Source organism: Bacillus sp. AP8, assembly GCF_000321185.1.
GTDB lineage: Bacteria > Bacillota > Bacilli > Bacillales > DSM-1321 > Bacillus_AD > Bacillus_AD massilioanorexius.
In genome coordinates, this window is sequence record NZ_CAPG01000027.1 from 115,344 (window position 1) to 173,014 (window position 57,671).

Here is a 57,671-nt window from a genome sequence, read left to right on the forward strand (position 1 = left end):
AATACTAGACCAGAAGAAGTATATAGAGCCATGCTTGAGGCCACTGCATTTGGGACAAGAAAAATTATTGAAAGTCTCGAAAAGAAACAACTAAAGGTAAATGAAATATTTGCTTGTGGTGGAATTCCTCAGAAAAATAGGCTCTTATTGCAAGTGTATGCAGATGTAACAAATCGTACAATTAAAGTAGCCTCTTCAAAAGAAACGATTGCTCTTGGGGCTTCTATGTATGCTGCAGTTGCTGCTGGAGAAAAAAAGGGAGGATTTAACTCCATTGAAAATGCTGCTAAGTTAATGGCGAAAGTACATGAGGACATCATTAAACCAATTCCTGAAAACGTGGAAAAATATAATCAACTTTATCAATATTATTTACAGCTTCATGATTATTTTGGAAAAAATCATTCTACACTGATGCATGGGCTTAAAAATTTAAAGAGTAAATCGTATGAACAACTATGAATCTTTCGCTAGGCTTCTTAACCAATTCAGTTATGGACAAATATCCAAATGTTTAAGTCATCAATAAAATAACCTATAAAGTATGCAATATTGTAAGGAGGTTATTTTATTGTTTGATTACAGAATGATTTATTCACAACTACATCCTTATTATTTAGGTAACTACTATCAGGAGGCAAATTCATATCATTATATACCTCAGGTTGATTGGAACTCTTACTACAATGATTATAGTCGTTATGATTCCTCTTTATATTTGAGCCCATTTCAAAGTATAAACGAACGTCATAGCCATTATTTAACGGATATACCTGATGGTCAAATCGCGTATGATGATAGCAATTTGGAGCACTTTTATGATTATGAGGATGAGCGCTTAAATAGCGAATCATATGAAAATGAGTGGAGAGCAAGATGGAGTCAGTGGGAAAATTTAGGATCTCCAAGGGATCGTCCACTAAAGGATGCACCAACCGTTACATCTAGAGGTCCCAATAGATTAGATACATTTGTACAAGGTTTTAATGATAGACTCTGGCATAAATGGTGGGATGGTAGAAGTTGGAGTGATTGGCAAGCTCTTGAGGGTCAAATTACATCAGCACCTGCTGCAGTCTCATGGAGTAGAAATCGTGTGGATGTCTTTGCAAGAGGAATAAACGATAGTCTTTGGCATAAATGGACGAATGGAAATAGATGGAGTCAGTGGGAAGATCTTGGAGGACAAATCACGTCTGCACCAGCAGCTTCGTCTAGAGGACCAAATCAATTAGATGTTTTTGCTAGAGGTACAAATAATAGTATGTGGCACATATCATGGAATGGACGCAGGTGGAGTCAGTGGGAAGATCTTGGAGGGCAAATTACATCAGCTCCAGCAGCTGTATCATGGGGACCTAACCGTATTGACACGTTCGCTCGAGGTACTAACCGATCATTATGGCATAAGTACTGGAGAAATGGTAGATGGAGTGATTGGGAAGATCTTGGAGGAGATCTCGCATCTGGACCAGGTGTGTCTTCAAGAAGGCCAAATCAAGTAGATGTATTTGTTCGAGGTACAAATGGAAGTTTGTGGACTAAATCATGGAACGGAAGAAGATGGAGTGATTGGGAAGATCTCGGTGGACAAATTACCTCTTCTCCAGCAGCTGCATCATGGGGCCCCAATCGGATAGACGTATTTGCTCGTGGAACGGACGGAAATATGTGGCATAAATGGTGGAATTAGTAGAGTGAAGATGTTCATTATACCAAAAAAACAGCTGAGTCGAAAGTGATGAAGTTTTGCTTTTGGCTCAGCTTTTTTTCGATGTTTCCGCCTAGAGAATTTTAGTAATTGAAATCATATAACGAGGAAATGAATATCGTATGAAATAGTCTGATTTTTTAGATATAATATTATTTACATATATATTAAGTAAGGAGGTTTGTAATGATTACAGTTGATAATATTTCACTTATTCGAAATAAGAAAACCATTTTGCATAATGTTTCTTGGACTGTGAAAAAAGGTGAGCATTGGTGTTTACTTGGTTTAAATGGATCAGGTAAAACGACGTTATTAAATATTATTAACGGATACATATGGCCAACCGTTGGTACGGTAAATGTCTTGGGAAATATATTCGGCCAAACGAACTTACCTGAGTTACGAAAGGAAATTGGCTGGGTTAGTTCGTCACTACAGCAAAGATTTAATGATGAGGACAATGTATTAGAGATTGTCTTAAGTGGTAAGTTTGCTTCTATTGGATTATATGATCATGTAATGGAAGAGGACTTACAAAAAGCAAGAGAATTATTAAAACTATTAAATTGTGAAGAGTTACAGTATCAAAAATATGGAATTGTTTCTCAAGGAGAACGGCGAAGAGTTTTAATAGCTCGCTCGTTGATGTCTTCTCCGAAATTATTAATATTGGATGAACCATGCACTGGGCTAGATTTATTATCAAGGGAGCATTTATTACAGTATATTGAAAAAATCGCAAAAGATCCTGACGGACCAACACTTATTTATGTAACTCACCATGTAGAAGAAATACTTCCTTGCTTTACTAAAACGTTATTTTTAAGAAATGGAGAAGTTTTTGCAAATGGAGAATCCAAAAAGCTTCTTAATGAAGAAAATCTATCCTCTTTCTTTCAACGTCCGATATCAGTTCAACTTCAACAGGGAAGAACGTGGCTTGCATTGAAGGAATATATCATAAATAGAGACTAAGACAATAATTCTAGAAGTCCGTTTTCTAACAGATTGTTGTTGTTAAATAAGTTCAGTAAATACATTTAGTATATAAAAGTCGATTGGAGCTTAAAGTGTGAGAGTTCTGCGGGAGCAATAAGACAGGTGAGACCCCACAAGCATATTGTTCTGTGGAGGCTCACCAGCAGCTCCCCTATAGCTAGCGTCCTAGTGGGAATTTAACTCAGCCTTTATTCATTTCTTCTTCATAGACAACAAGCTATGTGAAAACAGCTTTTTTGAATTATTTTCTTAAAACGATATATCCTTTCATTACGCTTCTTTCTTGAATAGCTGCTTCTATATTCATTCGGTCATGTGATTTTTCGGTAGTTACTTGCACCTCATCACCTACGATTACGGGAGATGTAAAGGTCATATTTATTTGTTTAGGCATAGATGTAACATCGAGTCGATTACTAATAATCGTCCATATTTTCCCTATAGATAACATTCCATGAACTACTCTCCCTGAAAAACCTTGTTCTAAAGCTGCCTCGGTATTGATATGAATGGGGTTATTATCACCAGATATTTGAGCATATACATCTATATGCTCTTCTAAGATAATAAATGAAAAATTGTTCATTCTATACCTCCTACAACTAAGTGTGATACGGAACTATAGCATAGCTTCTGATTCTTATCAATTATGGACAACGTTTGTTTTACGAACGTATAAGGCTTTCTGTTGGTTGTTTTATCTAGAGATAGAAGTACTTTATAAGGTCGATTTACATACATTGTTTGATGATAATCACATTGCTGCTTTCTTAGAATAATAGGCTCTATAAATTTCCAAGGTGCATGCAATTCTCTATAGGCAATGAAAGGCATAGTAGGGGGCAAAGGAATCTCCTCATATCCAAACTCTCTTGCATTTTCTTTATTTTTATAGATTGTATGATTGTCACCAAGATTATTTAGAAAGGTGTGAACATCTTGTTCAGTAAACATAACTTCTCTTTCAATAGTCTGTATCATACAACCACCTCAAATAGAGCGGCTACACCAATTCCTCCACCACTTCCGATAGAGGCCATAACATAGCGGACATCTTTTCTTTTTTGGACCTCGTAAAATAATCGTGTGACTTGAATCGCACCAGATGCGGCATAGGGGTGTCCGATTGTTAAACCACCACCGTGAACATTAAGCTTCTCATATGGAATCATAAGTTCCTGGGCACAAGCGACAATTTTACAAGCAAATGCCTCGTTGATTTCAAATAGTCCTATGTCATTACTAGTAAGCGAATTTCTTTTTAATAGCTCTTTTATTGCTGGTACAGGTGAGATAGCAGGATAATATGGATGGACTCCAGAAACGTAGCTATCTAGAAAACGAAGGACAGGTTTGTAACCTGCCTTTAATGCAAACTCTTCCTCTAAAACTAAAACGGCAGCAGCACCATCATTAATTGCACAACTATTTGCCGCTGTTACAGTTCCATTTTCCTTTGTGAAAATCGGTTTTGCTCTTTTAAGGAGACGTTTTATGTCTCTTTTTTGATAGAAAGCTTCATCTTGATTAAACTCATCAACTGATATGATTTCTTCATGAAAGCGACCTGACTGAAAAGCATTCCAACTTCGATGGTAGCTTAATAGGGCATAATCATCTTGGGCTTCTCTTGTAATATGATATTCTTTTGCCACATATTCAGCAGCCACTCCCATATCAGGATCACCAATATGTTCTGGTGAAAAGCGTGCTCTTTTTTCGAAAGGGGAGGTACTTACACTTTCTACTCCACCAGCAATATAAGCTTGACCAGCATTACCTTGAATATAATAACATGCTGTGCGAATAGCTTCTAAACCAGCACTACATTGACGATCAATTGTCATTCCTGGAATATGGAGCGAAAGACCCGCTTCTAATGCAGATAAACGAGCGATATTGCCACCTGGACCGACTACATTTCCTAGAATAACATCATCTAAGTGCTGCGATTTACTTCCGGCCAAATATGATAGAAGAGGGGAAGCTAGTTTATGAGGTTGATAAGTTTGTAACATTTTATTGGCTTTACCAACGGGTGTTCTTTTTGCTTCAACAATGACTGCCCTCTTCATTATTATTCATCACCTTTCTTTTAACTTCAGGGAGATCAATTTTGCCTCCAGCTGTTAAAGGCATTTCATCAAGAAAAAACCATTTTCTTGGGATTTTATAGGATGCAAGTCTTTTATGACAATAAGATCGAAGTTCATGTTTATCTACAATTTCGCCAACGATTGCAGTGGCAACTATTTGACCCCAATAATGATTATCTAAAGCGAATACAACGGCTTTTTCAATAAGTGGATGTTCAAGCAGAATATTTTCAATTTCTTCTGGGAAAATATTGATTCCTCCGTATAAAATCATATTTTTCTCACGTCCAATGATATATAAATGCCCCTCATCGTCCAAATAACCGATATCATGAACTGTGCTCCATCCATTTTCGTCTTTAATAGATTGAATCGTTTTTGTTTCATTATCTATGTAACCAATAAAAGTCATATCGCTCTTAATGAAGATTTTTCCTATTTCAAATGGTTGAATATTTTCGTTTTTTTCATTCCTAATTTCAATTGTTACATTATGAAACGGTTTACCTACAGAGTTTGGCTTTGTATCTTGTGTTGAAAGTGAAACGAAACTTAATTCACTAGCGCCGTAAAACTCGTACAAACGCCAAGTTGGAAAATGATGAATCAAGTTTTCCTTTGAAGCTTCTCTCCACTTTGCACCTGATGATAGGACTGTAATCGGTTTATCAATTATAAAGTTATTTTTTAATAAATGTTCAATCATGGTAGGTACAAAATAGACATATGTAATGGGTTCTTTATTCATAATGAACTCTACTTTAGATGGCGAGAATTTTTCAAGGAGATAAACGGTACCACCTAAATATAATGTACTAATAGCACCGTATAAAAAATGAGAGTGAATGAGAGAACCAGGAATTAATATTTGCTCATGGTCATTCATTTGGATATCTACGATATTGCATTGAAAGCTAGAAAGCCAAGATTGATGCGAACGGATAAATGCTTTTGGATCACCCGTTGATCCCGAAGTGAAGCCCATATAGAATGGTTGATTTTCACACAGTGATTCAACAAAATGTTCTGAATACGATTGTATGGATTGTTCATACTCATTCAAAGTTATAACATTATCATGCAATGATTGTAATTTGTTATCGTTACTAATCACGATTGATGGAGAACATAAACGTAATCGCTTTTCTAACTCATCTGCTGTCCATCTTTGATCAAGAGGAGTAATAATCCAACCAGCTTTTGCTGCACCTGCAAAAAGTTGTAGAAAGGGAATCCCATTTGGTAATGAGATGGCTATATTGTTTTGTTCTGTTTGAAGAGATAATAGCCAATTTGCTGTTTTGCAGACTAATTTGTAGAAATCTTGGTATGTAATTTCCTCAAAAAGAGTTTTAATGGCAACTCGATCAGGATAATGACATTGATGGTTGAAATAAGTATGCGTAATGGAAGTCATGAAAAATCCTCTTTTCTACTATGTGTTTTATACGTATAACAAAATGATAGACTTTTTGTGATTAAATTGCCATGGGTTTTTGAAATGGAACAATAAGATTTTGATCTACACTTAATCAAATAGAACAACAATTTGGGCGCCTTTACTAGCGTAACTAGAAAGACACCCAATAAGGTGGAGTTTTATTCTATGAAGGTATCCTCCCTTCATCTGTACATATTTAAAAAACGCTGTTTTCTCAAAGACTATTGTTTTTCAACACGTTTGCTGAATTAAATCAGTCGATAAACAAATCGATTGATTAAAGCGCAAGGCTTAAAGACTCTACAATAACTGAGTCCCGAGGACGCTCATCTTGCAGTCTGCGGAAAGAGACCATCCTCGAGCAAATTTCTACCTAAACTCACACTAAATGTGCGCTAAACCAGATTTGAAAAAAGACTTTTTAGCTTGCTTTTGATAATTGTCTTTTTATAACTGAAGAGTTTCGTAGTTTATAAACTAGTAAAGATGCAATAGTTAATTTTACAAGATCACCAGGTAAATAGACTAAACTTACTTTTGCTATATCAATAATGGAAATATTTGTTACAACTGCTTGTACAGGAATACCAATGCAGTATAGTAATCCAATTCCGTATAAAAGATTAATGATGAAAATCTTTTTAAAAGTTAATACTTTTATTCGAGAGAATGTAAAAGAAATGCAAAAAGCAACAATAGCAAAACCGAAAATATAACCAGCACTAGGTCCTACAAATACGCTTAATCCTCCACGTCCCCCTGATAATAGTGGCAATCCAACTGCTACTAATAAAAGAAATAATACCTGACTCCATACTGCTAATCTAGTTCGTAGAAGACCGCCTGTCAGAAACATTCCAACAGTTTGTAGGGTTATGGGCACTGGGGTAAAAGGTAATGGTACTGCTGGTATCATACCAAGTACGCCCATTAGAGCAGCAAATAGAGCGATGTTTGTTAAATCTCTTACTTTCATAATATCCTCCTAATGTTTGTATGTACATTTTGTAATGATTTCTAGCTTATTGTAAAAGCATTAATTATTTATGTCAACTTAATTTTTTTTGGTTAACATATTGAATTTTTACATTACAATCACTTTTCCTTAAATCATTATTCTGTGTAGTTATGTAAATAGGTATATAACTAGAGGAAAATTAAATACGATTTGAATATGATAAAGGAGAGCTTTAACTCGGAGATTTATTGTTTATGATTTACCTATTGTTCATTAAGTAAACCAATTTTCCATAAGTTATTTTACTGTTGAAATAATTAGATACTCTGTGATGGATAATAGGTAAGGTGAAATATCAATGATTTGTTGGAATGGTGGTTGAATAAATGCCAGAAGAAATCACACAAAAAGAAATGTTAGAAAAAATCGTGAAAGAACAAGGTGAACAATTAGATATTGGAGGATCATGGTTTATCGTAGCAGGGACTCTCATTACAGCCTTTGGTCAATCACGTAATTTTTTACTTAGTGGAGAAATCGGACTGCAATCTGTGGCTACGGGAAATGCTGTAGAAGCATTTGGAAATTCATTGCAAGCCATAGGTTTATCTAAAGAGTATTCTGTATCTAGAGAAGAATACCCCTTACAACAAGCTATTATGGGCTGCTGGCTTCAAGCTGGTGGAAATATTACAAATACAGTTGCTACAGAAATTGAAATTAAAAGTGATCGAGAAGATGATGAAGAACTTAAAAGAGATTCATTGAAATTGAATGCACTAGGAAGCGGAGTACAATCTTTGGGTGCAAGTATGGAAGCCATCGCTTTCTCAGAATTAAAACCTACACCGGGTCAGGAACTAATAGTAACTGGAAATGGTTTAATTGCATTAGGCTCATCAATTGATGCTATAGGTAATACATTTTTATTACAAGAAAAGGAAGAAGAAGGTGACATTTTACTTTTAGCGGGAGCTTGGATACAGGCAATTGGTGCAATGTATGAATTATATGGTTTGACAATAAATACAAGTATATCCGAAGAAGATAAAAATGGTGAAGGTGTAGATAATCTAGAGGAAAGAGCTTACTCATACGGAATGTATAAAGGAGGCACTGCAAATAGGTATATGTAGTGCCTTATTCATTTCTTGGTAGGATTAGATAAATTTATATTATATTTATATAACAATATACACGTAATAAGATAACCGTATTTGTATAAATTTTATTTTGTTTCTGATGAGAACCATGCTTCATTTAAACGAAGTATCCCACTTTCTATTTCTTTACAAGTTAAACCTGCAAATCCAAGTAAGATTGCAGGATTTTTGTTTATGTGATTATGATAATAAATCGAACTAGGATAAACTTTCACTCTTGCGTTTGCTGCTTTTTTAATTAGTGCAGTTTCCGAATAGCTGTTGGAAAATTGTAAGAGAATGTGTAAGCCAGAATAATTTCCTAATACTGTAATATCTGGCATATGGTTTTGCAAAGAAGTCATTAATACTTGATGCTTCTTACGATAGAGTGTTCGTACACGATTTAAATGGGTATTCCAATGGCCTTTTTGCATAAATAGATATAAGGTATGCTGGTGAAGACGTGATACCGTTTGTTTATAGATGGAACATTTTCTTTTATAGGTTGCCATTAACTGTTTGGGTAATACCATATAGCTGATTCGTAATGAAGGCAATAGCGATTTGGAAAACGTGCCACAATATATTACTCGATCGTTCTTATCAAGACCTTGTAAGGATGGAATCGGTTTTCCTTTATAGCGAAACTCTCCATCATAATCATCCTCTATAATAAAGCTTTGCTGCTCTTCCGCCCATTGAAGAAGTTCCAGCCTTCTTGTAATAGGCATTATCATTCCTATAGGGAATTGATGAGAAGGTGTTACATAGGCTGCTTTTACAAAATGTGAACGTAATTGATGAATATTAATACCATATTCATCAAGGGAAATAGGTATCATTTCCATTCTATTATTTTGAAAAACAGCTCTAGTACGATGAAAGCCAGGATTTTCAAATGCAATTTTTTGATTGTCTCCCAAAACTAAACAAAGCAATTGTATGATATATTGTGTCCCAGAGCCAATAATAATTTGATCGGCTGTACAGTTTACGCCTCTACTTTGATATAAGTATAAACGAATTTGTTCTCGTAAAAGGAGCTCCCCCTGTTCATCTCCATTTAAAAAGAGTTCTCCATTATCTTTGTGAATCGTTTCCATCGTAAGTCTCTTCCATATAGCATAAGGGAAAACGGATAAATCGATTTTCCCATGACTAAAATCATATTCGATGTTTTCTATTTCGGCATGTGTTGGTAAGTGGACGGATGGATGACAAGTATCTTTACATACATCATAGTCAAGTTCATTAACAAAATAGCCTTTACGAAACTGACTGTTTATATATCCTTCTGCCGATAATTGCTCGTATGCTGTTTGTATGGTGTTAATGCTAGCACCTAAATGAGTAGACAGTTTACGTTTAGAAGGTAATTTCTCGCCTGCAGAAATCCTCCCGCTTTTTATTTCTTCTTTTAAAAATGTATATAATTGTATATACATAGGTTCTTTACTATTAGAATCATACATAAAACTGATTTCAAGCATAGATCATGTTCACATCCTTCTGGTACCTTGAATTATATCAAATCTGGCACTTTTTATATAACCAGAATTCATCTTATAATATTCTCATCTTAAAGAAGGGGGAAAGAAAATGATTAATATTACTTTTTTAGAAACTGAGGAAGAGATACGCTCAGCGTTTCCTATTATGAATCAATTACGTGAACATTTACAAGAGGAGGAATACTTGAAGCTCACGTTAGAAATAAAAAATAAACATGATTACCAGCTTGTTGCTCTCTATGATGATGGAGATATGAAAGCGGTTATAGGCTTTATGCCTCGATTAACATTGTTTAATGGTCCATTTATTTATGTGAGTGATTTAGTAACAGATAATGATAATCGATCTAACGGATATGGCAGACAACTATTAGCGTATATTGAGAAGCTTTCAAAAGAGAAAGGGTATCATCTTATTTCTTTATCAAGTGGGCTACAACGTAGGGATGCTCATCGTTTCTATAAAGATAAAATGAACTATCAACAGGTCAGTTACAAATTTCGTAAATCGTTATAATGGTTCGTAATAGACTCATTGATTTATCTGACTATATCAGTGATAATCTATTTAATGACAGAATATTCTATTACTTCTAAGACGTTAATCTATAGTTCTGGAGGGATCGTGTTTGAGAATTAATGCCGAGCGTTTAAAAAGTCATTTTGAACAGATAAGTCAATTTGGAAAAATTGGAGAAACAGGTGTATGTCGACCTGCTCATTCTCCAGAGGAAAAACAAGCCTTTGAACTAGCGATGAAATGGATGAAGGAAGCTGGAATGGAAACTAGAATTGATCATTTTGGAAACTTGATTGGTCGTTTAGAAGGGAAGAAAAAAGATGCTCCGATATTAATGCTTGGTTCCCATTTAGACTCGCAACCTTATGGAGGAAGATTCGATGGAGTTGCTGGTGTTTTGGCTGCTATTGAAACAGTTAAAACGATGAGTGAGTTAAGTATTGAACCAGAATGTCCAATTGAGGTTGTATCCTTCGCTGATGAGGAGGGCTGGCGCTTTAACAAAGGTTTATTTGGTGTAAGAGGCATCTTAGGAAAGTTGGAGGAAGGAGAGCTGTCTCGTAGTGACCATAATGGCATTACAAGGGAACAAGCTTTAAAGGACTTTGGCTGCAATCCTGAACTGTTTGAACAGTCTATTTATCCACCAAAAAGCATCTCAGCTTTTTTAGAACTTCATATCGAACAAGGTCCTGTTCTTGATAAAATGAATGTACCAATTGGTATCGTAACAGCTATATCAGGTCCACTCTGGTTAACTGTCAAATTAAAAGGATTTGCTGGACATGCAGGGTCTGTTCCGATGAACATGAGACAAGATGCTTTAGTAGGAGCTGCTGAAATCATTCTCGCTTTAAATGAAATTGCGAAGCAGGAAGATGGCGCACCTACTGTTAGTACAGTTGGTTCATTAAACGTTTTTCCAAATTCTCGCAACATTATCCCAGAAGAAGTAGTGTTGACGCTTGATTTACGAGATATGAATCAAGAACGTCGTGATAGATATGAACAGCAATTAATTGAAAAAATTAAACAAGTCGCAGCTAAACATCAGTTGACATATGAAATTACTGTTGATACGAATAGTGAACCTAGGTTTTGTGCCAAATGGATTCAGGAAACTATAGAAAATGCCTGTAAGGAATTAGGGGTAAATGCCCCTAAATTGATGAGTGGTCCTTTTCACGACTCTTTACAAATGTCATATGAATGTGATTATGGAATGATATTTGTTCGTTGTAAGGATGGAATAAGCCACAATCCTGCTGAATACTCGTCCTATGATGATTTAGCCTTAGGTACAGAGGTAATGCTAACTACAGTATTAGAAATGATAAACAGATCTTGAGTTAAAAAATGTCTCAAAAGTATAGCTAGACATACTTTTGAGACATTTTCATTAGTTTTTGGTTGTTTGAAACGACCATGTTTTTTGTAGATTGCTTATTTTTCCATTTTTAAATTGAGGTGTTGCTTGAATTTTTATTATATAGGTAGACCCAAAATCTAAAGGTTTTTTGGGAAAATAAAAATACCAGATAGACTTGAATCCTTTGTACTATCAATCATAAAAATAGTATACTATTTCCTTTTGAGTCTACTAAGGCTATTTTTTTTGCATAGACTTTTCCTCTGTTATTCCCATATAAACAAAGTGATATAGGATAACCAACCATTGTTTGATCTACTCCATAGAACGGTGAGCAATTCATTGGTTAATTCCTTCAATATGATCTTCATTCTGATAGGAAATCACTTCACCATAACTATTGAAACCTGTAAGACCATAGTATTGCATACGATTTTGTAATTTTTGACCTGTATAATAATTCGTATCTTTTCTTTTCATTTGAATATGATCTGTTTGGTTATAATGTACCAGATAATTGGCATGAGACTGAGCGACTTTTGTTAACTGTGGATTTTTTACTAAACTAATCAACTTAGCTTGGTTACGTATGCTGTTTAAATATTGTTTATATAAGAAATTAGACATATTGTTACTATGTATTCACCAATCTATGTTATTTTGAACAAAAATTAAAGCTATAATAACGGTAAAAAAACAATGAGGTGAGTCGACATGTATATTTATAGAGGAGAAGATATTAAGAGAGTCGATGAACAAGCAGCTTTGCAAGGTTTAGATACGTTCACATTAATGGAAAATGCGGGACGTTCTTTATTTGAAGCATTGAAGGGCATCTTAAACAAAAAACAGCGAATTGTCATTCTTTCAGGCAAAGGAAATAATGGAGGAGATGGTATTGTTTTAGCGCGATATTTACATATGTCTGAATATATTGTAGAGCTCGCTTTTCCTCTTGGAATAGCAGCTACTGAAATAGCAAAAAAACATTTGCAATATTACAAGGCTATAGGACTAAATGTAAGTGAAATAAGTGGTAATTATGATGTGATTATTGATGCTTTATTAGGAGTAGGGGCTAAGCTACCGCTAAAAGAGAAGCTTGTAGATATTGTGAAATGGGCAAATAGTCAAGATGCACTTCGAGTAGCTATAGACGTGCCGACAGGTGTCATGTCGAATTTAGGAGATGTTGACCAGGCTTTTCATGCGGATTATACGTATTCACTCCATGGATTTAAACCATCTGCCTTTTTAGAAGAAAGTACGAATTATTATGGAAAAAAACAATCTCTATCTATTGGAATACCTCACGATTCTAGTTGGAAAATTTGGACAAAAGCAGATGTTAAAATGAGCTTTTTGAAAAGGTCAGCTAATGCACATAAAGGAACTTTTGGTACAGGCTTATTAGTAGCAGGATGTGACGAAATGCCAGGTAGTGCAATGCTTGCTAGCTTAGGTGCTATGCGAGCAGGGATAGGAAAATTAACTGTAGCTACATCATCCTTTGCATCGAGCATTATTGCAGGAAGAGTCCCTGAATGTACGTATTTGCATGATGGAATACAAAAAATTGCTTCAGGATTTGTTCCTAAAGGGATAAAAGCTGTGGCAATCGGACCAGGATTAGAAGATGAGGACCTTGTTGACAAAGCATTACAGACATTGTTTACAACCAAATTACCAATTGTACTTGATGCAGGGGCTTTACAGAAAAGAATGTATCCAAAGAGAGATGCTGTTACAATTGTAACACCACACCCACGTGAATTTAGCAGAATGACGGGGAAAACAGTGAAGGATATCCAAAATAATCGCATGGAATTAGCCTATCACTATTCGCTGGAAAATGATGTGATTGTCGTTTTAAAAGGAAGAAATACGGTGATTGCCTTTCCGGATGGAAGTCTATATGTGAATGAAACAGGCAATGTTGGATTAGCCAAAGGGGGTACAGGGGATACTTTAACGGGAATCATTTTAGCTTTTTTATCTTCATACACTGATGTTAAAGCTGCAATTGCAAATGCGGTATATTTTCATGGAGCTACAGCAGATTTATGGTACGAGAATAAGGCTGCTACTAGCATGTTAGCAAGTGATATTAGTGATCATCTAGCAATAGTCATGAAAGAATTTGAATGATTAATAGGAATGTGATATTCATTGTTGTAAGGTAGGGCGTTAACTGGACACCCTTTTACATTATTATGTGATTTTCATACTCGCATCTCAGGCAAAAGAGTGAAATAAAGTGATGGGCAAAACAAAGTGTGTAAAAACAGCTTTGTTTGAGAGTAAACATACCTTTTATTAAACGAATCCATAAGGGAGGGATATAAGGGATTTGGCTATTAATAATATAACGGATCCATCCATATCTTAGAACAAAATGAACTACCTCACTTTACCATTATAAAATGATAACGCATGTATCATCCTAAAAATGAACCATTTTAAAGGAGAAGGAGAAAATGCGTATTCGTAAAATGTTGATAAAGATTTGGCTGTTTGTAGATCCTTTCTATTGCTCGTTTACTCGCCTTAGACTCATTACTTCTAGTTTGGAATCAGATGGAGTTTTCCGAGTGCGATTAACAAAATATAAGGGAAATGATGTGATCTTAACAGATGGAACGGAGGTATTTAAAAATGATCTCTTTTTAAAAATTCATCTGCACAATGTAAAAGTATTGAATGATAGTTTGAATGTAAAAAATGAAATGTTGAAAGGAAGGCAACTATATCGAAAAGTTAAGAACTCGATGCCTTCTTTAGCATCGTTTATTCGAACTCATCCTGATTCTGAAAGAATAAAAGGTGTTATTGGTATCACGATGATCAATAAGGGATATCTCTCACTTGGATTTGATTGTGTTTTTCCTCAGAATAAAATGTATTCTTTATATAAAAAAATATCTCACATTCCTATTTATTTACTATCAAAAAAGAATTTTTCAATGGAAGTGTTAAAAAAAGAGCGAATTGTATATTTAATGATGTCAAAAGATAAGTTGTTGGACTCATATAAAATAGTTAGTGAATAAGTATTCTAAATATCAATATTAAAGAGGCTAATGATTCTAGCCTCTTTTTATTTATGGCTCTTGTTATTACATATTTTTATGCATTTTTCTTCATTGTGGTATTCCGTAATGCCTTACCAATATCCATGAGAATCACAGCGAGCAAAGCTAATCCTGTAGCAATCGTCCACTCATACAAACCGAATGCATCTGGTATAGAGAAAATACTCCGAATGCCTGGAATGATTGTAATAAAATATAGACATAAGCAAATCGTAACGGCTCCTAAGACATATTTATTACTCAAAAGGCCAATTTTTAAAGCAGTCTGAGAATTCGATCGAGCGGTAAATGTTTGGAACGTTCTGGCAAGAATAAGTGTTGTAAAAGCCATTGCGACACTTATTTGTTCATTTTGCTGAAGCCCAATATATTGAGAGACAATAACTGCTATTCCAATTAGTAAACCACGAATAATGACAATTTGCATCGTTCCACCTGAAAATAATCCTTCGTTTATATCTCTAGGTTTTTTTTGCATAATTCCTGGTTCTGCTTTTTCCATACCAATGGCAATAGCAGGAAGGGAATCATTAACGAGATTTATAAACAGTAATTGAATAGCAGTAAACGGATTTATCCAATTAAATACGAGTGCGAAAATAATGGCAATAATTGCGCCTAAATTTCCTGCGAACAAAAAAGCAATGGATTTTTTTATGTTTTCGAATACCGTTCTTCCAACCTCTACTGCTTTCACGATTGATACGAAATTATCATCTGTTAATATCATTGCTGAAGCATCTTTGGCAACATCTGTTCCACTACCCATAGCTATACCAATATCAGCTTGCTTTAAAGCAGGGGCGTCATTTACACCATCACCCGTCATTGCAGTAATTTTCCCTTTTTTCTGCCATGCACGTACAATTCGAATTTTATTCTCAGGTGAAACTCGTGCATACACTGAAATACTCTCGAGTTTTTTATCTAGTTCAACTTCATTTAGAGCATCTAATTCTTGGCCTGTTAAGGCAATATCATTTTTATCCATTAACCCAATATCATGGCCGATAGCTTGGGCTGTTGTTTTATGATCACCGGTAATCATGACCGTTTTAATACCAGCCTTTTTAGATTCTTTTATAGCGTCATAAACTGCTTCACGTGGTGGATCAATCATGGCTGTAAGACCAACTAGTGTAAAATTTTCTTCATCTTCAATAAATATTTCTCGTTTATCATTTGGTAAATTTTTGTACCCGTAAGCTAAAACACGGAGCGCTTTTTTTGAAAAACCTTCATTTGCTGCTTTTAACTCATTTAATATGTCATTAGTTAATGGTTTTTCCTCATCATTTATTAAAATAGAATGACAACGCTCAAATAAAACATCTGGTCCCCCTTTAACCAGCATGGCTTTTTGGTTATTGAAATTATGAACAGTAGACATTAACTTTCTGTCAGAGTCGAAGGGGAGTTCGGCTTCTCTTGGAAAAGTTGCTCGAATTTTACCATAGTCTTTCTTTTTAGCATTACTGAATGCGATTAAAGCAACTTCTGTTGGATCACCAAGTTCTTTTCCTTCTTCATTAATATGTGAGTCATTGCATAAAACAGCGATATGAAGAAGGGCGTGCTCACCTGTAGTCCAAAGATTTGTATCTTCTGGAAAATTCGTTTTCATTTCACCTGGGATGTAATAATCTACAACGGTCATTTTATTTTGGGTTAGAGTTCCTGTCTTATCTGTACAGATTAGTGATGCTGAACCTAATGTTTCGACAGCTGGTAGTTTTCGTATAATTGCATGGTTTTTTGCCATATTATTTGTTCCTACAGCTAAAACGATGGTCACAATTGAATTCAATGCCTCGGGTATTGCTGCGACTGCTACAGCAACAGCAAACATTAAAGCATCAAGTATAGAAGCCGTCATATTTGTACTATCATTTGAAAACCAAACACGTCCTACCTGAATAGCAAAAATAAATATACATAGACACAAAATTACGATGCCTAGTTTCTTACTAAAAACTTCTAATTTCTTTTGTAAAGGAGTTTGTTTTGATTCTGCGCTTTCAAGTAACGAAGCAATTTTGCCGATTTCAGTATTTTGTCCAGTTCCTGTTACAACCATTGTTCCACGTCCATAAACTACCATAGACCCACTGTATAGCGTGTTCCGACGGTCTCCTAAAGGTTGGTCATGATGAATGGTATCTTCAAACTTTTCAACTGCTTCAGATTCGCCAGTCAGCATACCCTCATCCACTTTAAGAGTACCAGTTTCTATGATGCGACCATCACCAGGAATATTATCTCCTGCTTCCAATAATACAATATCACCTGGTACTAATTCTCTAGCAGGGACTGTACTTTTCTTTCCGTCACGCATTACCTTTGCCTCGGGAGTAGACATCTTTTTAAGAGCATCAAGTGAGTTCTCTGCTTTTCTAGTTTGAATGGTACTAATAACAGAGTTCAGAATTAGAACTAATAAAATAATAATGGATTCAATTACTTCCCCTAAAAAAATTTGAACGGCTGCAGCAATGAGTAAGACAATACTCATAGGGTCTTTAAAATTTGAAAAAAACAATTTCCATATAGAGTCTCTTATATTCGCCTTAAGCTCATTATACCCATACTTTTCTTGGCGTGTTGAGACTTCATTGAGAGATAGACCATCTCGCGTAGATTGCACTTCTGATAGTACATCGTCAATATCTTTAAGATAATATTCCATACCTGTATTCCTTTCTTAACAAAGTTTACTGAACAGCTATGGAAATAGCTTTCCCTACCGAGGATTTTATTATCATTAGAGATCGTGCACATTTTGATCCAAGGGAATAGTTGTAAGACGAAAAAAAGGACAGTCTAGACAAAGAACTTTTCATTTTTCTAGAAGGCTTCAAAGATACTAATGATGTCATTTAATTTTAAATATGATTGCTCTTTTATTTACATCTGTAAAAAATGTTTGAATTTTTTACATTTAAATCGAAAAGAATAAAGAGTAAGAATTACCTCTTTATAATTACAGCAAATAAATGAGTGATTTCTTAATGTGAAGAAATAATTTTCAATAGAGGCGAACATATGGATAAGGATAATATTATTAAAATTACCGCAAGTGTCACAGTTGATTCATATAACCAAACAGCACTAGCAGACTGTAATGCTTATGAGCAATATGTACAAATTTCATTATTAAATGAATTCTCATTGATAATTAAAAATGCGAACTATTTACCAATGCAAAAACGTGAGATATTTAATGAAAAGACATATGAAAATATTCATCAAGCAGATCTGTACATTGTATCTGAAGAGGTTATGAGGGAATATGCTAAATTGAAGAGTTTAGTTAGTTATCGAGTTTAGTTTTTTCATTTTATTGGAGTAGTTTTTACTATGAGGAAAGAGTAGTCCATCATTTTGAGAGTGAAATAATGGACTACTCTTTTGTATTAGGATATTAAAATAGTCAACTCAGTTTATTAAAACAGTTGATATAGAGCTAACAGAAATAATAATGTTCTTTTTTATTATAAACTTTGACTGTTTTCCTGTACGATCCTTCCTTTTTTCACTACGAAACTGAGAATAAAAATACCAAGCAGGAAGGTTGTTAATCCCGCTACAATAAATACAGAGGATATTCCTATAAGTTTAGCAAAAAAAGCACCTGCTGCAGGAGCGAATAGCATTGAAAAAGTTTGGGAGGATGTTGCGGCCGCTGAAACACGTCCCATCATTTCTTGAGGAGTTTCACTTTGTAAAACATAACCATAAGGGATGGATTCAATAGACGCAAGAATTCCTAGAATGAATGCTACCAGTATCCAAAGATAATTTGGTAGAGAAAACATGCCCATACTTCCTAACCCTATTAATACGATAAATGAGCCACTGAAAACAGAAGCAATTGCCATATAGTGTATAGGTCGGGTCTTCCAATTTGTCCATCTTCCCAGCAACAATGCTCCAGCTACACTTCCAAATCCAACAGCGCTTATTAATAAAGCAAATCCCTCTTCAGAAAACCCAATTTTTTTAGCCACAAATGAAAAAAGTCCGTCATAAAGAAAAATGATAAAAAAAGCAATGGAAGACAAAATTATAGCAGTTTTAAGAAGAGGCGTATTAAAAATATGTTGGATACCCAGTTTGAATTCTTCAATAAAAGGTGCTTTTTTTGGTGTAGTTTCCATTTCTGTGTGATTCGACCCAATTTGCTTTGGTAAATTCAAAATGAATAATAAGGCAATAAAAAAACTAATGCCTTCAAAAATAAAAGGACTTTTTGTGTTGAACACTAGCATGATTAATCCGCCTAGCGCTGGTCCGATAATTTTCATCGTATTAACAGAAAGTTGGCTTAAAGTAACGGCTTCTGCCAATTGATTTGGTGGAACAGTAGAACGAATTGTACTTTGTCTGGCTGGATCGTATATAGCAGCTACCGTACTTTTTAAAAAAGCAAAAAGTAATAAAAAGTATAAATTGGGGGAGAAAAAAAGACCAACAACCATTGCCATTCTCAAATATAAACAGACGATCATTACGGTTCTCTTATTGAGACGATCAGTAAATACACTGGCAAATGGGCCGATGATAACCCAGGGAAGACCTAGCACGATTAAAACAGAGGCCGCTGCCGTTTCGTCCAAACCCCAATAGAAAACGACAATAGCCTGAAGGGCTATTATATCTAACCAATTCCCAAAATCTGAAAAAATTTGTGCTCCAAATAGACTTCTAAATGCTTTTAATTTCAAAGGTTTAAACATTGCAAAATCCATAAAAGCGCTCCTCTTATTCTAATGTTCTTTTTCATGTAAGGCTGTTTTCTAAAAGAGGGTTGTTTATAAATAACTTTAGTGAATCAAAGTAGAATAAACAGCTTGATTAGAGGGGAAGGTGCGAAACTCTTCGGGTGCAGCGGGACAGGTGAGACCTACTAGACACTTGTGCCAAAGAGGCTAACTACCTGTCCCGCGGAAATCGAGCATCTTGGAGAGGAATTCAACTCAGCCTAAATTCACTAAATTGTTCATATGCAACTAAGTATGTGAAAACAGTCTAAAGAAACGAAGTATTAACAATCATATGTATATGTATTAGACAAATTTCCAAATATTCCTTTCTTTATTGACTTTCGTCTCATTGGTTGGGAAATTATATAGAAAAATCGTTTTTATTCGTATTTTTAGAAAATAATTCATTTTTTTGAAGGATTATACATGTGCAAATAGAAATAATATTTCAGAAGGTAAAATGTTAAAATATGAAAGCGAGGAGCCATCATGCCGAGTAGTGTACATTCTATTGTAATAAATGCATCCCTTCAAGAAACATGGGGATTTGTAGGGAGTTTCAATAATTGGGCACCATTAATGCCTGGATATATTAAACATGAATTGAAAAGTGATCAAGAAGCTATATGGGATTTTTTAGGTGATTTTGGTTTTGTGAAAAAGAATGTAAGTTTACTAGTACATCAAATCAAAATAGAGGACCATTCAAAGCTTTCTTTTAAGTTACAAGGTATTAATGATAATTTTGATGGATCAGGTTATTTTCAAGTCGAAGAATTAAGTGAAAATCAAACAAAAATTACGGGTAGTTTAGACATTTCTGCGGGTGGATTTATGGGTGCTATGATTAATAATGTCTTAAAGACTTTTGTACCGAAGACTACTAATGAAATTGTAGAAAGTATTGGTAATCAATTAATTGAAAAGAATGAATCTATTTCGTAAGTTAGAAAGAATATTCGTTATATAATTAGATATCCAAATACAAAAAGAGCTATTTACTAAGATAATAGCTCTTTTTGTATGCACAAGGAATAAGACTCAAAATATGAATATTTTGTAAAGATTTGTTGAAAATATAGAAATTTTCACATTTATCACATATTATGTTTGGAAAACGGTCATAAAATAGGGAAACATAAGAATGGTAGAATTAAATAAAGTATTTTTTTTAAAAAAGGGGATTACAGATGATTTATGGAGTTATAGATATAGGATCAAATACAATACGACTAAACATTTATACGTGCCAAGAAAATAATTTGAAATCTTTGTTAAGTAAAAAGACAACTGCTGGACTTGCAGGTTATGTAAAAAATGGAATAATGTCTGAAAAAGGAATTTCGACAGCTTGTGAAATACTACGAGATTATAAGTCAATTTTAGATAACTTTGGAATTGAAAATGTTTACGTATTCGCTACAGCTTCATTAAGAAATATTATTAATTCTGATGAAGTTGTTCGAAACATTCAAGAATGCACTGGCTTTTTTATTGATGTGATTTCAGGTGCAGAAGAGGCAACTCTTGATTTTATAGGAGCATCGAACTTTTTAAATGTTGATAGTGGTATTCTTGTAGATATTGGTGGGGGATCTACTGAGTTAGCTGTATATGAAAATGCTGTTTTAAAATCGGCTACAAGTATTCCGATTGGATCCTTAAGTATGTTTACAAAGCATGTTTCAAAGCTAATTCCGAAAAAAGAAGAGAGATTAGCTATGAAAGAAGATATCTTAATGGAACTAGCGAAGCTCGGGTCTAACAATCAAACGCATAAAGTAATATGCGGTGTAGGTGGAACGGTTCGTGCCACTAAAAAAATCTATCATGACCTTCATGAATTAGATTCATCGAATGATTTACAAGTGAATTATATTAAAGACATGCTTGCCTTATTTAAAAAAGCAGATAAAAGTACGTTACGTAGAATCTTACGAGTTGTACCAGATCGTATTCATACTATTATCCCAGGAATGATTATTTTGGATACAATTGCAGAGTATTATGGCAGTGAAATCATTCATATTAGCGGGTATGGTGTTAGAGAAGGGTACTTGTATAGCAAGGTGTTAAAAGAAGGTGAGGAACATGAGCAGGGTTAAGATGATGAATGATATTAGTTATACACAGAATCGAGAGCTTTCTTGGCTACAATTTAACGAACGAGTTCTAGGGGAAGCTTGTGATTTATCAGTTCCTTTATATGAAAGATTAAAGTTTGTTTCTATTTTTGAGAGTAATCTAGATGAGTTCTATATGATTAGAGTAGGTAGCTTATTAGATTTGTCTTATATTAAAGGAGCACATGTAGATAATAAAAGTGGATTAACTCCAACGGAACAATTAAAGAAGATATTTAAAGCTACAGCACCTCTATATAAACGAAAAGACCAGGTTTTTTTGGAGATTGAGAAGGAATTACGAGAACATGATATATATAATACGACTATTCGTGAATTAGATGGGAAAGATCGTAAGTTTATTGATCAGTATTTTAAAAATATTATATTACCAGTATTGTCACCACAAATTGTGGACTTACACCACCCGTTTCCACATTTAACGAATAAGTCTTTACATATTGTAGTTATGATTAAGAATGATGAGAAATTGTCATTTGGTTTTATACCAGTACCACAATCTCTACCAAATGTAGTGTTTTTACCTGGTGAGAATGTTCGATATATTTTGATGGAAAAAATCATTTATGAATATGCGGAACAAATACTTTCTATGTTTAATCTTGTAGATAAGACAATCATTTCTGTAACGAGAAATGCAGATATTAGTCCTGAAGATGAAGAATTTGATGATGATGATGATTACCGTCATCATATGAAAAAAATCTTAAAAAAACGAAAGAGACTAGCGCCTGTCCGTTTAGAAATTCAATATGAATGTACCAATGAAATGCTAGATTATTTATGTGAAAGACTGAATATTAGAAAAGAACAAGTATTTAGTAGTAAGGCGCCGTTGAAAATGTCATATGTCTTTTCGCTACATGAGAAATTTCCGTTAATGACGGCACGTTCTCTATGCTATCCAGTATTTGAACCACAGTCTTCACCTATGGTGAGCAAGTTTGAATCCATGATTGAACAAATTAGAAAGAAAGACATGATCTTTCATTATCCATATGAACAGATGGATTCATTTTTACGTCTTGTAAGAGAAGCTGCAAATGATGATAATGTTATTTCAATAAAAATTACAATTTATCGCTTGGCTAACAAAGCAAAGCTAGTAGAATACTTGACACAAGCTGCGGAAAATAAGAAGGAAGTAACAGTATTAATGGAACTTCGTGCACGCTTTGATGAACAAAATAACATTGATTGGGCAGAACAACTAGAAGAGGCTGGCTGTAATGTGATTTATGGATTTGAAGGATTTAAGGTACACTCGAAAATATGTCTAATCACCTATTGGAATCAAAATAAAATTAATTATATTACCCAAATCGGAACAGGTAACTATAATGAAAAATCAGCGAAATTGTATACCGATTTATGTTTAATTACGGCAAATGACGTCATAGGAAATGATGCAAATGTTTTCTTTAAAAACATGTCTATTTCTAATTTAGACGGTCAATATAATCAATTATTAGTCGCACCTACAAGTTTAAAAACGGGAATTAGCGCTTTAATAGATGAAGAGATTGCTAAAGTAGAGGCCGGGCAAACAGGTAAGATTGTAATGAAAATGAACTCTTTAACAGATCGTGAATTAATTACGAAACTCTCAGAGGCTTCTTGCGCTGGCGTGAAAATTTTCTTAATTATTAGAGGGATCTGCTGTCTAATACCAGGCGTTCAAAATAAAACAGAAAATGTTACAGTAGTTAGTATTGTAGGAAGGTTTTTAGAGCATTCCCGTGTGTATTGTTTTGGAGAAGGAGAAGGGATGCAAATGTATATTAGCTCTGCTGATATAATGACAAGAAATATGGAAAAAAGAGTGGAGATTGCTAGTCCTATTTTAGATAGTAAAGTGAAAAAAAGAATTAATGATATATTAGAAGTTCAATTGTATGATAATGTGAAGGCTCGGGTTTTAGAATCAAATGGATTATACAAAAAGCGAAGTGGTTCTGAGTATCATGCCGTTAATTCACAGTCCTATTTTATGGAGGAAGCGATAAAAGCATCTAAGCTTGTAGAGACAAAACATAAGGAAAATAGTCAGTCAGAAGAGATTCATTTGGTAGCTTCTACTACGCGCTTCGGAAGGTTATTAGGTAAATTTCGTAATATGATTATTTCTGAGAAAAAACCATTAAAAAGATAGAACTAATAATTTCATGAAAGAAGCTATTTTCAGAAAAGAAGATAGCTTCTTTCATATGTGTAAAAATACATGAAAATGTTATAATAGAGAAAATTATTCGATGATAAAGTCTATATGATTTTTTAGAATAAAAAGATGCTTTGTTTTAGTTATAAAGACCATCCATGATTTAGTAAGTTGGTTAAGGGTAATAGTTATTACCCACTATAGTCTACTTATATATAAAAAGTGGTAGTAGCAAAGCGCTTTTATTTATTGATGTTGAGGAGTGTTAAAGTGGAAAAATCAAAAGTTAAAGAAGAAGTGAAAAGTTGGATAAAATCATTGGTTATTGCATTCGCTGTTGTATTTTTAGTAAGAACCTTTTTATTTGCACCATATACAGTTGATGGTTCTTCAATGAGTCCAACATTACATAATCATGAAAAAATGTTTGTTAGTAAGATGAATTTTATTGGTGATTTTAAAAGAGGAGATATTGTTATTATAAAAGGAGATGGAACAGATACTAATTATGTTAAAAGAATAATTGGTACACCAGGAGATCAGATAGAAATGAGCAATGATCAATTATTGATTAATGGAAAAGTATATGATGAACCATATTTGTCGGAAAATAGAAAACAAGCAAAACAGCAAGGCTCGTTACTTACAGGCAATTTTGGTCCCCTTACAGTACCAGATGATCAATATTTTGTGATGGGAGATAATCGCTTGGATAGTATGGATAGTCGAAATGGACTTGGCTATATTCAGAAAGATCACATTATTGGAAAGGCGAAATTTGTATTTTATCCATTCGATAGTTTTAGAGGTGTAGAGTAATAGGTTGAAGTTTTTAAATAGACACGATTAGAAAAGGTTGTCCAAAAGTATATCTTTTGGGCAACCTTTTAAAATGTAGTATTTGATTTTCCATAATCAAGTGTTAATGATTCTCGTTCATGATATACATAGCTTGGCTACCCATTTGAATCCAAGCCTTTTCAAAGTTCTCTCGATTCAATGGGATGTTCTTTTCCGCTTGTAGCGGATCATTAACATAAACATATTGATCGTCATAGTCTGTCATTACAACACTGTGTTGTCTGTATGTAACTTTCATTGGCCCGTCTACTGTTTCCCATATGTAAAATTGACTTTCTGGTAGTTCGTTAAACCACGAGTTAGTGATCAGCCATACTGGATAGCTTTTATCGATAGCGGAATAGAGATGTTCTATAGGTTTCTTACTCACATTCACAATTCTTTCTGCAGGAACATATTGTTTCGCTAATTCAATAATTGGCTCTACATATACACCAAGTCCACTTTCGGAAAATGTATATATATTACCAACAAAACCTTTGTGCATATTACCTCTTAATCCATTTTCTTTAAAAGGTACAAAAGTTATGTTTTGGGCTAATTCTATTTTATCGACAGAAATACCTTGATATTGCAAAATCATTGCTAAACTAGTTACTTCGCAACCTCGTTCTAATTCTGGCATTTGTAGTATAAGAGGAACGGATAATGGCTTTTTAGTAGACTCATCTTCTATCACTTCACTTGCAGTAATTTGTTCGTTCTGCGTAATTCTTGCCTCTATAGATGACTTAGAAGTATTTGAGTTTGATTTAGAAGTGGTTTTCTCTTCTTGAGTTGATACGTTCATCGTTTGATTATGTTCCATTATTTGTGAAGTTATCACGTATATAAAAAATCCTCCACTACAAAGACACAAGAATAATAGAGTATATACGAGCCATTTCTTATCTTGAATAATTACTCTCCTCCTTCTTCATCCCAATTTTATCATAATTTGCATGTTAATTTTTCAAAAAGTATAAAGAATAGACTATTAATTATATAAATACAAAGTGTATGATATTTATAGGATAGTAGCTAAGGAGGAGATTAAATGAACAATTTACAAACTACCATTACTTTACATAATGGAGTAGAAATGCCTCAATTTGGTCTAGGTGTTTGGCAAGTTAAAGATGGTCAAGAAGTCATTCATTCAGTGAAAAGCGCTCTTAAATCGGGATATAAAGCGATTGATACAGCAGCTATTTATCAAAATGAAGAAGGTGTTGGTCAAGCAATTAAAGAAAGCGGTCTTTCTCGAGAAGAGCTGTTCATTACAACAAAAGTTTGGAATGACGATCAAGGTTATGAATCTACATTAGCTGCATTCGATGAAAGTATGAAAAAGCTAGGAATTGAATATGTTGATCTATATTTAATACATTGGCCAACAGCTGGAAAGTATAAAGAAACGTGGAAGGCACTTGAAAAGCTTTACAGAGATGGAAAAGCCCGAGCAATCGGAGTGAGTAATTTTCATATTCATCATCTTGAAGATTTATTAGAAACGGCAGAGATTGTTCCAATGGTTAATCAAATCGAACTTCATCCTTTATTATCCCAGGTTGAATTAAGAGAGTTCTGTAAATCAAAAGGAATTCATATTGAAGCTTATTCACCACTTGGTAGTGGTAAATTATTAAATGACCCAGTCTTATCGGATATTGGGAAAAAATATAACAAAAGTATCGCTCAAGTCATCCTTCGCTGGGATATCCAACATGGTATTATAACGATACCTAAATCGATTCATGAAGAACGTATTCAAGAAAATGCAGATATTTTTGATTTCGAATTGAGCGATGAGGATATGAAAGTTATTGATAGTATGAACAAAAATGAGCGTGTAGGTGCTGACCCAGATAATTTTGATTTTTAGTCATATAACAAATGAAAAATGTCGTCTGGATAAGAAAGTAATCTTATCCGACGACATTGAATTCCAAACTTAAAACGATGATCTATTTAGTTTTTTATATACATAGCTTGACTACCCATTTGAATCCATGCTTTTTCGAAATTTACTCGATTTATGGCGATATTTTTGTTAGACTCCATTGGATTATTAATAAATACATTGTCCTTGTCATATCCTGTTATGACGACGCTATGTTGTCGATAGGTGACTTTCATTTCTCCTTCATCCGTCACCCACGTTAGAAAATGGTCATCTGTCAGTTCTTTGAATCGTGCATTAATTAAAACCCAGACTGGGTATCCTTTGCTGACCGCTTTGTATAGTGATTCAGGTGATTCTTCTGTAATATTTTTCACTTTTCTGTTTGGTACATATTTTTTCGCAAGATCTACAATCGGTTCTACATATACACCTAAACCATCTTCGTCCAAAGTATTCATAGCTCCTACAAACCCTTTATGCATATTACCTTTTACACCATTTTTTTCAAAGGGTTGATGTGCGATTTTTACTGCTAATTCCATTTTATCGACATCAATGCCATTATATTGTAATAGCATAGCAAGGCTAGTTACCTCACAGCCTCTTGGAAGCTCTGGATATTGTAATACGATGGGTACATCTAATTGAGCCTCATCAGGAATAGCATTTGATTGGCATCCAGATAATAAAATAAATGCTAACAAAATTGGTATAAAGTATTTAGAAACTTTTAACATAGTAATCTCCTCTAGGTTGATATTAAAATATTTATTATTGTATCAAAGTAAGATTAGAATTTCTTGTATGAAATATCTACCAGTGAATGACGAGACGTTATTTTATAGGTGGTGTGGGTATATTTTAAATAACAGAGAAAAGAATCGCTTATTAGAACGAGAAAGATTGTTTGTACAACGAAGAAGACAAAGAGGAAAGCAAACTTTGTGTTTGTTTTTTTAATGGTAAAAAAACAAATGTGAAGTATAGAAGGTCATATTTACGAAGGGATGTTTTGTTTATGAAATGTATTTCATCTCTCTTTTCTCAAGACTTATTTTTGTGTACGTCTACCGTCTTATATGTGATTTCCTGAAACCTTGTTATAATATAGATATAATAATTTATATAGAGGGAAATGAATGAAATTCAGAAAAAGAAATTGAAACCTTACGATATGATATCCGTAAATAATAAATAAGGAACTACAAGTAGGAGTCGATGAAAAATGAAATCTGTCATATCAATATTTATGTTTATTTTTAGACTAGCCGTCGCTTCAGTTGCATTTGTTGTAGCTTGGCTTGTTAGTTGGTTAGCTTTTGGTGTATCATTTTTCATATCAGTATTGTCTGGATTTGTGGCATTACTAATTACCTTCTTTGGTCTAAAATGGATGTTTGCTAGGAAAGAGCTAAAAAATAGTGGATTAAGCCGAAGTGAATATAAGTATATTAAAGATCATCTACAAGAAGGAAAGGCGAAAATATCACGCCTACAAAAAGTAATGTTTTCAGTTGGAAACGTGATAACTATTAAGCAGAATTATGATGTCATTAAAGTAGCAAAAAAAATACAAGCTATTGTTGAAGATGATCCGAAACGTTTTTATAAAGCGGAGTCATTTTATTATTCACATTTAGATTCTATGGTTGAGTTAACTGAAAAATATGCCTTTTTAACGAAACAATCTGTAAAAACTGGTGAAATTCAAGACTCTCTAAAAGATACTCGTATCACCATTGCAGAGATGGCTCAAACAATTGAAAAAGATTTGACTAATCTTCTTGCAAATGATGTGGATACATTAAAAGTAGAAATTGACATTGCAAAACAATCTATTGAAAAAAATAAAGATCCTAATGTAAAGTCTTGAAGGAGGAACATTCATGTCAGATGAAAGAACACTACAAAAAAGAGACGGATTAGATGATTTATTATCGAATCCATTTGGAGATGTAGTGCATAACCAAGTTGAAATGCAAAAAGAAGTAACAGATAAACCGCAAAGATTAATAGATGTACTGCCTGCTGAAAATAGAGAACGCGCTATACAACTAGCGGAACAGATTGATCCAACTGATTTTCAGGCAATGATGATGTATGGCACACAAGCACAATCTAAGCTTATGAATTTTTCTCATGCGATGCTTGATCAAGTTCAGAAAAAAGACATTGGGGAAGTTGGAGAGATTCTGGGTGATTTAATGAAGCGATTAGAAAGCGTTAAACCTGATGAACTACAGGAAAAGCGAAACATTGTATCACGCTTATTCGGAAAGATTTCTTCATCTATTCAAGAAACTTTATCTAAATATCAAAAAACGAGTGCACAAATTGATCGCATTGCTGTTCAGTTAACTCATTCAAAAAACACATTGCTTAATGATGTAGCTATGCTTGAACAACTTTATGAAAAAAATAAAGATTATTTTCACGCTTTAAATATTTATATAGCTGCAGCAGAACTTAAACTTGAAGAGCTAAATAATACCATCATTCCTGAAATGAGGAAAAAAGCAGAAGTATCTGGCGATCAAATGGCTGTTCAAGAAGTAAATGATATGCTGCAATTTGTTGATCGATTAGAAAAGAGAATGCATGATCTACAGTTAAGTCGTCAAATTACGATTCAAAGTGCACCGCAGATCCGTTTAATACAAAATACAAATCAAACATTAGCTGAAAAAATTCAATCATCCATTATGACAGCTATACCATTATGGAAAAACCAAGTAGCTATTGCACTAGCGTTATTACGACAAAAGTCTGCTGTTGATGCTCAAAATCAAGTAGCCAAAACGACAAATGATTTACTGTTAAAAAACTCAGAAATGCTTAAAGTAAATACGATTGAAACGGCAAAAGCAAATGAACGTGGATTAGTAGACATTGAAACATTAAAGAAAACACAGGATAATTTAATTACTGCATTAGAAGAAACACTTCGTATTCAAGCAGAAGGTCGTATGAAGCGTCAACAAGCCCAAATTGAATTATCTAATATGGAAGAGGATTTAAAGCAAAAATTGTTAAATATTAAACCTAAAAACTAAAATCGGTGAGATATGAAAGTATGTCCTTTCTAAGTAATACCCCCTAAAGCAGGGGGTTTTTTGTTGTATGAAAACTTATGAAATACAAGGTTTTTATTATTTGATATGAGATCATAGTGAGAACTGAACAGAAGACTTGGCATTACTCAGTATGGAAACGGATGGGTATATATAACAAATAATTTAAATGGGGATAAATAGAAATCTGTGTATATCTTTGTTTTCTTTGTTCGTTTTCGATTTATAACAAGGTAAATAAAAATAAAAAAAGATATACAAACAATATGGTATAACGTGTATAATTAAAAACAAAAATATCCAAATATTACAATAAAAGGAGATGGGTTTATTAGTGGTGATGAATAAATGGGATGCGAATATTGCTAGTATGATTGAAGAAGGACTTGGAGAGTTGGTATATAGATCAAATTTAATCGGTTCTGATCGCTCTGTCTGTAATTGGGGTGGAGGAAATACTTCAATGAAAACAATAGAGAAGGATTTTCGTGGAAGGGAAGTCGAAGTAATGTGGGTAAAGGGGAGTGGTTCAGATCTTGCTAATATGAAAACTTCTCAATTCACGGGATTAAAATTGGAGGATATTACTCCACTTATTGAGCGTGATGAAATGAGTGATGAGGAAATGGTTTCTTATCTTTCTCATTGTATGATCGATTCCAAACATCCACGGCCTTCTATCGAAACATTATTGCATGCCTTTTTACCTTTTAAACATGTTGATCATACTCATCCAGATGCAATAATTAGTATTTGCTGTGCAGATAACGGAAAAGAAATTGCTAAAGAGATTTATGGTAATCGCTTTGTGTGGGTTCCATATATACGACCTGGATTTACTCTTTCAAAAATGATTGCTGAAGGTGTCAAAAACAATCCACATGCAGAGTTGGTGTTAATGGAGAAGCATGGGCTAGTTGTATGGGGGGATTCTTCTCAAGAAAGCTATGAAAAAACAATATCCATCATAAATGAAGCAGTACAATATCTAGAGAAAAGAATTGTAGTAGACAAGTTATTTGCTGGCCAGAAATATCAACCACTTGCAACAGTGGTAAGAAAATCGATTGCGGCACAAATAATGCCATATATTCGAGGTGGAGTGAGTAGTGAAAAGAAAATGATTTTAAGTTATGATGATTCGGAACAAGTATGCCAATTTGTAAATAGCCATGGAGCATTCGATTTATCTCAAATAGGAGCAGCTTGTCCTGATCATTTAGTTCATACAAAAAGAACACCACTGTTTGTTAATTGGAATCCTGTTGAGGAGAATGTTTCAGAACTGATTGACAAACTTAAACAAGGAATTAAAGATTACAAAGCAAAATATAGAGAATATTTTCATCGAAATATGAATGATGGAGATCAAATTTTTGAAACCGCACCTCGAGTTATATTAATACCAGGAGTTGGAATGATTAATAGCGGGAAAACGCTCGCAATCGCTCGTGTTAGTGGAGCATTGTATCATCGTGCTATTGAGGTAATGAAAGGAGCGACAACGCTTGGAAACTTTGTTTCTCTTAATGAAAATGAGTCTTACAATGTTGAATATTGGCCTCTTGAGCTTTATAAGTTAACATTAGCTCCTAAAGAAACAGAATTTTCACGTCAAGTGGCATTTGTAACTGGAGGAGCTGGTGGTATTGGAAGTGAAACGTGTAAGTTATTCGCATCTGAAGGGGCTCATGTTGTAATCGCCGATTTAAATCTTGAAGGTGCTGGAAAACTCGCTTTAGAAATTAATAAACACTGTGGTGAAGAGCGGGCATTAGCAGTGAAAATGGATGTCACGAATGAAAAAGAGGTTCAGGATGCCTTTCGTAAAACAGCTTTGACGTTTGGTGGCGTCGACATAATTGTAAACAATGCAGGCTTAGCAACATCAAGTCCATTTGATGAAACGACTTTACAGGAATGGCAATTAAATATGAATGTGTTAGGTACGGGATATTTTTTAGCTGCACGTGAAGCTTTTAAACATATGAAACAACAAAATATAGGTGGCAATATGATTTTTGTTGGTTCAAAGAATTCAGTATATGCTGGAAAAAATGTAGCTGCATATAGTTCGGTAAAGGCATTAGAAACTCATTTAGCTAGATGTATTGCAGCTGAGGGCGGGGAATTTGGCATACGAGTGAATAGTGTACTTCCCGACGCAGTATTGCAAGGGTCTCAGATTTGGGGATCAAAGTGGAGAGAAGAGCGTGCTACTTCCTATGGGATCGAACCAGAACGACTAGAGGAACATTATCGAAAAAGAACAACCTTGGGAGTCAATATATTCCCAAAGGATATCGCAGAAGCTATTGCATTCTTTGCATCATCTAAATCAGTTAAAACAACTGGATGTATGCTCACTGTTGATGGAGGTGTTTCTGCAGCATTTAGTAGATAAAGTATTTGTATGTATGAAATAATGAGAGAGGAAACGTAGTTTTTACACTTATCTTATTTTGCAGACGAATAAAAGGGGAAGAATGACATGCTTTTGGCTGAAAGACATAGAAAAATTGTGGGAATTGTCAATGAGAGAATGAGTATTAGAGTCTCTGAACTAAGTCAATTATTTCATGTAACGGAAGAGACCATTAGGAGAGACTTAGAAAAATTAGAAAAAGAGCATTTATTAAAAAGAAGCCATGGTGGAGCAGTAAGTATTGAACCAGATCAGGTTGAGACTTCTTATGAAGAAAGAGAGATTTTACATGCTATTGATAAGAAAGCTATCGCAAAAGAAGCAATCAAACTTATCAAACCAATGGATAAAATTGTCCTTGATGCTAGCACTACTGCATGGTATATGGCAAAGGAATTACCTGATATGCCACTCACAGTCATTACTAATTCAATCAAAGTAGCCATGGAATTAGGTAAAAAAGAGCAAATGAAAGTTATTTCTACAGGTGGGGAGCTTTTACCAAAGTCACTATCCTATGTGGGGCATTTAGCTGAACGTTCTCTTGACATGTACTATGTAAACAAAGCCTTTATTTCATGCAAAGGTGTTGAGATAGAAAGAGGATTAAGTGAATCTAATGAATGGCAAGCTTTATTAAAGAAAAAAATGATGGACATTGCTGATGAAACTATCCTTTTAGTGGATCATACGAAATTCTATAATCGAGCATTTGTTTCATTTGCTCCGATAAATAAAGTGAATCAAATCATAACAGATAACCGTGTGGATAAAACAATTGTGGAGAGTATAAAAGAAAAGAATATAAAAGTTAAAGCAACAATAGCTGAGGAAATATAAGTACTAATAGCTGTCATTTTACTAAAAGGGTTTATCAATGGCTCTTTTGGCTGTTATCAAAATAATTGTTGTTACTAAATATACCTCATTCTGTGTTTAAACCAGTTGATGAAAAGCTTGGCTAAATGGGGTGAAAGGAGCGGTCATCCTGCAGGAATAGCTGGATAGGTGAAATCCCTAAGGAGCTGTGCCCTTCGGATGTTCACCTTTCACTCCGCGGAAAGCGAGCATCTTGGAACGGAATGCTATTAGGCAACAAAATTTGTGAAAACAGCCTTGTTAAATTTCGCTAAACCGTTATACCATAAAGTCAACAATTAGATGAACGACATTGGATATCAAAAAAGATTGGGCTAATCCAAAAGAAAATCCAGTTAAAAACCTTAGGAGATTATTGCTTTCTCTCCATTTCCAAAGTTGAGTAAACCCATCTAATAAAATAGGTATCATCATAAATGTAATCCAAATGTATGGAATGGTGATGTGAAAACCAATAAAAAAAGGAGAAAATACATATCCTATTAATATCGAAGTACAGCGAGCGCAAATAGGCAACTTTTTTCCGAAAATAATAAAGGATCGATCATGCCTACGATGACAAGGGAACCAATCAAAGGATCTTCTAAGTATTTTACCAACCACAGCCACAATCTCCGTTCGAACAATCTCCATCCCCACAATCATGAAACATTCCTTTTTTAGTTCTAAAGGGTAAATCTATGAAACTGCAATCTGTATATGAGCCACAGTCAAAGCAATTATCTCGTATAGCTTTTTTTCTTTTTATATTAGAATAATAATAGATCAATAATCCAAGTGCTAGGAGCCCCAGTAAAATAAATACAACTCCAATTAATCCTTTTTTTATAAGCAGCATGATTCCAACTCCGACTAGAATAAAGCAAGCAGTAAGTCCAAAGAAAAACATCATTTCACATTCTTTCTTATTTCGATCGTTCTATTATACATGATTTTTGAGAAATATTTCATTTTTATCCTATAACGGCCAATCACACTTAGTAGTAAAATATAAAAAAGAAAGAATTTTGCAACTTTTTATTTACTTTAAACGTGGTTATGTATGAAAGGGGGAGCATTGGTGGATTTAGATGAGATCTTTAAACTGCATGTAAAGGATGTATATCGATATTTATTTTCTCTTTCAAGAGACCACCATACAGCTGAAGATCTAGTTCAAGAAGCCTTTTATCGAGCATACATCCAACTGCAAGATTATGAGATAAGCAATATTAAAGCCTGGCTATTTAAAGTGGCATACCATGCTTTTATTGATTATCAAAGAAAGCGGAAGCGATTGGTTATTTCAGAAGATATTTTCTTAAATGAGTCAGATTTGCATTCACCAGAAAGTGCTTTTATTGAGAAAGAAAGCTTTCATTTGTTAATTTCGGTAATACATACTTTACCTGATAAAGAGAAGCATGTCTTACTATTATGTGATTTACATGGACTATCATATAAAGAAGCATCTGAAATATTACAAATAAAATTAAACACTTTAAAAAGCCACTTACATAGAGGTAGGCAAAAAGCTATGAGCAAGATAAAGGAGTTGAAACAACTGGATGAATAAGGACAATCAAGAGGAAAATTTATATGAAAAATTAGTACAAGAATCTATAAATGACTTTGATAAGAAGCATTCTTTAACAGAGTCTTGGCAGAAAAAAATAATCCAAAATGGTAAAAATACAGCACGTAACACAACGATTATGATTAGTTTAGCGTTACTTCTACTAATTATTCCACTAATGAAATTAGGAACTTATATGTATTATGCTATGGGTGGTAAAGCGGATCATTTAATTGATGTCGCAAGTAAAACCATTTATGTAACAAAGCCAAACTTGAGCTTAGAGGAAATTGAATTAGATCATAAATTAGGTTTCTTTTCGATGGATATCTTTTTTGATGTATATAAAAAGATTGGTGATGAAGATTATGATGTTGGGGATTATACGGTTCGATTTGATTTAAGTCATCCAAGGATACCAGATAAACAGCTGACACTTGAACGCCCTTTTGATGACATTCCTAAAGAAGATACAGAAGTTCTCATTCACCCTAATGCCTTAGTTCCTTTTAATTCTGATTGGTCAATGTTAGACGGATTACCGAAAGGAACAGTATCTGAAGCATATGTATCCTTTAGGCGTTTAATGACAAAGGAAGAGTTAGAAAAAATGATTCCAGAAAATACAGAGTTAAGATGGTTAGCGGTAGACACAGGAGTGGAAGAAAAGCATCTAGATTCTGAAGGAAGTTTCATATCCGCTATAGGCTATCCTGCTCAAAGAGATTATACTATCTGGTCACCATTTAATAATGATGAAAAAAGCAATGAAGACATTTTTATTCAAATTTTAGAGGAATTAAAGAAAAATGAACCTGTAGCAGAGAAAGTTGCTGAAAGAAATTTATCTATAGCAGAAAGAGTTGATTATATTAAAAAGCATGGAATTCAATTGTATGGTGCTGTTATTACAGGGCCTACAGAAAGTATAAAAAAGCTGGATGACAATCATGATATTCGAGCAATGAAAGTAGGGGAGGTCAAGCTATGGAATTACCGATAAAACAAAAAAAGACAAGAAGATTGCCAACGATGACTGGTTTTCTTTCTTTTTTAATAGCTCTGGTTACGCTCGCATTTTTAAATGTTGCGTTAATAACAGAAGCAGAGGATCAACCTTTAGATTTTATATTTCAACTTCCTTTCTTTGGAGTGTTTCTTGGAATTATTGGGTTGTTTACACGTAAATATTCTCGGTTATTTGCTGTTTGGGGAATTGCCTTAAACACTTTTCTACTCGTATTTTATTTACTCATGTTTATATCAGCTATGATGATTAATGTGAAACCATAATGGCAAAGAGTTTGTTTAGGAAAATGTTATCTATCACTTTTTCTGAACAAATTCATTTCAGTAAGGCTCGAGACTCCTGCGAGATGCTCACTGTTCACGAAACGGAAAGTGAGCATCCTGAGAGCGGATTTCAACAAAGTCTATATTCACTACTTGTTCATAGGCGGTGAAAGAAGCCTTTAATTAAAAAGGAACGGAATTATATGCCTAATTGAGTGGTTATGTCATTAATTTCACTTAAGTATGGACTGATTGTATTTTCTACTTTTTTATACTTTTCATCGAATTGTGGATCATTATTAAAGATAGCATTGGGTGCATATTTAATAAAATCATTTACAGTATTAATACTTTTACCGACTAAATTGTATAGATGATTTAAATCACTCACAGGAGGTGGTCCAATATTTTTGTATTTTTCCATCGCTTCCTCAATAGGAGCGAGATTATCTTCAATTTCTTCTAAAGATCCTTTATAATGCTGGCTTTTCATATAATATGCATCGTATAAAGTATCTGTAGCAATCAATAGGCTACTCATAATGTCATCCACATATTTTTCTTTTTCACCTTTTGATACACTAGACTTTACATTTTGATTGGAGCAGGCAATTAACAAAATGCAAGCGAATACTACAAGTAATCCTTGTTTTTTCATGATGGTTCCTCCTTAAAAAATACCATTTCTTCATTAATCCTATTATGATACCTATTTGTTAAGATAAGATAAACAAAAGTGAATATTTTCACAAAATTACATGACGGAATCATGTAAAATAGAAAAAAGCACATGGCTATGTATAAACCATGTGCTTTTTCGTTGTCGATAGAACGGCCCATCATCAATTGCGCTAATTTTTATTTTGTAAATACAGCTTAATCATTTATCTCTAGTGCTTTTTAAATGAGGATTCTTACTTAGAACGTGATTAGTCCTCTAAATTTACCCATTCATGAGACCATTTTTCGATATCATCTAAAATGGGCTTTAACGCTCGTCCTTTATCAGTCAATGAATATTCGATACGAACAGGCGTCTCTGGATACACTTCACGTAATACTATTCCAGCATGTTCTAAGTCCTTCAAGCGTTCAGATAGAACTCGACCACTAATAGGAAGAGAAGCTTCTATTTCTTTAAAACGCTGAGGCCCACCATTTAGTAAGCGATAAATAATCAATCCTGTCCATCTTTGACTAATAACATTCATTGCTTTTTCAAATCTTGGACATAAATGGGAATCGTACATAAATATCACCTCTATTAGCCTTATTATACTGCATTCTTACATAAAATAAAAATATTACTTTTCAGAAATTAATTACTTGACGTTTGTTGATTATGTAAATATACTTAGTTACATAAAGTAAGTGACAGTTCATTTATGCAGGAGGAAAAATAATGACATTTCATAAACAACCCAATTTATATATTCGCGATATTACAATTAACGTTAGCAACTTAGAGCAATCCACTGCCTTTTATACTGATTTGTTAGGATTTAAAGTCTTAAAACGTAGTGATCGAAATGTAATGTTAACGGTAGATGGTATTAATCCAATGGTTATTTTGCATCAACCGGACACAGTTATTCCAAAACAAGGAAGAACAACAGGTTTATATCATTTTGCAATATTATTACCATCAAGAGAAGAGTTAGGGAGCTTCTTGTTGCATATGGCTAATAAAAATTTCCGTTTCCAAGGAGCCTCAGATCATTTAGTAAGTGAAGCGCTATATTTAGCTGATCCAGATGGAAATGGTATAGAAGTTTATCATGATCGTCCTTCTGAACAGTGGGTTTGGAAGAATAATGAAGTGAAAATGAGTACAGAACCAATGGATGTGGAAGGAGTATTAGCAGCAGGACAGGGAAAAGAATGGAAGGGGATGCCAAATGCAACTTTATTTGGCCATATCCATTTGCATGTTGCTGATTTGGAAAAAGCTATTCACTTCTATCAAGAAGTATTGGGTTATGATGTAGTTTGTCGCTACGGAGATCAAGCCGTATTTATATCGACAGGGGGTTATCACCATCATATAGGTTTAAATACATGGAATGGTAAGGGAGCACCTGCACCAAGAGAAAATACTATTGGAATGAAGGAATTCTCTATAGTAATTCCAAATGAAGAATACAAAAATAAGGTTATAAAAGCTTTGAAAGCTTTAAATATTTCTTTTTCGCTGGAAAATGATTTCATAAATATGATGGATTCATCAGAGAATCACATTCGACTGATTCAGGAAAAAGAATAAAGTATTTCAATTAACATATTAAAATATATCTAATCAAAGAGGGGACAAAAAAATGAGTAAAGATTTATATACAGCAATGAAAGAAAGACGTTCTATTTATGCAATAAGTAAGGAAACAACAATTAGCGATGAAAAAATTCAAGAAATCGTTGAATATGCAGTAAATCACGTACCATCCGCATTTAATTCACAAAGCTCACGAGTTATTGTTCTTCTCGGTGAACAACACGATAAATTATGGAATTTGACAAAAGAAACATTACGTAAGATTATTCCTTCTGAAGGATTTGCAAGTACAGAAGGAAAAATGGAATCTTTTAAAGCTGGTTATGGGACAGTATTGTTTTTTGAAGATCAATCAGTTGTAGAAAAGTTGCAAGCAGACTTTAGTCTATATGCAGAAAACTTTTCAGTTTGGTCGAACCAATCTTCAGGTATGTTACAATATGCTATTTGGACTGCATTTGCGGCTGAAGGTCTTGGTGCATCATTGCAACATTATAATCCGTTAATTGATGATGAAGTTAAACAACAATTTGCTATTCCAACTTCATGGAAACTTCTTGCACAAATGCCGTTTGGTAAAGTTGCAGCTCCAGCTGGTGAAAAACAATTTACTGAGGTTAAAGAAAGAGTTAAAGTTCTAAAATAGGTCTGTCTTATATAGTGTGTTGTTTGTAAATAGTCCGGTGTATTAATGAAGTGTTGCAGGTGACCCTTTATATTAATCAGAGTAGAAAGTCCCAAAATGCATGAATCATTCTGGGGCTTTACACTATATCTTTACCCGCTTGTGTAAAAACGGTGTAAGTGATTATAAGCTATAGTACATTTTTAAAAATCTAGCGGAGCAGGGTTTCTTATTTCCCTTTACGAAGAATAATTTGCCACTGGGCATCAGTTACTTGTTCAAAATTTGTCACTTCGTGCCCATCTTTTGCTGCCCAACGAGGAATGGATTCAGTAGCTTGTGTGCAATCAAAATTTATGATAAGTTCTTCTCCAATTTCAATAGTTTCCATTGCTTTTTTTGCTTCTACCAGTGGAAATGGACAAACCATTCCAGTTGTTTCAAGAATTTTTGACATAGTAAATACCTCCAATAGTTCGTTTAATTATGCATAACCATCTTGTTAGGATAAAGTAGCACTACCTTTTGCGGTGGCTGCTTTTTTATTTTTTAAAATGATCGTAAAATAAACAGCAATCCATGAGCCTAATAAGAAAAATACAATAGATGCCCAACCTTGCCATGTGAAAATTGCTGAATTAACAAGGCCATTACCTATAGTACAACCCCCAGCAATACTTGCTCCAAATCCCATTGTAATACCACCGAATGCATTAAAACCTAATGTCTTTTTATCTGGCAAACGGAATCGAAATTCGTTGCTTGCTTTTGCTGCTAAATAGGAGCCTAATAAAATACCAAGAACTAAAAAGACTCCCCAATCTAACAATGCTTGATCACCAGTAACTAAGAATTACAGTATTTTAGCACTGGGTGTTGTGATACCTAGGCCGTGCATTCTGCCAGTTGCTTCACTTAATGGCCATGCTAGTATAGCGATGAGTCCAACTAATGATGCCGTTACGAATGGATGCCAAGCTTTTTCAAACAATATGTGCGAAATTCCTGTTTTCTTTGGTTTTAGTCTAGCTATTGCAAGTTTTGGTTTTCTTAATTCACGAATTGTAAATCCTCCAATAATAACTGATAGAAGAATAACGAAAACCCATGGTGAAACATGGAAGGTATCAAACATATACGTTTCTTTAGATTGATAAGATGTGAGTTGGTCTGCTGTAGACTTCCATACTCCGAATTTTGTCATAGCAGCACCGAGCATATAGCCAAATAAAGCAACCCAGCTACCGATTAATCCTTCTCCAGCACGATACCAAGTACCAGTTGCACAACCACCAGCTAAAACCATGCCTATTCCAAATATGAGGCCACCTATAATCGTGGCTAGCCATGGAAAAGGACCAGCTTCTAATATGATAATTCCTGAATCTTTCAGAATAAAAACACCGATACTTTGTATGGCAATAACGATGAAAGTCGCTAAAAACATTCTTCCATCTCGCGCGAGTATAAGATCTCGGTAGGCCCCAACAATACAAAATCTGCCTCTTTGTAAAACAAATCCTAATAATATCCCACAAATAATTCCCGTTACTATCATTTGTATCACGATTTAATCCCCCCTGCTGTTGATTTTTATAATAATACAACAATTCTGATTAATTTACTATGATTTATGTGCTGATTTTTATAATTAGTCATATAGACATAGTCGGTATTAAGTTAATCTGTTTCAAAGTAGAAATAAAAAGAGGTTAAATGAAATTTCATTTAGCCTCTCCATGTATGGCATCTATAAAGGATTAATGATCTATGATTGACATAATGACTATAATGGTGATGATTCCAAGAAGGAACAACCAATTAGTTGGTCTTGCGAAGTTAACTGTTACGCCAATTCCAAATCTCTTTTCAACAAAAAAGGAAGGGTCATTACGATTAAAATAAAAGAGTCCGAATTTCCAATATCGATCTTCATCAGGACTAATATATGAAGTTTGTTCACCTGATTTTAATTTAATTCTACTGCCACCTTGGCCAATTTTTACTGTGAAATAGATTACCCAGCATAGTATAATGCCCAGAAATATAAAAGTGGTAATAGGAATAAAGAAACCTGAAACATTCATGATGATGCTTAGTTGAGCTAGCAGTAATTGAAGTGAAGAAATGATGGCAATTCCAATGATGAGAGCTGACATATGTCTGCGGAAAAGTTTGCTTTGATGTCGCGATTTCAACGGATTAGCAGAGTCGATTTGTTGTTTAACCATCTTAATGCTTATATTTACTCCAAGTAATAATAATGTGATAAAAAGTTGGATAGTGGGTAAAGAAGCAACTGTCCATAGAGATTTAGAGATGTAGCGGGTAGGATGACCACTAAAGTCAAACTGTACCGGAATTTGCTTTGGTAAAAGATCATATTGTGCAAAAGAAATGATAAAAGTTGCAATTGTTATGAGGAGTGGAATCGTGAACCAGATATTTGGGAGGATAATGTTGTCATTTCGAAAGTTTGTATCGATAATCATTCGTTCCTGCTGCTTTTCTATACCCCAATTTTTCGTAGCTTTTATTGTTTTCAAAAGTTTATGTGTCTTCAATAAAAAATAAATGGAAGGATTACAATACCTATAATTGTAGTAGTTAGAAGAACTGTTAGTGTAGATTCAGAATGGATGATTAAAAATAACATATTTAAACAAAAAAGCAGGAAGATAGAAAGAAGTCCACTTTTTAAAACAAATTGTTTACGAAGCTGTTTTATTTCATGGTTGTTATATAGGTTTTCTGGAATTGTTACACCAAATTGTTCGGTTTTTCGAGTGAAATAGGGTGTGAAGGATAACATTAAAACAGCTGGTAACAGGGAAATAGTGATAATTATACAATCAAAACTATTCATTTATGAAACTCTCCTTTTTCTTTTAGTTCAGTGAATATTAGTTCAGTTTGTTTAATGAAATCTTCTTTTGATAAACCACGACATATTGCCTCGACTATTGCTGGTCTAAGTGTTGTTTGTAAATTAGAATAATATTCACTGTCTCCATTTGGAATGCCATCAGGATTAATAATAGCTCCTTTCTTTCTATGAATCTGGATGAATTGTTCTTGCTTTAACTGCTGATAGGCTTTATTGACGGTTAGCATATTGACTCCTAAATCACTTGCTAAGCTTCTAACAGAAGGTAATTCATCACCAGCTTTTAACGAGCCAGTTGCAACTCCTTCCATGATAGCGTGGACTAGTTGTGTATATATTGGAGTATCAGATTCGAAATTAACTTGTATGAACAAATTCGTTCCCTCACTTCTGTGTTATCTGTTGTATATATAGTATAACAATATGGGATAGGATGTAACAAAATTTTCAAAAAATAAAAAAGGATTTTTTTGCATGAAAGACGAATAATTGTTAATACAATATTGAAAGGGGAGATTTTATGATAGGAAAAGAATACTTAAGAGTGGTAACTGACCGATTTCGTTATATGAAGAAAATTGCTGAAGATGCAATGAAGCAAGTAAGTGATAGTAGTTTGTTTTGGTATGAAAATGAAGACTCAAATAGCATTGCGGTAATTGTTAAGCATATGAGTGGAAATATGGTCTCTAGGTGGACGGACTTCTTTACAGCAGATGGTGAAAAAGAAACTCGTAATAGAGATAATGAATTTAAACAGAGCTTCATTGGACGACCAGATATAATGAACTGCTGGGATAGGGGCTGGAATATTTTTTTAAGCACGCTTGAAGGATTAAAGGAAGAAGATTTATTAAAAGTTGTAACGATCCGCAATGAACCTCATTCCGTAATGGAAGCAATTGAGCGGCAAATGTATCACTATTCATATCATGTCGGTCAAATTGTTTATATCTCCAAACAATTATCCTCGCAAGAATGGAAATCGTTAACAATACCGCGAGTGAAATAATACTATGATGTATAAAAGTTTTGTGTTGAAATTACGAAGCTTTTAGATTTAATATTTATGACCTCATTTAAATATTAATTTTGCCATATGAGTTAAGATGTTGCTTTTCGACGGTCTAATGATGACTAATGAAAGGCGCGTCTTTTGGCAAAACGAAGAGTGGTCTCATATACGTATATTTAAAAATGATCTATGTCAATGAAAAGAATCTCATTTAGTCTTGAGGTCTATAACTCTAAAAGTCAAAAGAGTTCATATGTGTGTAAGTATTTTAGACCATTGTTGATAATAATCCTTTTATATAGATGATTTTTGCATATACGAACAGAATGATGTTTAGGTAGTTCATTGAAGGTTGTACAATCGTCCATCGATTCTTTTTGTTTAATTGTTTCGTTAGAGGTCATTTGTTTTTGATATCTTTTATTATCAAGTTCCAGAGAATTGTTGTCATACTTTTCTTTCATAGCATAGATGGAGGTGTTATAAAAGTTGTTAATAAAGCCAATGAAACTAAAAATGGGCGATACTGTTGGAATTATTTCACCTGCAAGTCCATGTGATGAAGAGAGTTTGCAAAAAGGAATCGTGTATCTAGAAGGGTTAGGTCTAAGAGTCAAGCTCGGAAAAAATGTGTATAACCAATATGGGTATTTAGCTGGGCAGGATGAGGCTCGTTTGGCAGATTTGCATAATATGTTTGCAGACAAACAAGTGAAGGGCATTTTTTGCTCGCGCGGAGGATATGGAACAGCTCGTATTGCAGCACAAATAGATTATCAAATGATAGCTCGTAATCCGAAAATATTCTGGGGATACAGTGATATTACTTTTTTACATACAACTATAAGACAAAACAGTCAACTTGTTACATTTCATGGTCCGATGATAGCTTCTGACATAGCAAAAGATGAATGGGATCGTATGTCTTCTTTTTATTTTGAACAAATATTTCATCAGGAAAAAATAGTATACGACGAAAAAATTGCACCAATTGATGTCTTAGTTGAAGGCAGTGCTGAAGGTGAGCTCGTTGGTGGAAATCTTAGCTTGCTAGTATCTACTTTAGGTACATCCTATGAATTAGATACGAAAGGAAAAATTTTGTTTATTGAAGATATCGATGAGCAGCCTCGCTCTGTGGATCGTTTATTAAATCAATTGTTAATGGCGGGGAAACTTCAAGATATATCAGGCTTTGTAATCGGTGATTTTCATAATTGTAAGCCAAAACAAAAAGCGAAATCATTAACATTAGATCAAGTAATCTCTCATTATGTTCAATTAGTCAATAAACCAACATTAAAAGGGTTAAAAATTGGACATTGTTTTCCTAATATCTCAATACCAATGGGAACGAGTGCCTCTATTAACACCGAAAAAAAGCAACTGATTATAGATAGTGGTCTTTCATAAAGGGTGATATGAATGATAATCAAACAAATTGAAACATTTACAATAACCGTTCCTTTGCGTAAACCCTTTAAAACTGCCTTGCGAACGGTCGTGTTAGCAGAATCGGTTATTGTGAAAATATCCTGTAATAATGGGGTCATTGGGTGGGGAGAAGCACCACCAACACATGTTATTACAGGTGAAAGTTTAGAAAGTATCAATGGGGCTATTCATAAAGTTTTAAAGCCTTTTCTTATGAATAAAAATATTTTACTATTTGAACCACTTTTTCAAGGAATGCATCAATTGTTAATTGGTAATAGTAGTGCAAAGGCAGCAATTGATATGGCTTTGTATGATTGTTTAGCACAACATAGTCAATTACCACTCTATCAATATTTAGGTGGTTATCGTGAACGAATTGAAACAGATTTTACAGTTAGTGTGAATAGTCCGAGAGAAATGGGAGATGATGCTGTACGCTTAGTTTCGGAGGGCTTTAATATTTTAAAAATTAAAGTAGGTAAAGATGAAATCCATACTGATTTAGCACGTATAAAGGAAATACGTCAGAGGGTAGGGCGTTCTGTTATTATTCGTTTAGATGCCAATCAAGGTTGGTCTACAAAGGAAGCAATCTCAATTATTCGTAAAATAGAAGATTTAGATTTAGGAATTGAACTCATTGAACAGCCTGTCCATAAAGATGATAGAAGAGGACTGAAAACTGTTACTGATTCTGTAGATACATTGATTATGGCGGATGAAAGTGTCTTTTCTCCAAATGATGCTTTTGAAATCATACGTACAAGAAGCGCTGATTTAATAAATATTAAGCTTATGAAATCGGGTGGTATTTATAAAGCTAGTCTCATAAGTAAAATGGCAGAACTATTTGGTATGGAATGTATGGTTGGTAGCATGATAGAGACAAAGCTTGGTATTACTGCGGCGGCTCATTTTGCGGCTAGTCAAAAGAATATTACAAGATATGACTTTGATGCATCTTTATTGCTAGCTAAAGATCCTGTTAAGGGTGGTATTCAATTTAATGGAAAAACGATAAATTTTTTATCTGAATATGGGTTAGGTATTACACAGATAAACCACTCGTAGGGAGGTAAGTCGATGAGGCAAAAAAGGTGGTTAGTGAATGTACCAGTTGCAACTGTTTGGACAATGCCTGATCGCATTAGATTAATTGATGAAGAAGCCATATCAGCGACATGTAATATCGATAAATGGATAAGCCATTTAAATCAAACTCATCTACTAGATTTATGTAAGGAAAATAGGATTCAAACACAGGTATTATATGGTGATGAAGTTATAATTATTGATGAAACGAACAATTGGGTATCCGTTATTGTTCCTAGTCAATCCACTTCAAAACATAAAGAAGGTTATCCAGGTTGGATTCCGTTATCTCAGTTAGTTGAAGCAAACGAACATAATGTAGCTTGTGATAAGAGAGCCGTCATGATAAATGACAATGCGAATTTAATATTTGAAAATGGCGAAAAGAGACAAGTTAGCTTTGCTACAGTTTTACCTATCATTAGTGAAAAGGAACATGATGTATTAATTGCAACACCTACTAGTCGAGGATGGATTTCAAAAACAGATATAAAGATTTTTTCTTCTACGTCGAAAATTAAACCGACGAGTGGTGATAGCGTACTTTTGGATGCCGAAAAATTTTTGAAGTTGCCGTATTTTTGGGGTGGCACAAGTAGTTTTGGATATGACTGTTCTGGTTTTACATATTCAATGTGTCGTGCGAATGGTTTTGATATACCTAGAGATGCAGTAGATCAAGCAAAAAGTGGCAGTGAAGTTTCGCTAGATCAATTAAAACGAGGAGATTTGTTGTTTTTCGCCTATGAAAAAGGCAAGGGAAAAATTCATCATGTAGGTTTTTATTATGGAGAAGGTAGAATGATACATGCTCCGAAGACAGGGAAGTGTATTGAAGTAATTCAACTTCTTGGAAGTGAATATGAATACGAGTTATGTATAGCAAGAAGATATACGTATCAATAAATCCATAAATTATCTTGGAGATGTTTGATAGACAAATTTTATGGGTAATAATTTATATATCTGTTTACTAATAGAGTTATCCAGTTAGAAACAGTCTAAAATACATAATAATGAGGTGGACTACTTATGAGCATTAATGATGAAATGAAAAAAGTATTATTAGCGGGAATAGGTGCAATTGCAACAACTCTAGAAAAATCCGAAGAAATGGTAGATTCACTAATTAAAAAAGGTGAAATAACTGTTGAACAAGGAAAAGTACTAAATGAAGAGTTAAAAAGAAATGTGAAAGAAAAAGAGAAAAGTGAAGAAGAAGTAGATGAAAAACCAATTGATCAATTATTAAGCAAGCTAGATTCCTTAAGTGAGGAGGAAATTGCTGTTCTTAAAACAAAATTAGCTGAAATGGAGAAATAGAAATGAAGAAGCAGCAGAGTAATCATCATAAACATGTAGATACTTCCGCTGTTCGATTAAGAGAAATTTTAGAAGTTCTTAGCCGTCATAATATCATTCATGGTGTTACACCTGAAAAATTACGATCAATTTTAGAAGATTTAGGTCCTTCATATGTTAAGATTGGTCAGATTATGTCTATGAGATCAGATATGCTTCCACAAGCTTATTGCGATGAACTTGTGAAACTTCGAACAGATGTAAAGCCAATTGAATTTTCAAAAGTGATTGAATTGGTTGAACAAGAATATGGCGTTTCTATACAAGAGGTTTTTCCAATCATTGAGGAAAAGCCTCTTGGTTCTGCTTCAATTGCTCAGGTGCATCCAGTTGTGTTGAAAAATGGAAATCGTGCAGTAGTTAAAGTGCAACGGCCTGGAATTAAAGAAGTCATGGCGCAAGATATCGCTTTAATGAGGAAAGCTGCAAAAATTTTAGATTTAATTGAAGTAACAGGTGATGTTATTGATTTTAAACAAGTAATAGAGGAAATGTGGTATGTTTCTCAACAGGAAATGGATTTTCTTTTAGAAGCTTATAATTGTAAAGAGTTAACACAACTAAACTCAGGTATTGCCTATGTTACATTTCCGAAGATTGAAGATAATTTGACAACATCTAGAGTGTTAGTTATGGAATATATAGAAGGAGTTCAAATTGACCAAATTGAACAGTTAGAGCAGTTGGGCTATGATTTAAACGAGATTGGAACGAAGCTCGCAGAGAATTACATAAAGCAAGTACTAGATGATGGTTTTTTTCATGCTGATCCACATCCAGGAAACATATGGATAAGAAATGGTAAGATAGTATGGCTTGATTTAGGTATGGTGGGAAAGCTTAATGAACAAGATAAAGCTTTATTTGAAAATGCACTTATTGCGATTGTCAATCGAGATGCAAATGAATTAAAAGATGTGATTTTACAGCTAGGTACCTTAAAAGGAAAAGTGAATCATGCGAATTTATATGAAGATGTTGAACAATTATTAAACAAGTATGGTGATATGAATTTTGGTGCTTTGAATTTAGGCGAAATGGTTCAAGAGATAATAGATGTGTGCAATCGTAATGGAATTTCAACTCCGTCAAGAATAACTATGCTTGCAAGAGGGGTCATGACAATCGAAGGTGTACTTAGCTTTTGTTGTCCTGATGTGAATTTTATTCAGATAGCTGCCAGCCATATTACATCAAAACTTTTTCAAAAAAAGGATTTAAAAAAAGAAATGCAACAATCAGCCCGCACAATGTATATGATGGCTAAAAAATCAATGGACATCCCTTCACAAATTTCTGATTTACTAAAGATGTTAATAAAAGGTCAATCTAAAGTGAATTTAGATGTCACTGGAGCAGAAGAACCGATAAAACAAATTGATCATATGGTCGATAAAGTCATCATTTGTATTATTAGTGCTTCATTACTAATTGGATCCAGTTTGATAAGTACAACAAATATGAAACCACAAATTCTAGATATCCCACTTTTTGGAATCTTGGGCTTTTTCGCTTCAACTGGTTTGGGTATTTGGTTATTGTATGGAATTTTAAAGAGATGGAGAAAGAATAAGTAATAGATTAAGAATTTAATCAGATTAGAGTTGAATATTATGTTAGCTCAATCCGTTTTTCCATTTGTTAAGAGACTTTATAAACTACGCTATCCTTTTAATGAATACATAAGAAGTATGATTAATCATTATTACATTTTATGAAGTAAAACATTTGAAAAGACGTTTAAAAAATGATCAGAAGCCATTTTTTAAACGTCTTATTTTTGTGTCGCTTAATTATTAGTTTGTGATGATTCTTATGCTAGTTTCCGGAACTTTGTTGCTATTAATAAGGAATCAGTTTAAGCTGAATTTTGCTCTAGGATGTTCTCTATCCAGCGAAGCGGGCGGTTAGACATTCTAGGCACTTAGTTTCTATGTGATTCTTATCTTACAATCCAAAATAATCCGACCTATTTTATCCACTGTTTTTATGCGCAGATCGTATAAAAAAGCATTAATTTTCTTTGAAAATAGCCATTTTTTACAAAGAAGTGCATGAATTGGATCCATTTTCGACAATGAAGCTTATATCTGATTTGTTTGAAAAAGGATTTTATGGAAAATAAAACGAGGTGAAGGTAATATTAGAAAGAGTTATTTTTTATAAATATTAAGAGGAAGGGGTGTCAAAAAAATGCATTCTTTTATCGTTGTACGAGGAGATATAATATCAATTATTGCCAACATAATTGCATGGGGTATCATTATCTTTTTAGCGTTTCGAATATATATAAAACAAGATTTAAAGCCAAAAATTTGGGGGATTTTAATAGTTTTCATAGTGGGACTTTTTTCGTTTTCTTTTAATTTTTCGATAATAAATCAATCATTAAAACTTGCTCTATTACCTCTAGGTGTATGGATTTTAGCATGGGTATTTAAATCAAGGAAAGCGCAGTGGGATTTATATAGACAGTACGCTTGGTTGGGGTTTTTTGCGAACTATTTTTTATTACTTGCAAGTGTTTTAGCCATATTTCTTTTTCAGCAAATATATGTAGAAAATAAGCCAACGACTTATATATCAAATATTGATCATGCGAATATAGTGCCTATTCATCCGACAGCTAAAAATGTATCGATAGATAAGGAGAAGTTACAGAAGTATAAATATTCTTTAAAATTGGCAGAAATACGTGCAGAAGAATGGCGATTAAACACGATTTTGAATGTAGAAACAAATATGCGTAAAGAAAAGTTTCCTTATCAACTATTGGGGATTTCTTCTAAATGGGGTAGTGGTATAAAAACGGTGATATATGTAGAAAAGGATGGGAAAGGACTACTAATATCAACTCCTTTACATCAATATTATTTCCGCTCCAAACATTCTTTTTTGAAGGAGGGGGAGTAGGATGAGACAAAGCAAAACTCGGAGTGCAGCTATTATCATAATATCCATTGTAATATTGGGGCTGTTATTTTGGTTAATTCCTACAAAGCCTGGAGAAATGCTGTCTAATAAGAAATTGATAGATATGATCCATGCCGTTGTACCAGAATTAGAAGATAGTGATATTCAAGATGTCATCTATGTGGATGATAAACATGTTTTCGTTCCGTTCACAACAAAAGGAAACCAGTATGGTATAAGTTGCTGGGTTTGGAAAAAACATAAATGGAACCTTACTTTAGTAGATTCCTCGGGGGAACCAAGGATATGGAAGTTAGATCCCAATGATCCGTCAAGTTTTCATTTAATATGGAACTTAAATCCTAAATATCCAATCAATGAAATACATTATTATTTCATTCGAGATAGATGGTTTGTAAGAGAGGGAAATGTTGAAAAGTATTTTCCTAGAATTCAATTAGAGCATAAAATGAATTTTAAATCTAATTCATATGGAGCTTTACAATTTGCTGATAAATGGTCATCGGTTATGGGCACTTTAGCTGAAACAAAATCTTCTGATACGAATGATGCCATTCTCGATGATTTTCTTTTTAATGAAGATGCTAATATGGTAGAATTTGGTTGGATACCTTATAATCATTTAGGAACGAGTGACATATTAGAAGAATCTTTAGCGGGTTATAGTTTTAGAGAGGGTAGTGAAGAATTTGAACTTGTAAAGCAACTAACGGAAGCTGAAATCGAATAAGTTTATGTAGAATAATTATTACGTATCTACCCTTAAATATTGCGCAATTTTCAAATTATTGTTGTGTCATTCCTTTTTCCTATGTATAATTCTTCAAATATAAGGAGGAATTGAAATGAATAAATGAATCCGATTGATTAGATTGATATTTGGATTGTTCTTGTTTGCCATCGGATCTGTATGTGTGATGAATAGCCGTTTAGGCTATGGTCCTTGGGAATTGTTTCAATCCGGTCTTACTAATATCATACCGTTAACAATAGGTGAAGCGACGATTTTAGTAAGCGTGGTTATTGTTGGAATTATACTTTTATTAAGAGAAACGATAGGTATTGGAACGCTAGCTAATATGGCATTTATAGGTGTCTTTATGGATATTATACTATCACTTAAGTTGATACCATTTGGTAATAGCTTTTTAAGTGGACTTTGCTTGCTTGTAATAGGACTTTTTATAATTGCGTTTGGAAGTTTTTTTTATATAAGCTCTGGATTTGGAACAGGTCCACGTGATTCACTTATGGTTGCAATTAGGAGAAGAACAGGGCTTTCAATCTGGGTTAGTCGGGGAATTCTTGAATCCTCCGCGGCATTAGCTGGTTGGCTATTGGGTGGTCCATTAGGAATAGGTACAGTGTTGACGGCATTTTTACTAGGATTCTGTTTGCAGCTAGTTTTTCAATTATTTTCCTTTGAACCCACGTCAATCAACCACGAAAGTATTAAGACGACCATACAAATACAAAGAAAAAGTCATTTATAATGATGAAAAGGCTGTTTTCGCTTTCCTTGGGTCTCACCAGTCTTGCTGTTCTTGCATGAATCTCAATCCCATTCGCTACATTATACGAGCTATATTTACAGAATGTATTTAATAGAAAAAGCTTGAATAATAAAAAACAAAAAGCTCATATGCACGGAAATAAGCGATCCTTGCATATGAGCTTTTTCTTAAACCCATCCAAAGCCTCTAGCGATTGTTGCTACTAGGAATGTAACGACGATTGCGATACCTGTGGGAATGGCAAAGGCCATAAAAGTCCATTTTTTACTTTTTGTTTCTTTATATATATTTAATAGTGTAGTTCCGCATGGATAATGTAATAGAGAGAACAGCATCATATTTAAGGCTGTTAACCAAGTCCATCCTTGATCTAAGAAAATGTTTTTTAGTTGAGACATCTCTTCCACTTCTGTAAGTGCCCCCGTAGATAAGTAAGCCATTAATAAAACTGGAACAACAATTTCATTCGCCGGTAGTCCAATGATAAAGGCTGCTAAAATATACCCATCCAATCCAAGTAATTGAGCAAAAGGATCAAGGAATTGAACAAAATGCATTAATATACTTGTATCTCCAATGTGTATATTAGCCAATATCCACGTTAATATGGCTGCTGGTGCAGCAACTACTACAGCTCTTTTTAATACTAGAATGGTTTTGTCAATACTTGCACGGACAATTGTATCAAAAAATTTTGGACGACGATAAGGAGGAAGTTCTAATGTGTAATGTGTTGGAATTCCTTTTAATGCCGTTTTTGATAATATCCATGAAACTGTCAAAGTTACAGCTACTCCGATTAACACAAACCCTATTAAAATACCAGCTGTTACAATCGTTCCTGAAACACCCGCATAACCAGCAGACATGAAGAGTGATGCCAATAGAATGAGAGTTGGCCAGCGTCCATTACAAGGAATGAAGTTGTTTGTTAGAATTGCCAACAAACGCTCACGTGGAGATTCAATAATTCTCGTACTCATGATAGCTGCTGCATTACAGCCAAATCCCATTGCCATAGTTAATGATTGTTTACCGTGTGCTCCAGCCGCTTTAAATAATCGGTCCATATTGAATGCGACACGAGGTAAATATCCATAGTTTTCAAGCAGAGCAAACATTGGGAAAAAGATAGCCATAGGTGGCAACATCACACTAATAACCCAACCAGTTCCTCTAAATAATCCAAGAATCAAAATTCCATGCAACCATTCAGGAGCATTGAAATATTGAAATAAATCAGTTAATTTTGCTTCGATAGCATTGAAGAAATCTGCTAGTAAAGATGAAGGAACATTTGCCCCTGCAATCGTTAACCATAGCACGATTCCAAGCAGGATAAACATGATAGGGAAGCCCCAAATTTTCGAGGTGACTATTCTATCAATTTTCTCTGTTTTCATATCTCGGCTACTTTTTGTCGTGACAACCTTTTTGGTTAATGCTTGAGATTGTTTGTAAATACTTCCAACAATATCATCTCGAACGTTCTCGGTTGCAAGCTTTGTTGCTTTTATTGCTAATTGATCAATTTTTTCAGAATCATGGTCTGATTTTTCTTTTAAAGTTTGTAATAGCTTATTATCTTTATCTAATAATCTAAGTGCTATCCAACGAGCAGGGAACTTATCTTGAAATAGCTCATGTATTTCAGTTTTTAGTTCTTCAATTTGTACTTCTAGTTTTTTTGAATAAGCCATAGTATATGGTTGTACAGGGATTTTTTTTGATGCCATTTGGGCAACAGTAAGTTGTAGCTTTTGTAACCCAACCTTGTTTCTTGCTGATATTTTTACAACGGGAACTCCTAATTTTTTTGAAAGGAGCTGATCATTAACAGATATCCCTTTTTTAACAGCCTCATCTATTAAATTCAAACAAATGACTACATGAGGTGTCATTTCTAAAACTTGTAAGGCTAAATTAAGATTTCTTTCAATACTAGTCGCATCGAGGACGACTAGTGTTACATCTGGTTTTTCAAAAATAATATAATCTCTTGCTACTTCTTCATCCGCTGAATTTGAATAAAGTGAATACGTACCTGGTAAATCGATAATTTCAAACTCTGTATTTTGAAAGGAATATGAACCAACTGCTTGCTCAACTGTTTTTCCAGGCCAATTCCCTGTATGCTGATTCATACCTGTAAGGGCATTAAATAACGTACTTTTCCCGGTATTCGGATTACCTGCTAAGGCAATACGATATTTAACATTAGTCATTTTCTATCACTCTTTCACCAAAAATACTTTTACTTTCCTCTTTTCGTAAAGCAATTGTTGTGCCACTCACTCTATAGGCAACTGGGTCTCCAAGAGGACTTTTAGATAACATTTCTACCGTAAATCCTGGTACAAATCCTAAATCTAACAATCTTCTTCGCATATTGTCATCAATATGTAATGAAGAAATGGTCATCTTTTCGCCAGGAGCTAATTCATCAAGAGTTATTAATTTTGTCAATTTGGACACCTCCTTTATTTTTTCGTATGTGTAAAAAAGTTTCCTTAGGGCAAATTTTAGTTAAGATTATTATATAGGAATGAGTGAAAAATGGGAACTAAAAATATTTAAAATTGATAAAAATTTTTTATATCATATGTTCAAAAGTGCCTATTTGTTAATTTTGAGAAATTTTAGTAATTAATTAGAAAAAAATAAAGGTTTTTCCATTTTTGTGTCGAAATGGATAGTGTGATTTATTTTTTGCGGAAGGAAAGGATGATGAATCGGGTTTAATATGAGGAGTTTTAGATTAGGAAAACAATGTAAAACTTCATAATTCTCATACATGGAAATAGCATGTAGAAATGTGATTTTTGTGACTTATTCATTGTTACCTAAAAAAGCATAGTGTCCTTGAATCAATTATTTTGTAGAGAAGAAGGGGGAAAAATATTGAAAAAGTCAAAATTAACACTACTTTTAGTATTAACACTCGTTTTAAGTCTATTTTTAGCAGCGTGTTCTGGTGATAAAACATCATCAGATAATAATTCTACTGAAAAGCCAAAGGAAAAAGAGCCAAAATCTGAATTGGCAGAAAATCAAGAATTGCGTGTACTTGAATCTTCAGAAATTCCATCAATGGATAGTGCAATGGCACAAGATGAAGTATCTTTCACGATGTTAGCTAGTACGCAAGAGGGATTATACATTCAAGATGCAGAAAGTAAACTTATCCCAGGTGTAGCGGAGGGTGAGCCTGAAGCAAATGCAGAGGGAACTGAATTCACAGTAAAAATTAAACAAGGTCTTACTTGGGCTAATGGTGAACCATTAACTGCTAAAGATTTTGTATTCTCTTGGAAACGTGCAGTTGATCCTAAAACAGCTTCTCCATATGGTCCTTATATGATGAATGGAAAGCTAAAAGGAGCACAAGCAATCACTGATAATGCAGCTGCTAAAAAACCTTATAATATAGATGATTTAGGTGTACAGGCAGTGGATGATAACACATTAAAAGTTACAATGGAAAAACCAATGACTGTTGAATTCTTTAAAGGATTAATGGCTTTTGGAACATTCATGCCTCAAAATGAAAAATTCGTAACTGAACAAGGTGCGAAATTTGCTACAACTGCTGCTTCATCATTATCAAATGGACCATTCAAATTAACTGAATGGGAAGGTCCAACAGCTACAAAGTGGGTTATCGAAAAGAATGATAAATATCATGGAGCTAAAGATGTAGTGCTTACAAAAATTTCTTTTAACGTAGTTAAAGATCCGCAAACTTCTGTAAACTTAATCGAAACTGGTGAAGCAGATATTAGTGGAAAACTTGCATCTGATATCGTACCTCAATATGAGGGAGATGAAAGAATGATAAGTTGGTTAGATCCAAGTGTTTTCTGGTTAAAAATGAATCAAAAGAATAACCCTGCTTTGAAAAACTTAAACATTCGTAAAGCGATTGCGATGGGCTTCAATAAAGAGGATCTTGCTACAAACGTATTAAATAACGGATCTATTCCTGCTAACTATGCAGTTCCTTCCGATTTTGTAAAAGATGAGAATGGTAAGGATTTCCGCGATGCGAATGGAGATATGCTTACTTATAACGTTGAAGAAGCGAAAAAAGCTTGGGAAGCTGGTTTAAAAGAATTAGGTAAATCAGAAGTAGAAATTAGATATTTAGGTGGAGACACTGAAACATCTAAAAAAATCGACCAATATATGAAGAATCAGTTAGAAACTAATCTTAAAGGCTTAAAAATCAAGTTAGAGAGTGTACCATTTGCAGTTCGTCTAGATCGTGATGTTAAACAAGATTATGATCTTCAAGCAGCAGGTTGGGGACCTGACTATTTAGACCCAATTTCATTCTCTGATCTTTGGATTACAGATGGCGGAAATAACAAAATGAGTTATTCTAACCCAGAGTATGACAAATTGATTAAAGAATCTCAAAATACATCAGATCAAGCTAAGCGTTGGGAAGCGCTTCAAAAAGCTGAAAAAATCCTACTTGAAGAGGATGCAGCTATTGCGCCGATTTATCAACGTGCAGCTAATATGCTGGTAAATCCAAAAGTACAAGGATTTAACCATCATGGTGTTGGACCAAATCATAGCTTCCAATTCATGTCTATGGCGAAATAATATTAAAAAATGTCTTAAACATTTTTACAAAGAGAGTATATGAAAATATACTCTCTTTTCCCCTTGGGAAAAATATCAAATAGAAAATTTATCAAATTAGGAGGTGCGGTTTTGGCAAAATATGTAGTTAAACGTATTATTTATATGTTCATTACACTCTTTTTGATTGCTTCTCTTACTTTCTTCCTCATGAAAATCATTCCAGGAACACCCTTTAGTAATGCTAATAAATTGAATGCCGCACAATTACAAATTATGAAGGATAAATACGGACTTGATGAACCTGTCCCAGTGCAATATATGAAATATATGTTGAATGTAGCACAAGGGGATTTAGGTAATTCTTTTCAGTTTAATAATGTTCCGGTTACAGACATTATTGGTGACTTAATAGGACCTTCAGCGCAATTAGGATTTCAAGCAATGTTTTTCGGCACAATTGTCGGCATATTTTTAGGTTTACTAGCAGCTTTATATCAAAACACATGGGTTGATTATACATCAACATTTCTAGCTGTTTTAGGGAAATCGGTTCCTAGTTTTGTATTTGCAGGTCTACTTCAGTACTTTATAGGTGTTAAATTAGGATTGCTTCCTGTGGCTTTTTGGCGAGGCTTTGAATATACCATTATGCCAACTATTGCATTATCCTTGTTTCCAATCTCAATTGCAGCCCGTTTTATGCGGACAGAGCTCATAGAAGTGTTAAATTCAGATTATATTACACTTGCTAAAGCGAAAGGAGCTAGTGGATTTCAAATATCAGTAAAGCATGCATTAAGAAATGCGCTCATTCCTGTAATCACTGTTTTGGGTCCTTTAATGGTTTCATTGATGACAGGTTCATTGGTAATTGAAAAAATATTTGCAGTTCCAGGGATAGGTGAACAATTTGTAAAAGCCATTCAAGTAAATGATTATCCTGTCATTATGGGAACGAATCTTCTTTTTGCCGCATTATTTGTATTTGTTACATTAATCGTCGATTTATTATACGGATTAATTGATCCAAGAATTAGAGTGGCAGGTGGGAAAAAATAATGGCGAATATTGAGATGAAGATTCCGAAAGATAAATTTCAGTCGATTCCAAGAGATTACAAGAGTAGTGAAGTGATCAATAAGCCAAGCTTGAATTTTTGGCAGGATGCCTGGTTGCGAATTCGCAAAAATAAAGGAGCCATCGTAAGTATTGTTATCTTGCTACTTATTATCATTATGGCTTTTGTTGGGCCGCTTATAAGTGGAAAAGACGGAAACGTACAAAATGTTAAGTATTCCAATTTACCAGCTAAGATTCCAGTTCTTGAAAACATTCATTGGTTACCATTTGATGGGACAATGGTGAATAAAGCAGGTAAGGAAATGGATATGTACCAAGTAAAAAAGGTCCCCGAAGGTGAATATTATTGGTTTGGTACAGATGCTTTAGGGCGTGATTTATTTACTCGTCTTTGGAAAGGTACGCAAATATCTCTTTATATTGCTTTTTTAGCAGCGCTTATTGATATGGTCATTGGAGTTGCTTATGGGGCAATATCTGGATATTTTGGGGGTCGTTTAGATAATATTATGCAAAGAATAACAGAGGTTCTTATCGGTATCCCTAACTTGGTTGTAGTCGTTCTCATGATACTCGTTCTTGAACCTGGTATTCTTTCCATAACAATCGCTTTATCTATTACGGGTTGGGTTACAATGGCTCGTGTAGTTAGAGCGCAAACATTAAAGTTAAAGGAACAGGAATTTGTTTTAGCTTCTAAGACATTAGGAAACTCAAATGCTAAGATTATTTTTAAACATCTCATTCCAAACTTAACGGGAGTTATCATTATAAATACGATGTTTACGATTCCAAGTGCTATCTTTTTTGAAGCATTTTTAAGTTTCATAGGTTTAGGATTAGTTCCGCCGGCGGCATCGTTAGGGACGTTAATTGATGAAGGAATGAAAGCCATATTAATTTATCCACATCTATTAATATTTCCTGCGATTGCTATTAGTTTGATAATGATTTGTTTTAATTTAGTCGCTGACGGTTTACGTG

Annotated in this window: 56 protein-coding genes and 1 pseudogene (2 of these 57 cut by a window edge); 35 read left to right on the plus strand and 22 right to left on the minus strand. The window is 34.0% G+C overall.

Annotated features, from left to right (window positions below; all coding sequences use genetic code 11):
- From BN349_RS05245 to BN349_RS05255, 3 genes are all read left to right on the plus strand, one after another.
- A protein-coding gene (locus BN349_RS05245) for a ribulokinase (RefSeq protein WP_019241226.1) crosses the window boundary here: on the plus strand, window positions 1-462 show its 3' portion. The gene continues 1,215 nt to the left of window position 1, outside the view; only the last 462 of its 1,677 coding nucleotides appear in the window; its start codon lies beyond the left edge, outside the window; the stop codon is at window positions 460-462.
- Between the two features lie 109 nt (window positions 463-571).
- The gene (locus tag BN349_RS05250; protein WP_019241227.1) at window positions 572-1,693 is read left to right on the plus strand and encodes a DUF346 domain-containing protein; all 1,122 of its coding nucleotides are present in this window, start codon (window positions 572-574) and stop codon (window positions 1,691-1,693) included.
- 204 nt (window positions 1,694-1,897) lie between these two features.
- Window positions 1,898-2,689, plus strand: a complete 792-nt coding sequence (locus BN349_RS05255; RefSeq protein WP_019241228.1) for an ABC transporter ATP-binding protein — start codon at window positions 1,898-1,900, stop codon at window positions 2,687-2,689.
- 265 nt (window positions 2,690-2,954) lie between these two features.
- On the opposite strand, the gene BN349_RS23395 is transcribed toward BN349_RS05255, so the two are convergent.
- From BN349_RS23395 to BN349_RS05280, 5 genes are all read right to left on the minus strand, one after another.
- Entirely contained in the window at window positions 2,955-3,299 is a 345-nt protein-coding gene (locus BN349_RS23395; protein WP_019241229.1) for a MaoC/PaaZ C-terminal domain-containing protein, read from the minus strand.
- Window positions 3,296-3,694 (minus strand): FAS1-like dehydratase domain-containing protein, encoded by a 399-nt coding sequence (locus BN349_RS05265; RefSeq protein WP_019241230.1) that lies wholly within the window; start codon window positions 3,692-3,694, stop codon window positions 3,296-3,298. The genes BN349_RS23395 and BN349_RS05265 overlap by 4 nt, the downstream gene beginning before the upstream one ends.
- The gene (locus tag BN349_RS05270; protein WP_019241231.1) at window positions 3,691-4,788 is read right to left on the minus strand and encodes an acetyl-CoA C-acyltransferase; all 1,098 of its coding nucleotides are present in this window, start codon (window positions 4,786-4,788) and stop codon (window positions 3,691-3,693) included. The genes BN349_RS05265 and BN349_RS05270 overlap by 4 nt, the downstream gene beginning before the upstream one ends.
- Window positions 4,766-6,226 carry an AMP-binding protein gene (locus BN349_RS05275; protein WP_019241232.1) on the minus strand — a complete coding sequence of 487 codons (1,461 nt, stop codon included), beginning with the start codon at window positions 6,224-6,226 and terminating at the stop codon, window positions 4,766-4,768. Before BN349_RS05275 ends, BN349_RS05270 begins: the two co-directional genes overlap by 23 nt.
- A 445-nt stretch (window positions 6,227-6,671) precedes the next feature.
- Window positions 6,672-7,226 carry a biotin transporter BioY gene (locus BN349_RS05280; RefSeq protein ID WP_019241233.1) on the minus strand — a complete coding sequence of 185 codons (555 nt, stop codon included), beginning with the start codon at window positions 7,224-7,226 and terminating at the stop codon, window positions 6,672-6,674.
- Window positions 7,227-7,594: 368 nt separating this feature from the next.
- Here BN349_RS05280 and BN349_RS05285 point away from each other — a divergent pair, with 368 nt between their 5' ends.
- Window positions 7,595-8,344 carry a DUF6944 family repetitive protein gene (locus BN349_RS05285; protein WP_019241234.1) on the plus strand — a complete coding sequence of 250 codons (750 nt, stop codon included), beginning with the start codon at window positions 7,595-7,597 and terminating at the stop codon, window positions 8,342-8,344.
- A gap of 92 nt (window positions 8,345-8,436) precedes the next feature.
- Here the strand turns inward: BN349_RS05285 and pdxR are convergent, their stop codons facing one another.
- The gene (gene pdxR, locus BN349_RS05290) at window positions 8,437-9,843 is read right to left on the minus strand and encodes a MocR-like pyridoxine biosynthesis transcription factor PdxR (protein WP_019241235.1); all 1,407 of its coding nucleotides are present in this window, start codon (window positions 9,841-9,843) and stop codon (window positions 8,437-8,439) included.
- Between the two features lie 109 nt (window positions 9,844-9,952).
- Here pdxR and BN349_RS05295 point away from each other — a divergent pair, with 109 nt between their 5' ends.
- Entirely contained in the window at window positions 9,953-10,381 is a 429-nt protein-coding gene (locus tag BN349_RS05295; protein ID WP_019241236.1) for a GNAT family N-acetyltransferase, read from the plus strand.
- Between the two features lie 112 nt (window positions 10,382-10,493).
- Window positions 10,494-11,732, plus strand: a complete 1,239-nt coding sequence (locus BN349_RS05300) for a M20 family metallo-hydrolase (protein ID WP_019241237.1) — start codon at window positions 10,494-10,496, stop codon at window positions 11,730-11,732.
- 360 nt (window positions 11,733-12,092) lie between these two features.
- Here BN349_RS05300 and BN349_RS05310 read toward each other — a convergent pair whose 3' ends face one another.
- On the minus strand, window positions 12,093-12,380 hold the full coding sequence (locus BN349_RS05310; protein WP_019241239.1) for a CAP domain-containing protein: 288 nt from the start codon (window positions 12,378-12,380) through the stop codon (window positions 12,093-12,095).
- Window positions 12,381-12,467: 87 nt separating this feature from the next.
- Between BN349_RS05310 and BN349_RS05315 the strand changes: the two genes are divergently transcribed.
- Together BN349_RS05315 and BN349_RS05320 are read left to right on the plus strand one after the other, a co-directional pair.
- Window positions 12,468-13,901 (plus strand): bifunctional ADP-dependent NAD(P)H-hydrate dehydratase/NAD(P)H-hydrate epimerase, encoded by a 1,434-nt coding sequence (locus BN349_RS05315; protein ID WP_019241240.1) that lies wholly within the window; start codon window positions 12,468-12,470, stop codon window positions 13,899-13,901.
- A gap of 329 nt (window positions 13,902-14,230) precedes the next feature.
- Window positions 14,231-14,803, plus strand: a complete 573-nt coding sequence (locus BN349_RS05320; protein WP_019241241.1) for a YkoP family protein — start codon at window positions 14,231-14,233, stop codon at window positions 14,801-14,803.
- 76 nt (window positions 14,804-14,879) lie between these two features.
- On the opposite strand, the gene BN349_RS05325 is transcribed toward BN349_RS05320, so the two are convergent.
- Window positions 14,880-17,531, minus strand: coding sequence for a cation-translocating P-type ATPase (locus BN349_RS05325; protein WP_019241242.1), 2,652 nt, complete (start codon window positions 17,529-17,531; stop codon window positions 14,880-14,882).
- 356 nt (window positions 17,532-17,887) lie between these two features.
- Here BN349_RS05325 and BN349_RS05330 point away from each other — a divergent pair, with 356 nt between their 5' ends.
- Complete coding sequence (locus BN349_RS05330; protein WP_019241243.1) at window positions 17,888-18,172, plus strand: hypothetical protein; 285 nt, start codon at window positions 17,888-17,890, stop codon at window positions 18,170-18,172.
- 164 nt (window positions 18,173-18,336) lie between these two features.
- Here BN349_RS05330 and BN349_RS05335 read toward each other — a convergent pair whose 3' ends face one another.
- Window positions 18,337-19,593: an MFS transporter gene (locus tag BN349_RS05335; RefSeq protein WP_019241244.1), complete on the minus strand. Its 1,257-nt coding sequence runs from the start codon at window positions 19,591-19,593 to the stop codon at window positions 18,337-18,339.
- 504 nt (window positions 19,594-20,097) lie between these two features.
- On the opposite strand from BN349_RS05335, the gene BN349_RS05340 reads away from it, so the two are divergent.
- The 4 genes from BN349_RS05340 to lepB all read left to right on the plus strand — a co-directional run bounded on the left by BN349_RS05340 (window position 20,098) and on the right by lepB (window position 24,729).
- The gene (locus BN349_RS05340) at window positions 20,098-20,553 is read left to right on the plus strand and encodes a CoxG family protein (RefSeq protein ID WP_019241245.1); all 456 of its coding nucleotides are present in this window, start codon (window positions 20,098-20,100) and stop codon (window positions 20,551-20,553) included.
- Between the two features lie 245 nt (window positions 20,554-20,798).
- A complete protein-coding gene (locus tag BN349_RS05345; RefSeq protein ID WP_019241246.1) occupies window positions 20,799-21,713 on the plus strand; it encodes a Ppx/GppA phosphatase family protein in 915 nt (304 codons plus the stop codon).
- Window positions 21,700-23,904, plus strand: coding sequence for a polyphosphate kinase 1 (ppk1, locus tag BN349_RS05350; protein WP_019241247.1), 2,205 nt, complete (start codon window positions 21,700-21,702; stop codon window positions 23,902-23,904). The genes BN349_RS05345 and ppk1 overlap by 14 nt, the downstream gene beginning before the upstream one ends.
- Window positions 23,905-24,162: 258 nt before the next feature.
- Window positions 24,163-24,729: a signal peptidase I gene (lepB, locus tag BN349_RS05355; protein WP_026089181.1), complete on the plus strand. Its 567-nt coding sequence runs from the start codon at window positions 24,163-24,165 to the stop codon at window positions 24,727-24,729.
- Window positions 24,730-24,832: 103 nt separating this feature from the next.
- Here the strand turns inward: lepB and BN349_RS05360 are convergent, their stop codons facing one another.
- Window positions 24,833-25,579, minus strand: coding sequence for a C39 family peptidase (locus BN349_RS05360; RefSeq protein WP_019241249.1), 747 nt, complete (start codon window positions 25,577-25,579; stop codon window positions 24,833-24,835).
- 228 nt (window positions 25,580-25,807) lie between these two features.
- Here BN349_RS05360 and BN349_RS05365 point away from each other — a divergent pair, with 228 nt between their 5' ends.
- Window positions 25,808-26,635, plus strand: a complete 828-nt coding sequence (locus BN349_RS05365) for an aldo/keto reductase (RefSeq protein ID WP_019241250.1) — start codon at window positions 25,808-25,810, stop codon at window positions 26,633-26,635.
- A gap of 86 nt (window positions 26,636-26,721) precedes the next feature.
- Here the strand turns inward: BN349_RS05365 and BN349_RS05370 are convergent, their stop codons facing one another.
- The gene (locus BN349_RS05370) at window positions 26,722-27,393 is read right to left on the minus strand and encodes a C39 family peptidase (RefSeq protein WP_019241251.1); all 672 of its coding nucleotides are present in this window, start codon (window positions 27,391-27,393) and stop codon (window positions 26,722-26,724) included.
- 488 nt (window positions 27,394-27,881) lie between these two features.
- Between BN349_RS05370 and BN349_RS05375 the strand changes: the two genes are divergently transcribed.
- From BN349_RS05375 to BN349_RS05390, 4 genes are all read left to right on the plus strand, one after another.
- Entirely contained in the window at window positions 27,882-28,529 is a 648-nt protein-coding gene (locus BN349_RS05375; RefSeq protein WP_019241252.1) for a 5-bromo-4-chloroindolyl phosphate hydrolysis family protein, read from the plus strand.
- Window positions 28,530-28,542: 13 nt separating this feature from the next.
- Window positions 28,543-29,709, plus strand: a complete 1,167-nt coding sequence (locus tag BN349_RS05380; RefSeq protein WP_019241253.1) for a toxic anion resistance protein — start codon at window positions 28,543-28,545, stop codon at window positions 29,707-29,709.
- Between the two features lie 358 nt (window positions 29,710-30,067).
- Complete coding sequence (locus BN349_RS05385; protein WP_087960614.1) at window positions 30,068-32,131, plus strand: bifunctional aldolase/short-chain dehydrogenase; 2,064 nt, start codon at window positions 30,068-30,070, stop codon at window positions 32,129-32,131.
- Window positions 32,132-32,218: 87 nt separating this feature from the next.
- Window positions 32,219-32,992 carry a DeoR/GlpR family DNA-binding transcription regulator gene (locus tag BN349_RS05390; RefSeq protein WP_019241255.1) on the plus strand — a complete coding sequence of 258 codons (774 nt, stop codon included), beginning with the start codon at window positions 32,219-32,221 and terminating at the stop codon, window positions 32,990-32,992.
- A gap of 297 nt (window positions 32,993-33,289) precedes the next feature.
- Here the strand turns inward: BN349_RS05390 and BN349_RS23400 are convergent, their stop codons facing one another.
- Together BN349_RS23400 and BN349_RS26100 are read right to left on the minus strand one after the other, a co-directional pair.
- Window positions 33,290-33,634, minus strand: coding sequence for a DUF2085 domain-containing protein (locus BN349_RS23400; RefSeq protein ID WP_019241256.1), 345 nt, complete (start codon window positions 33,632-33,634; stop codon window positions 33,290-33,292).
- Entirely contained in the window at window positions 33,624-33,869 is a 246-nt protein-coding gene (locus tag BN349_RS26100; RefSeq protein WP_232423519.1) for a hypothetical protein, read from the minus strand. The genes BN349_RS23400 and BN349_RS26100 overlap by 11 nt, the downstream gene beginning before the upstream one ends.
- A 222-nt stretch (window positions 33,870-34,091) precedes the next feature.
- Between BN349_RS26100 and BN349_RS05405 the strand changes: the two genes are divergently transcribed.
- From BN349_RS05405 to BN349_RS05415, 3 genes are read left to right on the plus strand one after another with little or no spacing between them, the layout of a single operon-like run.
- Entirely contained in the window at window positions 34,092-34,586 is a 495-nt protein-coding gene (locus BN349_RS05405) for a sigma-70 family RNA polymerase sigma factor (protein ID WP_019241258.1), read from the plus strand.
- The gene (locus BN349_RS05410) at window positions 34,579-35,589 is read left to right on the plus strand and encodes an anti-sigma factor C-terminal domain-containing protein (RefSeq protein WP_019241259.1); all 1,011 of its coding nucleotides are present in this window, start codon (window positions 34,579-34,581) and stop codon (window positions 35,587-35,589) included. The genes BN349_RS05405 and BN349_RS05410 overlap by 8 nt, the downstream gene beginning before the upstream one ends.
- Complete coding sequence (locus BN349_RS05415; RefSeq protein ID WP_019241260.1) at window positions 35,574-35,879, plus strand: hypothetical protein; 306 nt, start codon at window positions 35,574-35,576, stop codon at window positions 35,877-35,879. Before BN349_RS05410 ends, BN349_RS05415 begins: the two co-directional genes overlap by 16 nt.
- Window positions 35,880-36,078: 199 nt before the next feature.
- Here BN349_RS05415 and BN349_RS05420 read toward each other — a convergent pair whose 3' ends face one another.
- The gene (locus BN349_RS05420) at window positions 36,079-36,537 is read right to left on the minus strand and encodes a hypothetical protein (RefSeq protein WP_019241261.1); all 459 of its coding nucleotides are present in this window, start codon (window positions 36,535-36,537) and stop codon (window positions 36,079-36,081) included.
- 271 nt (window positions 36,538-36,808) lie between these two features.
- Window positions 36,809-37,129, minus strand: coding sequence for a winged helix-turn-helix transcriptional regulator (locus BN349_RS05425; protein WP_019241262.1), 321 nt, complete (start codon window positions 37,127-37,129; stop codon window positions 36,809-36,811).
- A 152-nt stretch (window positions 37,130-37,281) separates the two neighbouring features.
- On the opposite strand from BN349_RS05425, the gene BN349_RS05430 reads away from it, so the two are divergent.
- Window positions 37,282-38,142, plus strand: a complete 861-nt coding sequence (locus tag BN349_RS05430) for a VOC family protein (protein ID WP_019241263.1) — start codon at window positions 37,282-37,284, stop codon at window positions 38,140-38,142.
- A 52-nt stretch (window positions 38,143-38,194) separates the two neighbouring features.
- On the plus strand, window positions 38,195-38,794 hold the full coding sequence (locus BN349_RS05435) for a nitroreductase family protein (protein ID WP_019241264.1): 600 nt from the start codon (window positions 38,195-38,197) through the stop codon (window positions 38,792-38,794).
- A 208-nt stretch (window positions 38,795-39,002) separates the two neighbouring features.
- Here the strand turns inward: BN349_RS05435 and BN349_RS05440 are convergent, their stop codons facing one another.
- The 5 genes and pseudogenes from BN349_RS05440 to BN349_RS05460 form a co-directional block, all read right to left on the minus strand.
- On the minus strand, window positions 39,003-39,230 hold the full coding sequence (locus BN349_RS05440) for a sulfurtransferase TusA family protein (RefSeq protein ID WP_019241265.1): 228 nt from the start codon (window positions 39,228-39,230) through the stop codon (window positions 39,003-39,005).
- 45 nt (window positions 39,231-39,275) lie between these two features.
- A pseudogene (locus tag BN349_RS23405) lies at window positions 39,276-40,331 on the minus strand (YeeE/YedE thiosulfate transporter family protein).
- Between the two features lie 202 nt (window positions 40,332-40,533).
- The gene (locus BN349_RS05450) at window positions 40,534-41,319 is read right to left on the minus strand and encodes a DUF1648 domain-containing protein (RefSeq protein ID WP_026089183.1); all 786 of its coding nucleotides are present in this window, start codon (window positions 41,317-41,319) and stop codon (window positions 40,534-40,536) included.
- Between the two features lie 14 nt (window positions 41,320-41,333).
- Window positions 41,334-41,639, minus strand: coding sequence for a hypothetical protein (locus tag BN349_RS05455; protein WP_026089184.1), 306 nt, complete (start codon window positions 41,637-41,639; stop codon window positions 41,334-41,336).
- Window positions 41,636-42,034, minus strand: a complete 399-nt coding sequence (locus BN349_RS05460) for a GntR family transcriptional regulator (protein WP_019241268.1) — start codon at window positions 42,032-42,034, stop codon at window positions 41,636-41,638. Before BN349_RS05460 ends, BN349_RS05455 begins: the two co-directional genes overlap by 4 nt.
- Window positions 42,035-42,180: 146 nt before the next feature.
- On the opposite strand from BN349_RS05460, the gene BN349_RS05465 reads away from it, so the two are divergent.
- From BN349_RS05465 to BN349_RS05505, 9 genes are all read left to right on the plus strand, one after another.
- On the plus strand, window positions 42,181-42,672 hold the full coding sequence (locus BN349_RS05465) for a DUF1572 family protein (protein WP_019241269.1): 492 nt from the start codon (window positions 42,181-42,183) through the stop codon (window positions 42,670-42,672).
- 507 nt (window positions 42,673-43,179) lie between these two features.
- Window positions 43,180-44,088: a S66 peptidase family protein gene (locus BN349_RS05470; RefSeq protein ID WP_187370327.1), complete on the plus strand. Its 909-nt coding sequence runs from the start codon at window positions 43,180-43,182 to the stop codon at window positions 44,086-44,088.
- Between the two features lie 12 nt (window positions 44,089-44,100).
- Complete coding sequence (locus BN349_RS05475) at window positions 44,101-45,183, plus strand: dipeptide epimerase (protein ID WP_019241271.1); 1,083 nt, start codon at window positions 44,101-44,103, stop codon at window positions 45,181-45,183.
- Between the two features lie 12 nt (window positions 45,184-45,195).
- On the plus strand, window positions 45,196-46,110 hold the full coding sequence (locus tag BN349_RS05480; RefSeq protein ID WP_019241272.1) for a C40 family peptidase: 915 nt from the start codon (window positions 45,196-45,198) through the stop codon (window positions 46,108-46,110).
- Between the two features lie 126 nt (window positions 46,111-46,236).
- A complete protein-coding gene (locus tag BN349_RS05485; protein ID WP_019241273.1) occupies window positions 46,237-46,527 on the plus strand; it encodes a phasin family protein in 291 nt (96 codons plus the stop codon).
- Between the two features lie 2 nt (window positions 46,528-46,529).
- Window positions 46,530-48,143: an ABC1 kinase family protein gene (locus BN349_RS05490; RefSeq protein ID WP_019241274.1), complete on the plus strand. Its 1,614-nt coding sequence runs from the start codon at window positions 46,530-46,532 to the stop codon at window positions 48,141-48,143.
- Between the two features lie 616 nt (window positions 48,144-48,759).
- Entirely contained in the window at window positions 48,760-49,479 is a 720-nt protein-coding gene (locus tag BN349_RS05495; protein ID WP_019241275.1) for a hypothetical protein, read from the plus strand.
- A gap of 1 nt (window position 49,480) precedes the next feature.
- Window positions 49,481-50,230: a hypothetical protein gene (locus tag BN349_RS05500; RefSeq protein WP_019241276.1), complete on the plus strand. Its 750-nt coding sequence runs from the start codon at window positions 49,481-49,483 to the stop codon at window positions 50,228-50,230.
- Between the two features lie 184 nt (window positions 50,231-50,414).
- Entirely contained in the window at window positions 50,415-50,993 is a 579-nt protein-coding gene (locus BN349_RS05505) for a YczE/YyaS/YitT family protein (RefSeq protein WP_442852738.1), read from the plus strand.
- A 188-nt stretch (window positions 50,994-51,181) separates the two neighbouring features.
- Here BN349_RS05505 and feoB read toward each other — a convergent pair whose 3' ends face one another.
- Complete coding sequence (feoB, locus tag BN349_RS05510) at window positions 51,182-53,239, minus strand: ferrous iron transport protein B (RefSeq protein ID WP_019241278.1); 2,058 nt, start codon at window positions 53,237-53,239, stop codon at window positions 51,182-51,184.
- Window positions 53,232-53,480 (minus strand): FeoA family protein, encoded by a 249-nt coding sequence (locus BN349_RS05515; RefSeq protein WP_019241279.1) that lies wholly within the window; start codon window positions 53,478-53,480, stop codon window positions 53,232-53,234. The genes feoB and BN349_RS05515 overlap by 8 nt, the downstream gene beginning before the upstream one ends.
- Before the next feature lie 435 nt (window positions 53,481-53,915).
- On the opposite strand from BN349_RS05515, the gene BN349_RS05520 reads away from it, so the two are divergent.
- From BN349_RS05520 to opp3C, 3 genes are all read left to right on the plus strand, one after another.
- Window positions 53,916-55,625 carry a peptide ABC transporter substrate-binding protein gene (locus BN349_RS05520; protein WP_019241280.1) on the plus strand — a complete coding sequence of 570 codons (1,710 nt, stop codon included), beginning with the start codon at window positions 53,916-53,918 and terminating at the stop codon, window positions 55,623-55,625.
- Between the two features lie 111 nt (window positions 55,626-55,736).
- Complete coding sequence (opp3b, locus tag BN349_RS05525) at window positions 55,737-56,666, plus strand: oligopeptide ABC transporter permease (RefSeq protein WP_019241281.1); 930 nt, start codon at window positions 55,737-55,739, stop codon at window positions 56,664-56,666.
- Window positions 56,666-57,671, plus strand: the 5' portion of a protein-coding gene (opp3C, locus tag BN349_RS05530) for an oligopeptide ABC transporter permease (protein WP_019241282.1). It continues 29 nt past the right edge of the window; only the first 1,006 of its 1,035 coding nucleotides appear in the window; it begins with the start codon at window positions 56,666-56,668; its stop codon lies beyond the right edge, outside the window. The genes opp3b and opp3C overlap by 1 nt, the downstream gene beginning before the upstream one ends.

Bases quoted from the DNA above. Each gene is read 5' to 3' on its own strand.
- BN349_RS05490 (WP_019241274.1), top strand. From the start codon at position 46,530: ATGAAGAAGCAGCAGAGTAATCATCATAAACATGTAGATACTTCCGCT.
- ppk1 (WP_019241247.1), top strand. From the start codon at position 21,700: ATGAGCAGGGTTAAGATGATGAATGATATTAGTTATACACAGAATCGA.
- BN349_RS05435 (WP_019241264.1), top strand. From the start codon at position 38,195: ATGAGTAAAGATTTATATACAGCAATGAAAGAAAGACGTTCTATTTAT.
- BN349_RS05315 (WP_019241240.1), top strand. From the start codon at position 12,468: ATGTATATTTATAGAGGAGAAGATATTAAGAGAGTCGATGAACAAGCA.
- BN349_RS05430 (WP_019241263.1), top strand. From the start codon at position 37,282: ATGACATTTCATAAACAACCCAATTTATATATTCGCGATATTACAATT.
- BN349_RS05285 (WP_019241234.1), top strand. From the start codon at position 7,595: ATGCCAGAAGAAATCACACAAAAAGAAATGTTAGAAAAAATCGTGAAA.
- pdxR (WP_019241235.1), bottom strand. From the start codon at position 9,843: ATGCTTGAAATCAGTTTTATGTATGATTCTAATAGTAAAGAACCTATG.
- BN349_RS05320 (WP_019241241.1), top strand. From the start codon at position 14,231: ATGCGTATTCGTAAAATGTTGATAAAGATTTGGCTGTTTGTAGATCCT.
- BN349_RS05345 (WP_019241246.1), top strand. From the start codon at position 20,799: ATGATTTATGGAGTTATAGATATAGGATCAAATACAATACGACTAAAC.
- BN349_RS05420 (WP_019241261.1), bottom strand. From the start codon at position 36,537: ATGAAAAAACAAGGATTACTTGTAGTATTCGCTTGCATTTTGTTAATT.
- BN349_RS05415 (WP_019241260.1), top strand. From the start codon at position 35,574: ATGGAATTACCGATAAAACAAAAAAAGACAAGAAGATTGCCAACGATG.
- BN349_RS05335 (WP_019241244.1), bottom strand. From the start codon at position 19,593: ATGGATTTTGCAATGTTTAAACCTTTGAAATTAAAAGCATTTAGAAGT.
- BN349_RS05440 (WP_019241265.1), bottom strand. From the start codon at position 39,230: ATGTCAAAAATTCTTGAAACAACTGGAATGGTTTGTCCATTTCCACTG.
- BN349_RS05330 (WP_019241243.1), top strand. From the start codon at position 17,888: ATGGATAAGGATAATATTATTAAAATTACCGCAAGTGTCACAGTTGAT.
- BN349_RS05275 (WP_019241232.1), bottom strand. From the start codon at position 6,226: ATGACTTCCATTACGCATACTTATTTCAACCATCAATGTCATTATCCT.
- BN349_RS05265 (WP_019241230.1), bottom strand. From the start codon at position 3,694: ATGATACAGACTATTGAAAGAGAAGTTATGTTTACTGAACAAGATGTT.
- BN349_RS05270 (WP_019241231.1), bottom strand. From the start codon at position 4,788: ATGAAGAGGGCAGTCATTGTTGAAGCAAAAAGAACACCCGTTGGTAAA.
- BN349_RS05365 (WP_019241250.1), top strand. From the start codon at position 25,808: ATGAACAATTTACAAACTACCATTACTTTACATAATGGAGTAGAAATG.
- BN349_RS26100 (WP_232423519.1), bottom strand. From the start codon at position 33,869: ATGCTGCTTATAAAAAAAGGATTAATTGGAGTTGTATTTATTTTACTG.
- BN349_RS05360 (WP_019241249.1), bottom strand. From the start codon at position 25,579: ATGGAACATAATCAAACGATGAACGTATCAACTCAAGAAGAGAAAACC.
- BN349_RS05455 (WP_026089184.1), bottom strand. From the start codon at position 41,639: ATGAATAGTTTTGATTGTATAATTATCACTATTTCCCTGTTACCAGCT.
- BN349_RS05470 (WP_187370327.1), top strand. From the start codon at position 43,180: ATGAAACTAAAAATGGGCGATACTGTTGGAATTATTTCACCTGCAAGT.
- BN349_RS05310 (WP_019241239.1), bottom strand. From the start codon at position 12,380: ATGTCTAATTTCTTATATAAACAATATTTAAACAGCATACGTAACCAA.
- BN349_RS05500 (WP_019241276.1), top strand. From the start codon at position 49,481: ATGAGACAAAGCAAAACTCGGAGTGCAGCTATTATCATAATATCCATT.
- BN349_RS05295 (WP_019241236.1), top strand. From the start codon at position 9,953: ATGATTAATATTACTTTTTTAGAAACTGAGGAAGAGATACGCTCAGCG.
- BN349_RS05485 (WP_019241273.1), top strand. From the start codon at position 46,237: ATGAGCATTAATGATGAAATGAAAAAAGTATTATTAGCGGGAATAGGT.
- BN349_RS05375 (WP_019241252.1), top strand. From the start codon at position 27,882: ATGAAATCTGTCATATCAATATTTATGTTTATTTTTAGACTAGCCGTC.
- BN349_RS05480 (WP_019241272.1), top strand. From the start codon at position 45,196: ATGAGGCAAAAAAGGTGGTTAGTGAATGTACCAGTTGCAACTGTTTGG.
- feoB (WP_019241278.1), bottom strand. From the start codon at position 53,239: ATGACTAATGTTAAATATCGTATTGCCTTAGCAGGTAATCCGAATACC.
- BN349_RS23395 (WP_019241229.1), bottom strand. From the start codon at position 3,299: ATGAACAATTTTTCATTTATTATCTTAGAAGAGCATATAGATGTATAT.
- BN349_RS05425 (WP_019241262.1), bottom strand. From the start codon at position 37,129: ATGTACGATTCCCATTTATGTCCAAGATTTGAAAAAGCAATGAATGTT.
- BN349_RS05280 (WP_019241233.1), bottom strand. From the start codon at position 7,226: ATGAAAGTAAGAGATTTAACAAACATCGCTCTATTTGCTGCTCTAATG.
- BN349_RS05370 (WP_019241251.1), bottom strand. From the start codon at position 27,393: ATGTTAAAAGTTTCTAAATACTTTATACCAATTTTGTTAGCATTTATT.
- BN349_RS05495 (WP_019241275.1), top strand. From the start codon at position 48,760: ATGCATTCTTTTATCGTTGTACGAGGAGATATAATATCAATTATTGCC.
- BN349_RS05475 (WP_019241271.1), top strand. From the start codon at position 44,101: ATGATAATCAAACAAATTGAAACATTTACAATAACCGTTCCTTTGCGT.
- BN349_RS05380 (WP_019241253.1), top strand. From the start codon at position 28,543: ATGTCAGATGAAAGAACACTACAAAAAAGAGACGGATTAGATGATTTA.
- BN349_RS05390 (WP_019241255.1), top strand. From the start codon at position 32,219: ATGCTTTTGGCTGAAAGACATAGAAAAATTGTGGGAATTGTCAATGAG.
- BN349_RS05255 (WP_019241228.1), top strand. From the start codon at position 1,898: ATGATTACAGTTGATAATATTTCACTTATTCGAAATAAGAAAACCATT.
- BN349_RS05410 (WP_019241259.1), top strand. From the start codon at position 34,579: ATGAATAAGGACAATCAAGAGGAAAATTTATATGAAAAATTAGTACAA.
- BN349_RS05385 (WP_087960614.1), top strand. From the start codon at position 30,068: ATGAATAAATGGGATGCGAATATTGCTAGTATGATTGAAGAAGGACTT.
- BN349_RS05465 (WP_019241269.1), top strand. From the start codon at position 42,181: ATGATAGGAAAAGAATACTTAAGAGTGGTAACTGACCGATTTCGTTAT.
- BN349_RS05325 (WP_019241242.1), bottom strand. From the start codon at position 17,531: ATGGAATATTATCTTAAAGATATTGACGATGTACTATCAGAAGTGCAA.
- BN349_RS05340 (WP_019241245.1), top strand. From the start codon at position 20,098: ATGCCGAGTAGTGTACATTCTATTGTAATAAATGCATCCCTTCAAGAA.
- lepB (WP_026089181.1), top strand. From the start codon at position 24,163: ATGTTGAGGAGTGTTAAAGTGGAAAAATCAAAAGTTAAAGAAGAAGTG.